Origin of the sequence: Phaeodactylibacter xiamenensis (genome assembly GCF_000759025.1) — a bacterium.
Taxonomy (GTDB): Bacteria; Bacteroidota; Bacteroidia; order Chitinophagales; family Saprospiraceae; genus Phaeodactylibacter; species Phaeodactylibacter xiamenensis.
In genome coordinates this window covers 346029-403251 of the sequence record NZ_JPOS01000083.1, presented here as the reverse complement: position 1 = coordinate 403251, position 57223 = coordinate 346029, and the positions used below count along the sequence as shown (strand labels likewise).

Here is a 57223-nt window from a genome sequence, read left to right as displayed (position 1 = left end):
CTGGCCACGATGCCTTTCGCTATGGCAACTTTGGCCAGCATCTCGTGCGTCCAATCAGCCATTTCTACCTGGTAATCGGCTGGGGGCTCGCAGGCTAGGGCTATGATCTGTTTTTCCTGGGCTAAGGTGATGGTTTTCGGCGCTCCCGAACGAGGCGAGTCTTTTAACGTACTGATTAAACGTTTGCGTAAATCCAAGGGGCTCACTTCTTGATTCTCCAAATACGATTCATAGGATACCAAATTATCATAGTCTGCCTCCCAGCGCCTGCGCCAGGATTTTACCGTATTCAGTGAAATATCCAGTTCCCTTTTGATGTGGGAATTGCTTTGTCCTTGATTGGCCATTAGCAATAGCTTGATGCGCTTGGCTAGTTGCTGGCTTGTCGTATGCCGGCGCCCTATATCCTGCAATATCTCCTTTTGTAGTAGAGTCATCGGGATTGGGGCAGCCGGTGCTTGGCCTCTTCCCATGGTATTTTCTGTCAAAGAACGTTTAAAATTATCAATTATTTATGTCTTAAGCCACTAGTTGGTGCTACCATCCGTGCCGTACACACGCCTTCCGGTTCAACTTACGGGACTTTTACAAACGCCTCTGGTTACTATACGATCCAGGGTATGCGTGTTGGCGGCCCGTACGAAATTGAAGTCACCTATGTTGGGTACGAAAGCCAAAAGCAGGAAGGGATTTTCCTTACGCTGGGCAACTCTTCCATCATTGACTTTGAACTGAGTGATGGCGCAGTTGCTATTGACGAGGTACTCGTCTTAGCGGATCGCGACAGCCGCTTTACTGATGGCAAAACAGGCTCTGCCGTGAACATTTCTTCAGAAAAGATCACTGCACTGCCAACCATCAGCCGTAGCATCAATGACTTTACGCGTTTGACGCCACAGTCTAACGGAACGTCTTTTGCGGGTACCAACTCCCGTTTTAACAACTACACCATAGATGGTAACATCTATAACAACAACTTTGGTCTTGGCTCTGCACAGTTTGCAGGCGGCAATCCAATTTCTCTGGATGCCATCGAAGCGGTTAGTGTAAACCTGGCACCTTACGACGTGCGTTATTCTGGCTTTACCGGTGCTTCTGTCAACGCAGTGACCAAGTCTGGTACCAACAAGTTTAGTGGTTCTGCCTACTACCTCATCCGCAACGATCAGATGCAGGGTAACAGAGTTGGCGATTTGGCGATAGACATTCCTGACTCCCGCAACGAGATTTACGGTGCTACACTGGGTGGGCCAATCATCAAGAACAAACTGTTCTTTTTTGCTGCTTACGAAAGAGAAGTGGAAACCTCTCCTCCTCCTTTCATCAAGAGTGCTGCACGGCCAGGTGAAGAGCCAGATGGCCTGGTAATCTCACGCGTGCCAATTGAGGAAGCCAACTTCGTACGTGACCAGATTCAGAGCCTCTATGGCTATGACGTTGGTGCTCCCGATGGATATGGCTTCGCTTCTGAGCAGCAGCGTATCAATGTTCGCCTTGACTATAACATCAGCGAGAATCACAAAGCGAGCTTCCGCTTCAATGATTACTCTTCTTTCAGCGATATCCCTACCAACAACAACTCTATTCGCTTCATTCAGACCCGCTACCGGAATACTACCCGTCAGGGCGTGGAGAACATCAACTTCCGTAACAACAACTACACTAATGACCGCAATGTGCGCTCATATGTAGCGGAACTGAACTCTATCTTCGGTAACAAAGTGTCCAATCAGTTGAACGTAGGTTACACTCAGATTGCTGACCCCCGCCGTGGTATTCCTGGTGATCAGGCCTTCCCCTTCATCGAAGTCCTGGAGCCGGATGCATCTGGCAACCTCCTTTACTACATGACTATGGGTAACGAGCTGTTCAGCGTAGGCAACCTGCTTGAAAATAACGTGCTCAACGTTACCAATAATACTACTTTCTTCCTCGATCGCCACACGGTTACTGCCGGTGTCAACTTCGAGTACATGACCTTCGACAATGCCTTTAACCCGGTATTCAACGGCTTCTACCGTTTTATCGGTTATCAGAACTTTGTTGATGCGGTCATCAATCAGGATCAGTCTGTGTTCCCTGACGCTTTCGCAAAAAGCTACGCACTTGACGGCTCTACCACGCCTCCTACCGATGAGACCCGGTTCGGTCAGATTGGTGTATACATTCAGGACGAATATCAGGTCAATGAAAACTTTAAGCTTACTGGTGGTTTGCGTGTAGACCTGCCGTTCTACCCAATTGATCTGCCTCAGAACGAACTGCTTGCTGCAGAGAACAAAACATTCACAGACAATGATGGCGATACCTTTATGCCTGACGTAAGCGTATTCCCTGATGTCAACCCACTGTTCTCTCCACGTGTAGGTTTCAACTATGATGTGAATGGTGACCGCAGTACGGTTATCCGTGGTGGTACAGGCCTGTTCTCCGGCCGTATTCCTTTCGTATGGCTTTCCAACCAGGTTAACGGCTCCGGTGTAGTTCGGGGTGGCCTTGGCTTCGAAGGTCAGGAAGTAATCGATGAGGGTATCGTCTTTAACCCTGACGTAACCGCTTACAATCCTGAAAATCCAGGTCAGACGCTTTCCAATGAGCTGAACCTGACAGACACAGAGTTCCGCCTGCCACAGGTTTGGAGATCAAACATTGGTCTTGACCAGAAACTGCCTGGTGGTATTGATCTGACGTTGGAGTTCATGTACAACCGTGACGTGCACACGCCTGTTGCTTACAACGCCGTACTGCGTGATGCTGACGAGACCTTCAACGGTCCTGATCAGCGTGGCTACTGGACAGATCAGCCAGGTTTGAGTGGTTACAGCAATGACGAAGACTTCCGCAACGTTTTCTACCTGACCAATGCAAGCGAAAAGGCAGACTACTTCGCGGCGACTGTTCAGCTTTCCAAGCAATTTGATAATGGCTTCTTTGCCATGGCTGCTTACACGCGTTCACGTGCACGTGATCTTGATGCAGCTGGTGGTTCTCAGGCCGTTTCTCTGTGGACAGCTACTGTTCAGGAAAACCGTAACAACCCGGAGCTTGGTTTCGCTGGATTCGATCAGCCTAACCGTGTTATTGGTAACCTCGGCTATCAGAAGGGAGGAACAACACTTAGCGTATTCTACGAAGGCGGCGACTTTGGCCGATTCTCCTACACCTACTCTGGTAACTTCGGTGATGCTTCTGATCGCTTGATTTACGTTCCTAATTCTGCAAGTGAGCTGAATTTTGAAGCCTTCGAACTTGACGGTGAGACCATCTCTGAGTCTCGTCAGCAGGCATTGCTTGACGCTTACATCGACCAGGATCCTTACCTGAGCGAAATTCGCGGTGAAGTAGCTGAGCGAAACGGCGCACTCTTGCCTTGGGTGAACCGCTTTGACTTGCGTATTCTTCAGGATGTGAACTTCTTTGGAAAAGAGGACATGCCTAAGCTGCAGCTTTCTTTTGACTTTATCAATATTGGAAACATGTTTAAGAGTGAGTGGGGTGTGCCTGAAGTGCCATGGCAGCGTAACCTCCTCAACTACCGCGGTGTGAACGATGCTGGCGAGCCGGTATACCGTTTGAACACAATTGGAGGTACATCTGAGTTTCCAACTGAAACTTACCGCACAACAACCAACGTTCTTGGCAACACCTGGCGCCTGCAGATAGGTGCGAAAGTGATTTTCTAAGCGTTGATGACGTTCCGTTTTTGTGCAGTTGCAACAGAAGTGCTTAAGCTACTTCTTGCTATCTGCGCTTAGTTTACGAAACACTTATGACGAAGCGTCTGCCGGCACTGCCTGGCAGGCGCTTCGTGCTTTTGGACAGCCCAAAAACCGGCGCTCATTTCCTCAGTCAAATACTTAACACAAAGATTTAGGCTGGCATTCAGCCATTTGCTTCCATTTGCCCTATTTTTGTGCTGCACTCAGTCAAAACTAAAATTCCGTTTTATGAAAAGAATGATGACACTTCTCCTGCTGATCACTGCACTTTCGTTTTGTGTGCAGGCCCAACAAAACTTTGCCGTTGATGTGCAAAGCAACTTTTACAGCCCCGAAAACCTGACCATCAGCGTAGGGGATACCGTTACCTGGACTAACCTCAACGGCTTCCATAATGTAAACGGCGACCAATCGGTCTATCCGGACAACCCGGAAAGCTTTAGCAACGGCAACGCCAGCTCCAGCGCCTGGACTTACCAATATGTCTTTACCATCCCCGGGACTTACACCTATCAATGTGACCCGCATGCGGGGCTGGGCATGGTGGGTACGGTCACGGTGGAAAACGCACCTGCTGGCAACCCCGCACTTATCCTGACCGCAGTATACGATGGCCCGCTGCCTGGTGGCCTGCCTAAAGGCATTGAGGTCTACGCCACTGCAGATATTGCCGACCTGAGTGTCTACGGTGTAGGTTCTGCCACCAACGGCGGTGGTACGGATGGGGAAGAATACACCTTCCCGGCCGTTAGCGCTTCCGAAGGGCAATACCTGTATCTCACGAGTGGGGACGGTATAGCCTTCCAGGATTTCTTTGGGTTTGCCCCGGATTTCACAGATGAAACTGGTGCTGCCGTAAGTATTAATGGGGACGATGCGATAGAGCTGTTTTTTGAGGGCAACGTCATCGACGTCTTCGGTGAGATCAATGTGGATGGCACTGGTACTGCATGGGAATACCAGGATGGATGGGCCTACCGGGTTGATGGTACCGGGCCGGATGGCAGTACTTTTGTGCTCGGTAACTGGTCCTTTAGCGGCCCGAATGCGCTGGACGATGAGGCGACTAATGCCGGTGCGGCTGTTCCCGTACCAGTTGGTACCTACAGCCCAAGTGGCACAGCTATGATTTCCGCAAATAATGATGTCGTGACTACCGATTTTGAAACCGGGATCACCATTGATATCCTGGCCAATGACCAAACCCCCAACCCACTGACTTCCGTGGAACTGACGACCGGTGCAAATACCAATGGTACAGCTGTGCTCAATGCAGACAATCAGGTGGACTACGCTCCGGATGCCGGTTTCTGTGGCGAGGCGACTTTCGATTATGAAATTTGTGATGCGGATGGCTGTTCCTCCGCAACGGTAACCGTGAATGTGCTTTGCCCCGTGGATTATCCGGAGTACCCAATTGGTACGGTGACCACCACTGATGCAGATGGCGCCGCCGATTCTCTTGGTGTGACCTGCGCCCTTCGTGGTGTGGTGCATGGGGTAAACCTCCGTCCGGAGGGCCTGCAGTTCACTATCATTGACGAGGCTGGAGATGGCATCGGCGTATTTAGTGGCAACCAAAACTTTGGCTATACTGTCACTGAAGGTGATCAGGTGCTCGTGGAAGGTGTGGTTGATCAGTTCAATGGCCTGATACAGGTTGAAGTGGAGAACGTCACTTTTATTTCAGCTGATAATGCCCTGCAAACTCCTGATATTATCACCGCACTTGGCGAAGCAACCGAGTCTCAGCTCGTCACGATTGAAAACGTCACACTGGTTGATCCCGCTGCATGGGGAGACGGCTTCTCCGGCTTCAACGTAGACGTCACTGATGGCACCAACACCATCACCGTGCGTATTGATAACGATGTGGACCTCTTCGATTTGCCCGCTCCAACCGGCACTTTCAATGTGACGGGTATTGGCGGGCAGTTTGACAGCAGTTCACCGTTTGATGAAGGCTATCAGCTGCTGCCCCGCTATATGGCAGATATTGACCCTTATGACTCAGGCAGTGGTGGATCAGACTTCCCACCCTACAGCATAGGCACTGTGACTACTGTAGATAATGATGGCGTGGCCGATTCCCTGGGCGTTGCCTGTGAATTGCAGGGCATCGTATACGGTGTCAATCTGCGCGGCAGTGGCCTGCAATTCACCCTCATAGATGCAACCGGCGAAGGCATTGGCGTCTTCAGTGCCAGCGAGGACTTTGGCTATACGGTAACCGAGGGCGATGAGTTGGTGGTCCGGGGTATGATTGAGCAGTTTAATGGCTTAACGCAGATTGGATTGGAAGAGCTGGAGGTGGTGAGTACAGGTAACAGTCTGGTGGATCCGGAACTAGTCACTTCACTTAATGAGTCGACTGAATCCAGTCTAGTCAATTTATTTGGTGTGACCCTTGTAGAACCGTCGTTATGGGATGATTCCGGTGCCTCCTTTAATGTGGAAGTGACAGATGGGGTGAATACTTTTACCGTACGTATTGACAATAACACGACCCTGGCAGGTTCCCTTTCCCCTGGTAATTCTCCGCTTTCCATTACCGGCATCGGTGGTCAGTTTGACTCCGACAGCCCGTTTGATGAGGGTTATCAGATCATTCCCCGCTATCTGGAGGATGTGCAGTTTATCGATAATACGGTGGATCAGGAGCTTGGGCAGCAGGTGAAGGTCTTCCCGAACCCTGCAAAAGGTACGGTATTGGTAGAAACCACAGTAGATGTTGAACAGGTTACCCTCTTCAATGCTTTGGGGCAGCCCGTACAGCAACTGCGCAACCTTTATGGTACGCATACGCTCAGCCTCGGCCAACTGCCAGCGGGCCTCTACAATGTTGTATTCCGCAATGGACAGCATATCTGGACAGAGCCACTGATGGTTAGATAAAGATCAAAAACAACCTGCAAGGCGGGCCCTGGCAACAGGCCCGCCTTGTTAATCTTCCAACATGGAAAAACCATATCAACTGGGGATTGCCCTTTCCGGAGGAGGCGCACGCGGTATTGCGCATATCGGTGTGCTTCAGGCTTTAGAAGACTATGGCATCAAACCGGATGTGCTATCCGGTACCAGTGCCGGAGCTATCGTGGCCGCGCTGTACGCATCCGGCAAATCGCCGGTTGAAATACTGGCACTGGTCAAGCAGGCCAGCTTGTTCAAGTTTTTTAAAGTGGGGCTGCCCTATGCTGGTCTTACCAAGCATACCTACCTGCAAGAGCGCCTAAAGGAAACCATTGCCGAGGATAGCTTTGAGGCGCTCAAACTGCCTTGCTATATTGCCATTGCCAATCTGAATACCGGTGCGTGTGAAATCCGGAACAGTGGGCCGCTTTTCGATGTGGTTGCTGCTTCCTCTGCCATCCCGCTCATTTTTCAGCCAGTGGAAATTGACGGGCAGCAGTATGTGGATGGGGGATTGCTGGAGAATATGCCCGTTGCGGCCATTCGGGATCAGTCTGAATTTGTGTTGGGTGTTAATGTCATGCCTACGCTTATTGCAGAGAATAATGAGGTGAAAAATGTTTTCGGCATCGCTCAGCGCTGCTTCGATTTATCAATTTTAGCCAATACCCAGCCCAGCATTGACCTCTGCGATTTGCTGGTGGAGCCGGAAGGTATCCGCAAGTACACCATTTTGCATCTAAATAAATACCAGGAAATTCATGATGTCGGCTATGCGGCAATGAAAGCGAAAATGCCTGAACTACAGGCTACGTTAGCTGCAAAAAGCACTAGTTGAGAAATACAGATTGCTCGCTCACATCCCGGATTTGAACGTCAATATCTTCCATAAGCGTGGTAGCCAGAGAAAGGCCCACATAGTCCACCCTTATCGGGAAAGTCTTGTGCGTCCGGTCAATCAGGACGGCAACCTCCACCTTTTTGGGGAGTACGCTCATGAGTGGCTGCGTAGCGTAAAAAATGGTGCGCCCGGTATTGGCCACATCATCCACAATAATGATGGTTTTGCCCTCCAGTTCTGAGGCGGGCATTTCCAGGTTGATACCCTCTTTAAGCGGAGCGGCAGGATTGAGCCGGATGCGGGTGAGCGTGATGTGCTGATCGGTAATGTCGAGCAAAGCCTGCATCAACATCTGCGCGAACTCCATACCATTATTATTGATGCCCGCCAGAATGAGTTCCGGTTCTTCGTAATTGTCTTCCAGTATTTCTATGGCCAGGCGCTTAATTTTCTGTTGAATCTGGCTGTGGTTGAGTATCTTCATTGTGGTCGGCATTTTATTGCGCTATGCGTCCCTCAAAATTAGTGAAATACGCCGCAATCTGCCCGTGACGAAGCGTAGCTTGTCAGGACAGGCCACTGATGAAGTCAAGCTTATCAGGGCAAGCGCAGGTCACTTTCCAGCGTTTATGCCGACATAAAGTAGGTTTGCTGCTCCGATCTTTATCGGAGACCACTTTATCGTCGGTATATCGCGCTGTGCATCCCTCAAAATTAGTGAAATACGCCACAATCTGCCCGACTGCGTCTCACTTTTTAGTAAAGAACCGGAAATATGGCTTATATTTCCGCAGGGATACCTTATTTTAGCGAAAATTCGCTGAGTAAAGATAATAAGTATATGGTACAACAGATTGCCTTCATTCTGATTAGCGCAGTAGCCATAGGTGTTGCTGTAAAAGCTTTTGGTAAAGTCCGGCGCAATATCCTGCTGGGGCAGGACGAAGCGGTAACCGGTGACACGGGAGAGCGCTGGCGCAATGTACTGCTGGTGGCGTTCGGGCAGCGAAAGATGTTTAAGCGCTGGATTCCGGCGGTTCTGCACTTCATTATTTACGCCGCATTTGTCGTCACTCAGGTTGAGCTGATCGAAATCTTCATTGACGGCATCATCGGCGAGCACCGCTTTTTCGCGGACAAATTGGGCGGCTTCTACACCTTTGTCATCAGCTTTATTGAAGTACTGTCCCTGCTGACCTTCTTCGCCACCTTTATCTTCTTGGCCCGCCGCAACCTGATTAAGCTGCCCCGCTTCAAAAAGCCCGAAATGAAGGGCTGGCCGAGCCTGGATGGTAACCTCATCCTCATTTTTGAGATCATCCTACTCATTGGCATTTTTACCATGAATGGCACGGATGTGGTGCTGCAGCAAATGGACCCGGAGCACTTCAAAGACACTGGTACGCTGGCCGTAAGCAGCTGGCTCGGGCCGGCCTTGTTCGGCGGCATGAGCGAAGGCACGCTGATCATCCTGGAAAGGGTAGGGTGGTGGCTTCACTTTGCGATGGTGCTGACCTTCCTCAACTACCTGCCGTACTCCAAGCACCTGCACATTCTGCTGGCTTTCCCCAATACCTACTACGCCCGCCTGAAGCCCCGCGGCGAGATGGACAATATGGATGAAATCACCAAAGAGGTCCGCAGTATGATGGACCCGGAGGCTGCTTTTGATGAGGCGGACATGAGCGAAGAGCTGCCCGAGTTTGGTGCAAGTGATGTATTTGGATTGAGCTGGAAAAACGTCATGGATGCCTACAGCTGTACGGAATGTGGCCGCTGCACGGCGGTTTGCCCGGCCAACATCACCGGCAAAAAACTGTCTCCACGTAAGGTAATGATGGACATCCGCGACCGGGCAGAGGAAATTGGCCGCAATCTGGATACAGGCTCCGATGAGTTTGCCAAAGACAAGAGTCAGCCGCTCAGCAAAGACAACTATGACGACGGCAAGACGCTGTTCGATTATACCACACCGGAAGAACTGCATGCCTGCACGACCTGCAATGCTTGTGTAGAGGCCTGTCCGGTCCTAATCAATCCACTCGAGCCCATTCTGAAGATGCGGCGCTACGAAATCCTGACCTTATCACAAGGGCCTCAGGATTGGCTGCCGATGTTCAACAGCTTGGAAAACAGTGGTTCTGCCTGGGCTATACCCGACGACCGGGACAAGTGGGCGAAGGAAGCTATGAAAGAAGGGTAATTCAGCAAGAAAGAAAAGCAAATAAGATATGAGTAATCTCCGCATACCAACGATGGCAGAAATGGCCGCAGAAGGCCGGGAGCCGGAAATTTTGTTTTGGGTAGGCTGTGCCGGCAGCTTTGACAGCCGGGCGCAGAAAGTCACGGTGGCCTTTTGTAAAATCCTTAATGCCGTTGGCGTTGATTTCGCCATTCTGGGCAACGAAGAAAGCTGCACCGGTGACCCCGCCCGCCGCGCTGGCAATGAGTTCCTTTTTCAGATGCAGGCGTTGCAAAATATTGAGGTACTCAACATGTACAATGTAAAGAAAATGGTGACGGCCTGCCCCCACTGTTTCAATACCATCAAAAATGAGTACCCGGTACTGGGCGGCAACTACGAGGTGGTGCACCACACTCAGCTGCTGCAGGAGCTCATCAATGAAGGCCGCATCAAAATGAAAGAGGGCGGTGAGTTCAAAGGCAAGCGCATCACCTACCACGATTCCTGCTACATGGGCCGTGTGAACGGCGTGTACGAAGCCCCGCGCGAAGTGCTGCAAACCCTCGATGCCGACCTGGTGGAAATGAAGCGCTGCAAGTCCAACGGCCTGTGCTGTGGGGCCGGCGGTGCTCAAATGTGGAAGGAAGACGAGCCCGGCAACAAGCGCATCAACATCGAGCGTGCCGAGGAAGCCCTGGAAACCGGTGCCAAAGTCGTAGCCGCCAACTGCCCCTTCTGCCTGACGATGATGGGCGATGGCATCAAAGCCAAAGACAAGCAGGAAGAGGTGATGGTCTATGATTTGGCGGAGCTGATTTTGAATAATATGGAAGGGTAGTGTTGGGAGTGGTACTTTTGAGTGGTATTCGCATCCGCTAAAGCCGAAATGCTAAGTTCTTCCGCATCTATATCACTCATTTCTGAAAACACCGGAGATTGAGCTCTAACGGTCTTTGTGTGCAAGGTTTGAGCGTTTAAGCAACGGGAGTGAGCGCATACACTTTGTTATGCAAAGGCGTCTTTTTTAATCAACAAATGTTTCTTTAATCACCTCTTTTACTTCTGAAATTTCAGCACCCGTCAAATTTCCGACCTTTTTATACACTCGTCTTTTATCTATTGTCCTGATCTGTTCAATGACCACCCAATTTTTCTTCCCTTTCACTTTTATTTCAATCCTTGTTGGATAATTTTTAGATTTTGAAGTAATCGGAGCAATGATTATGGTCCTTAAATAATCGTTTATTTCATTCGGTGAAACGACTACACAAGGTCTGGTTTTCTTAATCTCACTACCAATTGTGGGATCTAAATTCACTATGACTATTTCATATTGCGATATTTTCATAGCTCCCAGTTTTCATCTTCAAAAACATCATCAATCAATAATTCATCGTCTCCTCTATCTGCCATTTTTTTGAAGGCTTCGTCCCATCCATCCCGGGGCTTTTTGACAGGTTTCAAAATCAAAAACCCTTCTTTGAAAATCAACTCAACCTTATCCGTGATATCATATCTCTCTAAGATAGTTTTTGCGAGTCTAATCCCTTTCGAATTTCCGATTTGAATGATTGAAATCTCCATATACCATGATTTAATTGTAATCACTTTGTATTTACAAAGTTGTCTTCTTTTTTACTCGAATCCAAGTTTCATTCCCTTTTTTTACCTGTGTGGAACGGCTATCCACGCTCTACTTCCATTGGGGCAACCTTAATCAGCAATGTCTGCTAACAACTCGTCAATATCACCTTCAATACCAATTTGATCTGCCAACTGTTTAAAGGCCGCATAATTCAAAGGCTCGTATGGCTGTTCCTGATCAATATCTGCTAAAGTAACTTGAGTGCGTATTGAACGTACAGCAGATTCAAGTTCATTCTGTTTTTTGAAGTTCTGATCTGACGCCTTATTTATGGCATTCTCGACTTTATCCAGTGTCTGTTTGTCCTCGATAGCCATGATGTACTCAATCAACCGGTACTTTTTGTCTCTTAGATCTATAGTCATGAGGCATTTTTTTAGCTTAAATACTTTAATCTGTACGATAACAAATTCATGAAAGGATAGAGTTCCATTCGCTAAACAGCACAGTGAACTGAGGCACGAATATTTCCCCTAAAATAAGAAAAACCACCTAACACAACCTCACTTTAAAAAACGCATCGCCTCCTCCACCATCCGCTCCGAGCCAATGATTAGCGGAACACGTTGATGCATATTTACCGGAGCGATCTCCATAATGCGCTGTCCGTTACCGTAGGCGAGCCCGCCAGCCTGTTCAGCGATGAACGCCAGCGGATTGCACTCATAAAGCAGCCGAAGCTTGCCATCCGGGTACACACCGGGCGTAGCAGGGTAGAGGTAGATGCCCCCTTTAATCAGGCTGCGATGGAAGTCTGCAACCAGGGAGCCAATGTAGCGGGCGGTATAGCCTTCGCGCTTGCAGTGGTTGAGGTAGTGCTGCACTGCTTCCCCGTATTTGAAGTAGTGGCTCTCGTTGATCGAGTAAATATTGCCTTCAGCCGGAAAGCGCATCTTCGGATGAGACAGGTAGAATTCACCCAGAGAGGGATCGTAGGTGAAACCGTTGACCCCATATCCGGTGGTGTACACCAGCATCGTGCTCGAACCGAACAGCACATAGCCTCCGGCAATTTGCTCCACGCCCTTTTGCAGGGCATCTTTAGCCACCTCTGGAGGAGTGCCGATCTCTGTCTTCCGTCGGTAAATACCAAAGACGGTCCCAATCGGGACATTCACCTCGATATTGGAAGAACCATCCAACGGGTCCATCGCGATGACGTATTTGGCATCATTCTTTCCGGTTAGTACCAGTTCTTCCTTTTCCTCGGAGACGATACAGCAAACCTGCCCACCCATCTTCAGTGCCCGCACAAATCGGATGTGCCCGACGATATCCAGCATTTTTTGATCCTCGCCCTGCACATTTTCGGAGCCCGCCATGCCGGTAATGTCGCCCAGGCCCGCCCGGTTGATTTCCCGGCCCAGAATTTTCGCTGCCAGGCCGATATCCCGAAGGAGACGGGAGAGCTCGCCGGTAGCATAGGGGAACTGATCCTGATTGAGGTCAATCCAGCGGTCAAGGGTGGTACCAACCGGAGCGCTGAGCGCTTTGATTTTTTCGTTCATGCTTTTTTCTCAAGGTACGAAAATGAACCAACTGTATAATAGCACCTCAAGCCATAAATCCTTGACACCCCTAGTTTCGTTCTTTACCGCCTACTTTGCAATTGCCCTGTAGGTAGGTGTTAAAGATTTGCAATCGTTCTTAAAACAATGTAATTTAGCATTGTCGACCCTTTGATATCTCAATAACGCTCCTGTTTACAACCTAAAACTTCATATTATGACGCTCTTACGCTCTTACGCTCTTGACCGCAGCCGTCTTTGTTTTGTGGAGGAAAACGATATTGACCACGTTGGTACGCAAATCCTCATGACCCGAGGCGGCCCCTCTGGCATTTTCGTGGAAGAAGGCGAAAGCAATGTCATCTTTGCCAATACTATTGATTATGCCATTACTCCGGGACAAGCAAATAGCCGGGGCATAACGGCGATCAATCATCCCCAGGGAGTCTATTGCTGCAACAGCACTGACGGCCATACAGTCGGACTGCGCTTCAGAGGCAATAGCCCCGGCAGCATCCGGCAGAATGAGCTGAATACGCATGATATTGGGCTGCTTTGTGAATCCAGTACAGCCATAGGGGTGCAAGAGCATCCAGGTAATCAGTGGCTGGGGACTTATAGTGATGCCTCGGCTCGGCATTTGGGAACGGAGACGTTTGTATTCCTTTCTCGTTATCGGGTACAAGGTTCACAAGGAAGTATATTATATCCTAACAGTATTGATGTACCTAATTCTACGATACAGTGGTTTCAGCCGTTCTCGGGCCAAGCAGCCGACAGTTGCGCCATAGATGAAGGGTGTAGCTTATACGTAGGAGAAGAAGAAAAAACACGCCTGGACTCGCTATTAATGACGGGCGCGTTTGAAAGTGAGCCGGTCATGGATTGGCGGCTGAAGCGCAGCCTGTACCAAAAAATAAATGAAAACCCAAGTTTACTCACTGAACACCTCGAGTTGGATACCTTCTACAATGATCAGACCGGACAGACATTGGAGACTTTAGATAGCTTGGAGCGGGGGCACAACAGCATGTTTGCCCTCACCTTGGCCGAACAGGAAGCTTGGTTTGCCAATCAAGATAGTGTAACGATGTTGTACGCAGATTTGAATGGGGTGTATGAAGACTTGCACAATGCAACCACAGCCATCGACTCCGCTGCATTATTCGAAGCGTTCCGTGACCTTGACTCCCTACTGGGTGTCACAATGGCTACCCGCCGGGCGTGGGCACTACAGTGGCAGGAAGCGTCTGTTTCGAATGCAATGGACCTCACTGCCTACGGGCAAGGCGCTTCAGATATACTCCTTGCTGCTGATTTGGAATTACAGGTCTATCAATTACTGCTCTTCAATGTAGCTCAAGGGGATTGGGAATTGGATAGCTTACAGTTGGATACGCTAAAGGGCATCGCCAACCAATGCCCTGATATTGGTGGCCCCGGAGTGCAACACGCCCGTGCTGTGCTGTCTGCCTACCAATCTACCAGCTACAATGACAGCCTGCTTTGCAGTGTAAAACAGCTAATCGCTCAGCCAGGCAACACTACAATCCGCTCTGAGCAGGTTGCTGATTTAAAGGTATTCCCTAATCCAGCCCAAGCGCAAATAACCTTACAGTGGGCAGCTGATGCTAGACAGCTTCAGGTATACAGTGCCATGGGGCAGTTAATGGCTCAGCATCCGCTAGACGAAGGAGCGCGCATGTTCGAGTTGAGTCTAGAAAACTATACAAAAGGTTTATACTTTTTGGCTTTGCAGTTAAAGGATGGCAGCTCTTCTACCATTGAATTGATCAAGCAGTAATGCTCTTTTTAGCCAAGGCACTGTTTTTTGCAGTGCCTTGGTTTATCTTTTTACCCTAAAAGCACAGATCGTGCTCATGGCAGAAAAACAACAAGGCTCAGTCACTTTAGGAAACAGCTGGTTATATAACATTTTGGTTATTATAGTAGTATGTATACAGCTTCCCACGACTACGATATCCGCTCAACTGCACGATTATAATTGGGTTTTGGGCTATGGTGGTGGACCGGGAACCCCGGTTAATGATTCCTTTGGACTTTCTATACTTTCTTTCAAGGATGAAACACTGCATATTGAGTCAAATGAAGAAGAAGGGAGCATGCTCTTTGATGCAAATAATGTTGGCTATAGTAGTGATTCAGGGAAATTATTTTGTACGTTTAATGGTGAGGGGGTATATAGCAGTAACCATGAAATTATGCAAGGAGGAGATGAATGGTATCAGGAAGAGTTGGATCTTGGGTGGGCATTTCCTCAGTCAGGCTTAGTCCTTCCACTTCCTGGAAATGCTGACAAATTGGTGTTACTCAACACCGAAGTTGATTTGATCGAAGTGGAGGGGGTATTAAAGGTCGTAGGCGAAAACCTTTTTTATTCAGAGATAGACAAAACCGCTGCTGAAGGCAAGGGAGCAGTAACATTAAGAAAAGAACTACTTTTAAACGGCACTTTAGACGTAGGCAAGCTCAGTGCTTGCCGCCACGCCAACGGACGCGACTGGTGGGTCATCCTGCCCGCTTTCAACTCCAATCGTTACTACCGTTATTTCCTTACACCTGCGGGTATCGAACTGATAGGGATTCAGGAAGTAGGGGAGGCCGTTCCTACCGGTCTTGGTCAGGCCTTGTTTTCTCCCGATGGCACCAAGCATGTTCGCTATAACGGTATTAGCAGTACAGCAGGTGACTATGTAACGATCTACGACTTCGACCGCTGCACAGGCCTGCTTAGTAATTTTCGGCAAGGTAACTACGAAAAAGAGGGCACAGGTGGCGGTGCAACAATATCAAAAAATTCGCGATATCTTTACATTATGGCATCCCTAGATTTATACCAATACGACCTCTTGGCAGAAGACATCGAAGCCACCCGTACTTTGGTAGCCGACTACGATGGGCACTTAGATCCTCTGCCCACCACATTTTTCCAGGGTCAGCTAGCCCCCGACGGCAAAATCTATATCGCTTCCAACAACGGCGTGACCAGCCTGCACGTCATCCACAACCCAGATGCCGACTGCCCGGACTGCCGCATCGAGCAGCACGGCATCGAGCTGCCCACCTTCAATGCCTTCTCCATCCCAAACCAGCCCAATTACCGCCTGGGCCCCATAGACGGCAGCCCCTGCGACACGCTCGGCATCGACAATATTCCGCTGGCCCGCTGGCGCTACGAGCAGGATACGCTGGAGCCTTTTCAAGTACAGTTCTATGACCTGAGCGACTACGAGCCAACCGACTGGCTGTGGGACTTCGGTGACGGCAGCACGAGCACGGATACCCTGCCCCAGCATACCTTCCCCGGCTACGGCACTTATGAGGTCTGCCTCACGGTGAGCAACGCCAATGGCAGCGGCACACAGTGCAAGGAGCTGGAATTCACTATGCCTAATAGCACGGCAGAGGAAGAACAAGCAGAAGCATCAGCCACCGCTTTCCCCAATCCTTTCCAGGAGCGCTTCAGCCTCTCCCTGCGCCCCGGCTGGCTGCCGGTGAATGCCTGGGTGGAGGTATACGATGCGGTGGGCCGGCGGGTACACCGTCAGCCGTTGCGGGCGGGGGTAAATGGCGTGGAGCTGGTCGGGCAGGCTGGCGGGGTATATGTTTGGCGGGTGGTGCAGTGTGGGCAGGTGCTGGGGGTGGGGAAAATAGTTAAATTGTGATGCGCTCGATAAACACAAAAATTGAACCAACTGCCCCACCTCAGTTGTATACCTAATTATTGACGCACATTAATTATGTTTGAGGTAAAATTGAAGCAAAATGACACTTCCCGATACCCTTTCCAATACCACCCGCCTCTGGGTATACCAGGCCAATAAGCCATTTCCGGCGGACGCGGTGCCGGAGATCAGATCGAACCTGCAAGCCTTTGCCCGCCAATGGGTGAGCCACAACCGTCAGCTGAAAGCGGATGCCGATGTGCTGCACGACCGGTTTGTGATCCTTATGGTGGATGAAAGCCAGGCCGATGCCAGTGGCTGCTCCATTGATTCCTCCGTACATTTTCTGAAGAAGCTGCAGGCGGAATACGGGGTGGATTTATTCGACCGCATGTACTTCAGTTATCAGGATGGCGATGCCGTGCACACCGTCAGCCGGGAGGAGTTTGCCCGCCGGTATGCCGAAGGGCAAATCAATGACCATACCCTGGTTTTTGATACCCTGGTTGAATCAAAGGCGGCTTTCGATGCAGGCTGGCTAAAGCCGCTGAGTGAAAGCTGGCACGCGCGATTGGTATAATTTCCACCTGCCTTGATAGAAAAAGCATGGCGCTTTGACTGGGGTAGTCTACCTTGGCTGATGCGAAACAACAGATTTGCAATACACCATGATCGGACGAGTCAAAAAATGGTTGGGTATTGAAGGCGTCAAACTGGAGCTGGTCCTTCCTGAAACATTGGAAGGGACTGACCGTGTGCTTCAGGGGCGTGTTCGCCTGCAATCCTTAAACCCACAGGTTGTCCGCCGCATCCGTATCATCCTCATTGAGCGGTACAGCCGCGGGCGTGGCAAGGAAAAGCTGGTGGATGAATACGAGTTGGGGCAGGTACAGCTGGACCACCGGCTGGAAGTGCTGCCCGGTGAGGTGCGCGAATTGCCGTTTGAGCTGCCCTTTGAACTTGTCCGCTCGGGCATCGATGATTTTGGCAAGCGCAATTTGTTGTTTAGCGGTTTAGCGAAAGCCGCCAAAGCCATTAATGCGGTGGGTTCTGAGTTCCGCGTGGAAGCCGAAGCAGAGGTGGAAGGCGTTGCGCTGAACCCCTTTGACAAAAAAGCCATCGCCATAAAAGGATAAGCCACTACCATGATTGTACTGCGCATCATCTACGAAGCCATTGCCCAAGCCTGGCAACAGCTCTATTCCAACCGCCTGCGGAGCCTCCTCTCCCTGCTGGGCATTTCCATCGGCATCTTTTGCATTATCGGTGTACTGTCGGCAGTGGATTCGCTGGAAGACAACATCCGGGGCAGCCTCGACAAACTGGGCAGCGATGTAGTGTACGTGAAGAAGTGGCCCTGGGCGGATGTCAGCGGCGCCTGGTGGCACTACATCAAACGCCCCAACCCGGACCATTCTGATTACGAGGTGATCAACGAAAAAGCGAAAACCGTTGACCTGGCTTCCTTCCATGTGGTGATTGGCTATAAAAGCGTAAGGTTTAAGTCCAATACGGTTGAAAATGCCGTCCTGATTGGCTCCTCCCTGGAGTTTGTGGAGATGTTTCAAATTGACTTCGAAAAAGGGCGTTACTTTTCTCCGGCCGAATACCATTACGGCAGCAATAAAATGGTCATAGGGGCAGTAGTGGCCGAGGAGCTCTTCGGCGAGATTGACCCGATTGGGCGGACCATCAAAATGATGGGGCGTAAGTATGAAGTCATCGGTGTGATTGAAAAATCAGGAGATGCCCTGCTAAATCCACTCGACTTTGATGACTGCCTGCTCGTTTCCTACAACAACGCCCGGGGGCTGGCCAACCTGAAAGCCCGTCAGATTTTCGACACTTCCGTAAATGCCAAAGCAGCAGAAGGCGTCAGCATGCAGCAAATGAAGGACGAAATCAGAGGCATTCTTAGAGCCCACCACCGCCTGCCACCCCGTGCAGATGATGACTTTGCGCTCAACGAGTTGTCCATGATTTCCAGTGTCTTCGATAGCTTCTTCGGCATTCTCAACCTGGTGGGTATTGTGATTGGGCTGTTTGCTATGCTGGTGGGCATCGTCAGTGTAGCCAATATCATGTTCGTTTCCGTCAAGGAGCGCACCAACCTGATAGGGGTCAAAAAAGCACTGGGCGCCAAACGCATTGTCATCCTGCTGGAATTCCTGATCGAGTCCGTGGTCCTTTGCTTTATCGGCGGGCTGGCGGGGCTGGGTCTGATTTACGCCATCATTACGATGCTATCCAACATCATCGACTTTGACATGTACCTGTCCTTTGGGAATATGGTGTTGGGCGTGGTGGTTTCCGTCCTGGTCGGTGTAGCCTCCGGGCTGATCCCTGCTATACAGGCTTCCCGTATGGACCCCGTGGAGGCGATGCGGCAGTAAGGCTTTCTGACAAGAGCAGTTTCCCCTTTGCCGCATCTTATGCCCGTTCGGGCATGCCTGCTGGTCGTGCCTTGTAACGCTTATTCCATCGCTTGCTGATAGGCTGCTTCCAACCTGGGAAGCGGCATATAGCCCCGGGCGAGTACAGTGGTTTGCCCGTTGTGCTGAAGCAGGACCGTAGGGAAGCCCGTAACCCCGAAACCAGAAGCACGCCGAAATTCTTCCCGTGCGCGCTGCAGGTTTTCATTTTGTTTCATCTCCGCAACAAATGAGCTGGGCTCCAGCCCAAATTCAGCAGCCAACTCCCCGTAAGCTTCATAATCAACCGGTTCAATTCCATCATAATAAATGGCTTTTTGAAGGCGGGCTGCAAAGGCAACGGCCTGCCCGGGCTGATGCTGCTTGAAGACCGTAAGCGCTATCGCAGGCGGAATGGACGTGAAAACGGCAGACCCTTCCTCCAGGATATCTTCCAGAAAGCTTTGGCCAAAAGTTACGCCGGTGGCGCGTTCCACATCTTTGTATGCCTTGCTGATGTAACCGGCCACCTCGCCGATAGGGCCAATCCGGCTACCGGTTATCATTCCTCCGGAGAGGACTTCAAAATCCAGCTCCTCCTCATGGTTTTGGTGGAATTCAGTAATGACCGGAGAAAAGCCGTAGCACCATCCGCAGAGGGCGTCGTACACATAGATCAGTTTCATGTTGTCCTGAGTTGTTTGTTGTCCATAAGCGTAACTGCTGCTAAACAGCAACAGCATAAATAGAAAAAGCCGCATGTTGTTTTTTGGAAGTAATAAGGTTGGGGAGCGCATTTTGGTTTTGGAGCGCAGCGCTTACAATTTTGTTAGAAAGCCAAATGGCAAACAAGAAGCCCTCGCTCCTGCGGCATCGCAGTTGAGCAGGGGCTTCCGGAAAAGCACGGATCCGGGAGTCCGTTTGCAGCAAATCTTCTAAGGCTTCACCTTCCGGTTTTTCACATACTTCTCCAGCCAGGCATCCTGCTCGTACAGCATATGCATGATGGATTCTTTGGCGCGGTAGCCATGGCTTTCGTGGGGCAGCATGACCAACCGGGCCTTGCCGCCCAGGCCGTTGATGGCCTGATACATCCGTTCGCTTTGCAGCGGGAAGGTCCCACTGTTGTTGTCTGCCTCTCCATGAATCATCAGGAGTGGCTCGTTGACTTTGTCGGCGTGCATGAAGGGCGACATGGTGTAATAGACCTCCGGTGCATCCCAGTACGTCCGTTCCTCGCTTTGGAAGCCAAAGGGGGTCAGGGTCCGGTTGTAAGCCCCGCTGCGTGCAATGCCCGCTGCGAAGAGGTCTGAGTGAGCCAGTAGGTTAGCCGTCATAAAGGCGCCGTAGGAGTGTCCGCCCACGGCGATGCGGTTGCGGTCGGCAATGCCCCGCTCTGCCAGCACATCTATAGCAGCTTCGGCATTGCCAACCAGCTGCTCCCGGAAGTAGTCATTGGGTTCCTCATCTTCCTCTCCAACAATAGGCATGGCCACCTGATCGAATACCGCATAGCCTTGCGTGAGCCAGTAGAGAGGTGACCCCCAGTACAGGCGCACAAACTCGTAAGGCGAGCCTTGTACCTGACCGGCATCTCCCTTGCTTTTGAATTCCCGGGGGTAGGCCCACATGATCACAGGCAGCGGGCCATCTGTTTCCGGATTGTAGCCTTTTGGCAAATACAGATCGCCCTGCAAGTCGAGCCCATCTTTGCGTTGGTACTGTACCACTTCCTTTTCGATACCTGCCAGGGCCGGGTAGGGGTGCGGAAAGTCCGTGATGGCATCAAGGTCGCCGGTCTTCCAGTTGCGGATATAGTAGTTGGGCGGATCGTCCGGTGATTCCCGGCGGGTCACGAGCATTCCTTTTTTTGCATCCAAAATGAAAGCAGGGGATTCGTAATAGGGGGCTTCCGAGCGCCAGAGTTCCCTGGTTTCCTGTGTTTTCAGGTCAAAAGTGCGGACAAAAGGCCGGTTCCCTTCCGGTGAAGCGCCCTGCCCGGTGAGGAATAGGGTGCGCCCGCCATCTGCCATCAGCAGTACTTGTTCGCCAAACTCATTATAGGTCGTTTCAAAGCTGCCGGGGTCGCTGTAGCGGTCCTGATAGGAACGATCAAACAGTACCTTTTTGCTATCCGGTTTTCCCGGTGTAAACAGGCTGGTTTTAATATTGCGGGTCGCCCACCAGTATTCATAGGCAATAGCAGTGGAAGCGTTACCCCAAACGATGCCGCTAAAGCGAAGCTCAAAGTCCAGCCCCGCCTTCACTTCCCCATCTTTAAAAGGTGCTGACCAGTAAAACAGTTTGTCCCGGACGTCCACTTCCCGCTGCGGGTCGCCACCATCCTGAGCTTCCACCCAATACAGCGTTGCTGGCTGATCGTCCCGCCAGCTGATGCGGCGCTTGCCTTCCTGTACAGCCCCGAAACCTTTAGGCAGTTGCTCGATCAAAGGCTGCTCATCGATTAGCTTGACCAGGTTTCCGTCCAGGTCGTATACCTCCGTGGTGGTTGGGAAGCGATAATAGGGCACCAGATAGGAAAAAGGCCGGTGGATGGTCTCCACCATAATATACTGGTCATCAGGCGAGGGGCTGGCACCGGCTATCATTCCTGCTTTCGCAAAAGGCTTTGAGGTGCCTTTTTCCAGATCATGCATTACCAGCTCGGAAGTGGTGTAGTATTCAAATAGTTCTTCGTCGTAGGGATTCTCTAAGAGGTCCTGATAGGTACGTAGGGTGGTTTTCTGCCCGGCAGATTCCTGAATGACCGGCCCGGCGGGCACCAGGATTTCCTCCGGGCGGTCGCCTCGGTCTTTGGGCACCATTTTGACCAGGATTTGATCACTGCCAATCCAGTCGTAAGGCGTGCCGCCCATGGCGTCATTAACGTTGGAATCGGTCAGCGGGCTGGCAGACTTGCCGGCCACTGTGCCGGCCCAAAGCGCAATGCCTTTCTGAGTGGTAATGGTGAAGGCAAACCGTTTACCATTGGGTGACCAGCTCAGGTTCTCGATTTGAGAATTCCCGGGTAATCCGGAAACGCTGAAGGTTCTTCCGCTATCCATATGTTTCAGGGTAAGGCTGGAGTAGCTGTAACTCCGGCTGCTCCCGTTGGTCCGGGGATTCATGCGCAGGCCCGCCAGACGCAGTTCCGGTTGTGCCAGTTCCTCAATGGAAGGGTAGCCGGGGCGCTCAATGAGCATCATCCACTCCCGGCTGCTGTTGATGCGCAGGGCAGGCGGCAGGGGAGCGTTGGCAAGATCGGCGATAGCCTTAGGAGGCATTTGGTAGCCCGATGGGGCTTGTGCCAAAAGGCTGTCAGAGAGTAGCAAAAGGGTGAAAACCCACAAAAAATGTTTCATAAAGTCAGGTTTGTTGTGGTGATTTGGAAATGGTTCGCACTAAAATGCTCCTTAAATATCGTAAAAAGGCTTGAAAATCCATCTTGCATATTTAGCATTGTTAAGCCCTTAACGTCTGAGTGATAAAGGTCACACAGGGTTTTGACGAATGTCACCAATCCCCACCTCTCAGGTAGGATATCTTTGAACTGTCAATAAAAACAGAGAGATATGAAAAACCTGCTATTGAACTTACTCGCACTACTGATTGCGGCTTCACTTTCCGGGCAGGCCTATGAGGTGGCGCATTTTGAGATGACCGTTTCTGGTACATCTACCCTTCACGATTGGACATCGGATATCACCAAGATAAATGCTGAAGCTTACATCGACTGGACAGATGGGAAGGTAGGCAACATTAGAAACTTATCGGTGACCGTTCCTGCAGAAGGTATTGTGAGTACCAAAGGCCGGATTATGGACGGCAAAACCTGGGATGCCCTCAAAAAAGAGAAATATCCCAACATCATTTTTAAAGTAAGCACGGCCGATGTGAAATGGGTTAACGGTAAGTACCTGATCACTGCAAACGGTAAGCTCACGGTAGCCGGACAAACCAAAACCGTCACCCTCAAAGCCAACGGGAAGCCGGTAGCCAACGGCGGGCTGGTTTTCTCCGGCAGCTACGACATCAATATGCCCGACTACGGAGTGGAACCTCCCACTGCACTCATGGGCTCCATTAAAACCGGTGAAAAAGTTACCATTGACTATAGTGTCAATATGGTGCCTTCCAACGGCAACGCCAGCCTGGACCGGTAAGACTTAAAGATTCATCTGGATTTTCTCGAAAAACAGCGCCCTTACTAACAGGACTTCTGACCGGGACCGTTATGCCCGGCCCTGCCTGAACGGTGCGTGTGTTAGCGATTCACATAAAACAACCACGTTAAAAACCTACTCGTCATGAAATTATTCAAAGCATTATTTAGCTTCATCGCACTGCTCGCGGTGACCTCACTGATGGCTCAGCAAGCCAGGATTGACAACCTTCGCCCTTACGATCAGGAAGGTGTGAATGAATTCGAATACCTCAAAAAGGATAGCCTTGATTTCGAAGGCGTGAAAGTCCGCCTGGGTGGTAACTTTGCCCAACAATTCCAGGCACTCGACCACAGCAACACCCTCATGGATGTGGACGGCGACGGTCAGTTTGACAATGAACTGTACAATCTTGAAAACGGCTTCAACTTGGCCACAGCCAACCTAAACATCGACGTGGAACTGGTCAAAGGTGTTCGCCTGAACCTGGTGACCTACCTGTCTTCCCGCCACCACCCGGAAGCATGGGTAAAAGGCGGTTTCATCCAAGTCGATGACCTGTCCTTCCTCAACAGTGATTTTGCGGACAAGCTGATGGAAAACATCACCATCCGTGCCGGTCACATGGAAATCAACTACGGTGATGCACACTTCCGCCGTACGGACAACGGTAATGCCATGTACAACCCATTCGTAGGCAACTACATCGTTGATGCCTTCAATACAGAGATTGGTGGTGAAGTTTACTACCAGAAAGAAGGTTGGATTGCCATGTTGGGAATCACCGGTGGTGAGATCAATGGTAACATTACTGCACCAAACACAAGTGAAGTAGACGAAAACTCCAATCGTGCACCTTCTATCATTGGTAAGATTGGCTACGATAGCCAAGTAGCAGATAACGTACGCCTCCGGGTAACCGGTTCTGCCTACCACACTGCAAGCTCAGCGGTTAACCACCTTTACAGTGGTGACCGTGGCGGCTCCCGCTACTACCTCGTGATGTCTCCTCCGGGTGTAGGCGCTGGCGATCGTGGCATCTTCTCCTCCGGCCGCTACAGCCCTGGTTTTATGGACGAAGTGACGGCCTTTATGGGCAACGCATTTGTCAAAGCCGGCGGATTTGAATTCTTCGGAACCTACGAAATGTCTAGCGGACGCAACTGGTTCGAACCTGAAAAGCGCAATATGACGCAGGTTGCTGCGGATGTACTGTACCGCTTCGGCAAGAATGAGGACTTCTACATCGGTGGCCGTTACAATACCGTTAATGCGGATGTATCCAGTGACGCTTCCGTAACCATTAACCGCTACCAAATCGGCGGTGGCTGGTTCGTCATCGACAACATCCTGCTGAAAGCAGAGTATGTGAACCAGGAATACCTTGACTTTGCGCCAGGCTCATTGCTCTCTGATGGCAATTTCAGCGGCCTGATGATCGAAGCAGTAGTTGGCTTCTAAGGAAAAGAAAAACGTAGAGTCGAAAGACTAGTGCCTCGGGCCCTAAATCCTTGACACCCCAAGTTTCGTTCTTTTGCAGCTACTCTTCGTTAGAGAACCCCTTACGTAGCGCTGCTATGCGCGGGAACCTCCGCCTCGATTAGCAGCAAAATAACTTCAACTTAGGTGTCAGAGACTTAAAACCCGAGGCACTTGCAAAAACAGGCTCCCGGCCGGCGCTCCATGCCTGCCGGGAGTCCTTTTTTTACCCAAACCCAAAGCCATGCGTTACCCTGTCCGCTTTACTTTCCTGCTGTTGGTGCTTGCTGTCCTGCTCTCCGGATATGCCGATCGGGAGCGGGCTTACATCCTCGAAGAATCTGAACTGACGCTCATCGGAACGTCCAATATCAAGCCTTTTTCCTGCGTTTGCGAAGAAGACTTCGAGCCCATTACCTATGAATTGGAGCAGCACTGCGACGGGCACTACATTTTTAAAGGCACGCGCCTGCGGATTCCCGTCCGCGCATTGGATTGTGGCAACCGCATTATGAATAATGACCTCTATGAGGCACTGAAGGCAGATGCCTATCCGGAAATTGTGATTCAGCCCGAGGAATTGCACCTGCCTCTGGCTTTAAATGCAGTCGAAGGATGGTCTGATTTGACGGCTGAGGCCTCTGTAAGACTGGCGGGCCGCTCCCGGCAAATCTCTCTGCCGGTACGGGTAAAGGCACTGGGCAAAGCGAAGTTCCGGATTCAATCCAGAAAGACCCTTTGTATGCGGGATTTTGGTATTACCCCACCTACCGCTATGGGTGGACTGATCAAAGTGGAGGAAGAAATTGACATCCACTTCGACCTCGTTGTAGCCACACAATAAGCTTTTTCAATCTTTAATCTCCACGATTTCCACCCGCCGTTCCCGTGCTGCATCGGGATGGTAGATGCTGTTGCGCAAATCATCCAGTGCATCGCTCACTGTATTGGAAGCGGCTGCTTCGCCAAAGGGGCGCTCCGATAAGATCAGCTGCCCGTTTTCGAGGTAAGGTAGGAAAACCCCAGCTTCATAGGTCCGGAAGTAATTGCGCACACTGCTGATGCGCCGCTTGCTCAACGCCAGGTTATAGTCCTTTTTGGCCCTTGGGCTCGTGTAGCCTTTCATGAAAATCTCGACGGTATCCCCACTTTTAAGGCGTTGCAAAAGGATTTCCGAAAATCGCCCCAAAAACAGAAACCCTTTCTCTGCTTCTTCCTCAAAAAAAGCTTCCACGGCGTAGGTCGCTTCTTCCCTCAACTCAGCCTCCAGCGGATCGGCAAAGCGGTCCAGGTATTCTGGTTTTCGGGCTGCATAGGCTTCATAAGTTTCCCCGTAAGTGCGCTGCGTAGTGGTGCGCCGGGTGCGTTTGTCGGGCTCATCGTTGTCGAAATAGAGGGCCAGGGGCAGAAAATCCTGCAGCGTATTGGGGACGGGTTCTGGCTCAGGGATGCCGGGCCGCATCGGCTCAGGCATGTCCGGGACTTCTGTCAGTGCCGGGGTATCTGGTGTGGGCAAAAGGTATTGTACGGCGTACAGGTCATTGCAGCAGGCCTCAAAGTCATCATCCAGGTAGTAGGCACCGGTCCGGTTGCTGGCCAGAAAAGCAAGGGTCGTGTCCTCACTCAGGCTGTAGTAAAGATCGTTGTAGCTGGAATTGACCGGCAGCCCAAGATTCACAGGGGGCGACCAACCTTCGGGCGTACGCCTTGACCGGAAAACATCATATCCTCCAAAATTATCCCGCCCGGCTGAGCTGAAGTAGAGCGTCTGCGTAGGCGTATGGAAAAAGGGGGTAATGTCGTCTTGAGCAGTGTTGAGCGCTGACAAAGGCAAAGGTTCTCCCACCTGACCAGCGGTATCAATATCGGCACGGAACAGCTCCAGGTCTCCGGCATCACCTTCCTGTACAAAAAAGAGCACTTCGGTTTGCGCTGTGGAGTCGTGCCCCAGGCTCGGTTGTGTGGCGGTCTTCCCCTTTTGATTGACTGTGTTTGGCAAAAAGTTTACCTTCCGCTCCCAGCGCCCCCGGCTGTCCCGCTCCCGGTAGCCCAGCTGACACCGGATTTCCGAAGCATTAACATAATCGCATACAGTAAAGTACACCCGGTTCCCATCAGGGCTAAAGGCCGTATGGGCGGTATGCAACTGATCGTCATTGAAGCCACGGCGTAGTGGGCGGCCCCGGCTTTGCCCCTTGCGATAGAGCACTTTGGTGATGCGGCGCGGTGGGTCATAGTCGTCTTCTTCCCGTTCGTAGCGGAAAGAGGAATAGTAAAGGGTATCGTTGTGCAGCAGGGGCGCAAATTCGGAGTAATCGGTATTCACGCTTCTGCCCAGATGAGCAACCTTGGTTAGGGTATCAGCCGTTTGCCGGAGCGCCCACCGGCACTGCTGTAGTATTCGTTCGGCTTTTGCGCGGTCTTCCGGAGCAAGGCCCGGCCGTTTCAGAAAGGCGGTCAGGTACCCAACTGCCTGATCGTAGTCCGCGGTATGCTGATAGACTTCGCCAAGACCGAGCAGTGCTTGCGGAAAGCGGTCGCCCTGTGGGCTGTCCAGTATTTCCTTAAATTGCTCAGCCGCCTGCTGATAGGCATGAAAGCGCAGTGCCACTTGTGCGTATTTCAGACTAACGGCTGGGGTCTCCGGGCGCAGGGAAAGGGCACCACTGAAATGCTGCAGCGCTGCCTGATAATCCTGCCGGGCCAGGGCCTCATCACCAGCTTTCACAAAAGCTTTAAAGGTTTGTCCGGGAAGCAGCAGAGGGGCAAGGAAAAGCAGGGCAATCAAAAACAATCGGTAAGGCATAGGCATTGGATTGGGCTAAAAGACCGGGCAGGCTTTGAAGGCTTTGGGTGGTTTGACTTCGGTGATAAAATATTGCAGGGACAACTCCGTCCCGCCCCGGCCATTAGTAGCCTGCCGGAAAGGGGAGGTGTTGATATCGTAGCTTAGTCCGAGCCGCCAGTCGCGATAAAAAACTTCCAGCAGGACGATAGCGGCATCACTGAGCCGGTAACCGCCACTTAATTGTACGGCTAAGGGCAGGCCCGTTAACTCATTCAGGTGGTAGCGCCCGCCGGCCAGGCCTACGATTTCCCGGTAGCTGCCCTGCCGCTGTCCGAGCAGGTAGGCTGCAAGGTCCCAGGTTTCATTCAATTCTACGACACCTGTAACATGAAGGTTGACCAAAATGGGCAGGGGGACCGCCTCATTTTCCAAAAAGGACAAAGAAGGCTGATTAAGGTGAGCGCTGCCCAGGCCGGCATTAATTTCGGTACGGCTGCGGGTATCAGCATAGCGGTAGTTCACGCCTGCCCCCAGGCTGCTGTAGCCAGCGGCGGTGCGGGGCAGCACCTCAGCGGAAGGCGTGGTGGGATCGAAGAAGTTGTCGGTAAACTGATCACCAAACTGAAAGGCACCGGGCTGTAGGGTCCGTTGCCCAAAGCGGCCCTGAATGCCTGCGGAAAGCGTTTGTTCCTCCGAAAGTTGCAAGTGGTATGCCAGCGAAAGCCCCACCTGAACCCAACTCAGCTGCCCGTCCCCAGCCTGATCATACAAAAAGTGCGCCCCCGCCCCAAACAGATGATTCCGGAGCTTTGGCAACCGCACCTTTCGGCTGTAGCCGGCTGCAATGGTTTCATAAGCCACCGGCACGGACTGCCACTGCGACCGGTAATTGGAACCAAAGCGGTGGTCGGGCCGGTAAGCTCCTGCCAAAGCCGGGTTGATTTGCTGAGGCGCATTGTGGAACTGCGAAAAGTGCAGGTCTTGCGCCAGGAGCACGCCACCAAGCAGTAGAAACGGTAAGAGGAGGGTTGTTTTTCTCGCCATGATTTTAAAAATAGGCCGATTGTGCGGCATTTTAAACTTCAGGCACTTATTTTTATCGCCTATGGAAAGCAAATTGCCAAAACCACCCCTGAAAATAGGGATTACCGGATGTATCGGAAGTGGGAAAACCACTGCTGCCCGTATCTTCGAAGCCCTGGGCATTCCGGTATACTACGCCGATGATCGCGCCAAATGGCTGATGGCCAACGATGAGCAACTCAAGGCGAGGATCATTGACTTATTCGGACCGGAAGCTTACGATTCATCCGGAGCACTCAACCGAGCCCATATTGCTCAAAAAGCCTTCAGTGACGCTGGTTTACTGGAACAGCTCAACGCCGCAGTCCACCCGGCAGTTGGGGCAGATGCTGAACGCTGGCACAAGGAACAGTCCGGTGTGCCGTACACGCTAAAAGAGGCCGCCCTGCTTTACGAAAGTGGGAGTTTCAAAGCGCTCGATGCGGTGATTGTGGTGAGTGCCCCGGAGGAGGTGCGCCTCAGGCGGGTGATGCAGCGGGATGGGGTAGAGGAGGAGGCCGTTCGCGCCCGCATGCGCAAACAAATGCCGGAGGAAGAGAAAGCCCGGCGCGCCGATTACCTGATTCAGAACGATGGGCAGCAGTCAATAATCCAGCAAATCCATGCTATCCACCAACAACTTCAACAACGCTATGACGAAATTTGACCACCCCCAGGAAATCCTGATCACCGAATGGGCAGCACTGCAAGGCCGGACGGATTTAACAAATTGCACGGTGCAGGGCGTCGATTTGCGGGAGCAAAGCCGGGACTGGGACCAGTGCCGCATCGGCAATACGGCTTTCCTGGGTTGCCCAATGGATTTGGAAACGGAGCTGCAACTCCGGCGTATCGGTGCCCATATCTATCCGCCACCTGCACAACCTTTACCCTACAATCCATTCAGAAAGGCACTTTACACCTGGCAGGAGCTCATCGCCCCGGTAGAAGGCAAGCAGGCGGACTTGCATATTTACGAGCACTTTTCGGCTTCCAAGCTCAATCCACCTATCAACGAAGCCCTCTGGCAGCGCATTCACGATCATTCCATTGACGAAGGGCTGCGGCAGTTGCTGCAGTTTGATGCAGAAGGCATGACCAACCGCCGCTGTGTGGGCATCATGGGCGGGCATAGCACACTGCGCACGGATCCATATTTCGAGAAAACCGCCCTCACCGCCCTGCTTTTGGCGAAAGCCGGCTACTTTGTCGTTTCCGGGGGCGGGCCGGGCATCATGGAAGCCGCCAATCTTGGCGCATACTTGTCGCCTTATGGAGCGGAGGCCCTAAAACAAGCCCTGCGTACCCTGAAGTCTGCGCCTCACTACACCGATCCCGGCTATCACGAAGCGGCTCAGGCCGTACTTCAGGACTATCCGGACGGCGCAGAAAACCTTGCCATTCCCACCTGGTTTTATGGGCATGAGCCCAGCAATTTGTTCGCCAGCCATATTGCCAAGTATTTTTCGAACAGCATTCGGGAAGACACCCTGCTGGCCATCAGTCTGTACGGTATTATTTGTGCGCCCGGCAGTGCAGGGACTACTCAGGAGATTTTCATGGATGCCACGCAGAACCACTACGGCACCTTCAACTACTACAGCCCCATGGTCTTTTTAGGCCGGCAGCGGTATGAAATTGAAACGCTGATTTACCCTCTGTTAAGGCAGTTGGCCTGGGGCCGGGAATATTACGATTTGCTTTGCCTGACGGACAAGCCGGAAGAAGTGGTGCATTTCCTGCAAGCCCATCCACCCAGGAAAGTAGGCTAGGCTTGAAATAAATTACAGCCACAGGGGCACTTATTTGAACAGGTGGATGTTATCGCTTTATCAACAACGCAGGAAGATCAATGAACCTGGAAGATCTTGGATATAATGAAACCCTTGAGGGCTACCGGCAGGAACATGGCTTTGACCACCATTTAGTGGGCAGGGTGACGGTAGAGCACCGTGAACGCTACATGGTAAGCACCGAAGCGGGAGAATACGACGCTGAGTTATTAGGCAATTTGCGATTCGCGGCTGAATCAAAAAACGATCTGCCCGCAGTGGGTGATTGGGTGGCCCTCTCCGAATACGACGAAGGCAAAGCTCTGATTCATGCGGTTTTTCCCCGGCATACCGTTTTGGAGCGGCAGGCGGTCGGCAAGTTTGGCGAAAAGCAAATCATCGCTACCAATATTGATTATGGAATCATCGTGCAATCAGTGAACCGGGATTTTAGCATCAACCGGTTGGAGCGATACCTGACGCTTTGCCATGCTGCGAAAATACAGCCCCTGATTGTGGTCACCAAGGTGGATTTGATATCGGAAGCGGAGCAGGAAAGTCTGCTCGGAAAAATAAGGTCCCGTATTGCTGATGTCCCGGTTTTTGCGGTCAGCAATGAAACACAAGCTGGAATTGGCGCGCTGAAAAATCTGTTTGTTAAAGGAAAAACCTACTGCCTGTTGGGTTCTTCCGGCGTTGGGAAGTCCTCCCTGATCAATAGCCTGAGCGGGATGGAGCGGATGAAAACCGGAGCCATCAGCGAAGGGATCGACCGGGGCAAACACGTTACCACCCACCGGGAGCTGGTACCATTGGTCAACGGCGCTGTGCTGATCGATAATCCGGGGATGCGCGAAGTGGGCATAACCGATGGCAAAGGGGGGCTGGAAAATACCTTCGAAAAGATTTATGCCCTGGCCGAAACCTGCAAGTTTTCAGATTGTACGCATACCTCAGAAATCGGCTGTGCTGTCTTAGCCGCTTTGGATTCGGGTGAACTGGAGGAAGAAGTGCTGGAGCACTTTTACAAAATGGAAAACGAACAGGCGCATTTCACCTCCACGGTACTGGAGCGAAAAGTCAGGGATAAAAAGTTTGGCAAAATGGTCAGGGAGGTCAAGAAATACAAAAAGAAGACCAAGTACTAAAATACTTCCTTCATCAGGCGCTCCAGGTATTTTTGATCCACTTCATCAAAGGAGTTGTTTAGCGTGCTGTCTACATCAAAAACAGCGATTAGCGCACCATTTTTCCCAAAAACTGGCACTACGATTTCAGAGCGGGAATTAGGGTCGCAGGCAATATGGTCGGTGCCCTGCTGCAGGGCGTGGGTATCAGGCACAATTTGGGTTTTTTCCTCCCGGGCCGCTCTTCCACAGACCCCTTTGTCGTAGCTGATGTGCAGACAGCCCAGGGTGCCCTGATACGGCCCAACCGACAACCTGCGCTCACCGCTTTTAACGTAAAAGCCTACCCAGTAGTAATACGGCAGATAAGTCTTAAGCAGACAGTTAATGGTAGCCATTTTTAGGGTGGCATCCGTTTCCCATTCCAGGTTAGCCTGAATGGCCATCAGGGCCTGCTCGTAGGCTTCCGTTTTTGCCGACCGGTCGAGGTTGACAGAAGGCTTAATGAAATAGGGCATTGCTGCGGATGCGCTCATATCGGTTTTTTGTATTCCAAACATCACCAACCAGGGAGCGGTTGCATAAAAAAAGCCCACCGGGATAACCGACAGGCTTATTGGGGTGGAAGACCGGATTTGAACCGGCGACCTCTGGAACCACAATCCAGCGCTCTAACCAACTGAGCTACAACCACCATTTTACTTTGCCAGAAGCGCTTTTTGACTTCCTTTTTATCAAAGCGATGCAAAGATAAAATAGTTCCGGAATTAGTGAAAAACTTTTTTAGAAAAAACTACTACCTTTATCAAAACGGAAAATCCATGCGCCGACCGATTATTCTATCCTTCCTATTTGCTCTTGGCTTGCTGGCCTTTGGGTGTGCACCGGAAAACGAAGCTGCTCAGGACTTTAGCGTCCGATTACTATGCGAAACCAAGTCTGGTAGTGAAACGGACATTCCCAAAAGTGCCGTTTACACACTTGTTGAGGAGCAAAAAGTCAAGATTGCCAATATTGCCGCCTGCGATAGCATCCCACCTACTGCTTTTTCAGATTATGGCATTCCAGACTCCGCGCTAGCTGCCGCGGGTGGCTGGTACGCCGGGGCAGGAGATTACCTCTATGCTATCCGGGAAGGCGATGCCGTCGTCTACTATCAGGGCTGGCAGGATGAAATGCAGGAAGATGAAGGCTTCCATTACACTCAGCTGGGCGTATACCAAAACGGGAAGTTTGAGTTGCAGCTGCCGCCTACGCGGGAAGAACTCGTGGGGACTTATACCCTTAGCCAGGAAACAGGCTCTCATATCCTGTTCGTAGGCATGCATGAAGATACGCTGATTGGAGAGCATTTTGTACTCGATGGCGTTTTGCCTCCGCTCAATCAGCTGAATGTATTGATGACTGGCATGGCACCTCAGGACTCCGCTACTCTGGATCTTATCGATCAAGGCTTCCGTTTTTCTTCTGCCATGGGAGACGGGACCTTTCAGCGTACGGGAGACGGGCTGGAGGTAAGCCTGAACCTGGACGGGCAGCAGGTGCGCCTGCAAAAAGCCCTTAGCAAGGACTACAGCATACCCCAGTAACAGATTCGGTTTAGTTTTCCCAGAACCGCCAGTTGATGCCTTCTTTTTGGCGGCGTCTTTTCCGTTGTTTTTTCTTCAGCCAGTTGCGCTTCAGAATGACGTAGCGCAGCGAAATACCGGTTTGGGTGTAAACCGTACGTTCTCCGCCAATGAGATTGATGGCCGGCTTGATATCATAAGTCAGGTTGAGCTTGCCGAGTGACAATTCGATCCCACCAATGAGGGTCAGCCCAAAAGGATCCTCGTATGGGCTGCCTTCCGTATTCGTCGGCCCGCTGTCCCAGCCTTTATGCAGCCCGCCGCCCCCGTATATGTTCAATCGTTTGGTAATGAATGGCATGTGTTGCGTACCGAGGAGCGTTACAAGCGCTTCCTCCCGCTGCAGGCTCGTTTGCAGGATAGCCTCAAGGGTGGTCTTATCGAAAATCCGCTGCTTGACTGTCAGTCCCCAGTCGGTCCCCAGGCGCATGCCAAACGCGGTATCATAAGATTGGGCGCCTAGGCTCAGCGCTGTACAACAAATAAAGAAGGTGAGTAATCTTGCTTTCATGTTGCTAGGAACGCAAGACAAGGGTTGCATATTTTCCGGTATGGGGCAATTGGTCTGGGCAAACCGGAATGCCGCCACTGAGTTGAAAGGCTGGCGGAATATAACTATTTTTGAAAGGCATAAATGGAGCAATTTTATGGCAGAGCAGCAAACCGAATACTATTCTATTGAGGATTACCTGGCCCTGGAAGCGCAGGCAGAGGAGCGGCATGAGTATGAAGCAGGGCGGATTCAGGCGATGAGTGGGGGCTCAATTCATCACAGTCTGATCGGGACCAATATCACAAATTCACTCTACAACAAACTTGAGGGCTCGAGTTGCCTGGTGTTGAATGGTGATGCCCGACTTTGGATAGACCATGCTCATTCCTTTGTTTACCCCGATGCCATGGTGATTTGTGGTAAAATTCAAGCAGCGGAGGAAGATCCGAATGCCGTTGTTAATCCGGTTTTGATCGTGGAAGTATTATCAAAATCAACCGTTGGCTACGACCGGGGCGATAAATTCCACAAGTACTGCTCCCTGCCTTCTTTTCAGGAGTACCTTCTAATTGATCAGGACAAACCCGTTGTGGATGTCCTTTTCCGGGAGGAGCCCGGCTACTGGAAGGTGACGACAGCGATCGGGCTGGATCAATCCATCAGCCTGGCAAGTTTAGGCTTTGACATTCCGCTTTCTGCGATCTACCGCAATGTGCAGGACCTGGGTGAGCCCATCTTTTGACACAGCGATCTTTCAAGATAAAGAATGACCAATTCTCCAATTTGGTGGGGCGTGTTGCTCGGGGCGGTTGTCTGCTTCGGTTACGCCTGGCGCTTACACACAAAATCAAAGCACGAAACCGCTGTCTTACTACTGGTGCTGGGCGGCTTTTTGCTGCGCCTTTTCAGCGCCAATGACCCGTTTCTCAGCCCCTGGGATGAGCGCTTCCATGCACTGGTGGCTAAGAATATGATGAGCCATCCCCTTCGCCCCATGCTGTATGTCCACCCCGTTTTGCCCTATCCGCCCGAGGACTGGTCCGCCAATCACATCTGGCTACATAAGCAACCCTTTGCGCTGTGGCTGATGAGTGGCAGCATGAAACTTTTTGGCACCCACTTGCTGGCACTTCGGCTGCCAAGTGTGCTGATCACCACCCTGGGGATAGGAGCGATGTACGGACTGGGTAAGCGCCTATACCATGCCCGTATTGGTTTTGATGCTGCTTTCCTTTGGGCGATACACGGTATGCTGGTAGAGCTGGCTGGTGGGCGGCGGGCTGCTGACCATGTCGACGCTGTATTTGTTGCGCTGATTCTATTCGGGGCGTACTGGGCACTGCGTACGGCACAGCAGAGGCGGATAGGCCTCGCCTTGATTACAGGCCTGTTAACCGGGCTGGCTGTGCTCACCAAGTGGCTTCCCGGGCTTATTATACTGCCCGTCTGGGCACTTTGGGCGATTCACTACCGGCAGTATTCCTGGAAAAGCTGGCTTGGGCATGGCCTGCTGATGACCTGTACCGCATTTGTCGTGGCGGCCCCCTGGCAGATCTACACTCATCAGGCTTTCCCGGTAGAAGCCAGCTGGGAGCAATACTACAATTACCTCCACCTGTTTGAAGGGCTCGAAGGGCACGATCAACCCTGGTATTTCCACCTCAATAACCTACGGATACTGTTTGGCGAATTCATCTACCTGCCTCTGGTTTGGTGGGCATGGGTTAGTATCCGCAAGCGAACGGATGCCAGCCGGTGGGCACTACTGGTCTGGATAGCGATCCCACTGGGGTTCTTCTCCTTCGCTGCCACCAAAATGCCCGCTTACATTCTCATTTCTGCACCTGCTATTTTCCTGATCACCGCCCTGGCCTGGCAGCATTTCAAGATTTACCAATACCGGTTGGGGCGCTGGCGGCGGTTGGTGCAGGTTTTTATACTAGGTTTACTCCTCCTTCCACTCCGTTACAGCCTGGAACGCCTCAAGCCTTTGGATAGAGACGAAGCAGCGTGGGCAAAACGGATTGAAGTGGAAGCCCTGCGGCAACCGTCCCCTGCGGATTCCGTGATTTACTTTAATGTACCTCACCCGATTGAGACGATGTTCTTTCTGGGGGGGACGGCTTATGGGTATGCGCCGGCGCCACAGGTGGTGGATAGTTTGCGGGGGCAGGGCTATCGGGTAATTTTGCGGGAATAGACATTCTGATAAAGGGCTTTTGATGGACGAAAAAAAACAGCTGGTATTGACCAAAATCAGTGCATGGTATTTGAGGAAGGGGTAACTTAATCAGTGACCCAACCCTAGCCTATGAAACCAGCAACCGACCTTCCGGACCGCCGCACGTTGCTGAACGACCTGTGGGCCATTCAGCTGGAAAAGCGGCACATTAGCGATCAGGGCATTAAGACTCTGGCAGCGCGGTATCAGCTTTCTGAAGTGGAAATTGAAGGGGTCGTATCCTTTTATCATTTCTTTCACCGGCAGCCTGCCGGGCAGTATACCATTTATGTCAACAACAGCGTTACCGCGATGCATAGTGGCATGCCTGCCATTATTTCTGCTTTTGAGGAAGCGACCGGCGCCCGGATTGGGCAAACCGACCCTACGGGTACTTTCGGGCTTTACGAAACTTCCTGCATCGGGCTGAGCGACCTGGAGCCTGCCTGCCTGATCAACTTTCAGCCTTTTACCCATCTGACACCCCAAAAGGTAAAGGCACTGGTCTGGCAATTGCGGCGCGGTGTGCCAGTTGAACAACTCGCCAATCCAATTCCTCAGCATCTGCGGTATCAGTTGCCGCCGGACCGGGCAGTGCTCCTCCGCCCTTTTGTTCCCGGAGAAACCCTAAAGCCATTGCTGCAGCTTGACCCGGAGGAGGTCCTTTCCACCCTTGAAGCTTCCGGGCTGAGGGGCATGGGCGGTGCCTTCTTCCCGGTAGGTAAAAAGTGGCGCCTTTGCCGGGAACAGCCGGGCAACGAGAAATACATACTCTGCAATGCCGACGAAGGGGAGCCCGGTACCTTCAAAGACCGTATGCTGCTACAGTACCTTCCGGGGCTGGTCATTGAAGGGATGATACATGCCGCTTATGCTACCGGTGCGGCAGAAGGCTGGATTTACCTGCGTGCAGAATACCGCTGGCTTCTGCCTGAACTGGAAGCGGCGGTAGCAGCGTACTACGACCGGGGATGGCTGGGGGCGCAGATCCCTGCTAAATCCCCTTTCCGGTTTGATATCCACATTCCGTTGGGGGCCGGGGCATACGTCTGTGGCGAAGAGACCGCCATGATGAATTCGCTGGAAGGCTTGCGGGGCGAACCCAGGGTACGGACCTACTTCCCGGTGGAAAGAGGTTACCGCCAAAAGCCCACCGTGGTCAATAATGTGGAAACCTTTGCTGCCGCTGCCCGTGTCCTTGAAATAGGCGCTGAACGATTCGCTGCCCTGGGCACGCCTCAGATGAAAGGCACCCGCCTGCTCAGTATCGCCGGCGATTGTGAGCGCCCTGGGGTTTACGAAATAGAGTGGGGGACCCGCCTTGCAGAGGTCCTGGATTGGGCTGTTGCCAAATCTACGCTGGCCGTGCAAATCAGCGGGCCTTCCGGGCAGTGCATCGACCCTAACTACGGTGACCCGTGCTTCGACTGGGACGACCTGCGGTGCGGGGGCGCCGTGACGATATTCAACACCCAACGCGATCTGCTTCAAATCCTCCGAAACTTTTCGAGCTTCTTTGCTGAAGAATCCTGCGGCGTTTGTACCCCCTGCCGGGCTGGGAATTTCATTTTTACCCGCAAGCTGGACAAACTCGCCAAGGGGCTGGGCCGGGCGGATGACTACGTTGAAATACAGAACTGGAGCAACATCATGCGGCAAACCAGCCGTTGCGGGCTGGGCCGGGCTGCCACCCATGCCTTGCTTACGGCAATGGAGCATTTCCCGGGGTACTTTTCCTGGTATTTTTCTCCTAACGGTGCGGCGGGCGCCCAACCCTTTGACCTGGAGGCGGCGGTCAGCGACTACCGGGAAACGGTGAATAAAACCTTAGGAACCACTAAAACCAACTGATTATGGCAAAGGCTGTTTCCATCCAAATTGACGGTATTGAGGTTCAGGCTGAGGAAGGACAAAACCTGGTGGATGCCATACGCGGAGCAGGCGTGTTTATCCCATCCCTCTGTTATTATGAGCACATTCAGCCACCGTTGGGCACTTGCCGGGTGTGTACGGTGCTGGTCAATGGCAAACCTACTGCTTCCTGCACGGCTACGGTGAGGCCCGGAATGAAGGTGGTGACTCAAACAAAGGAACTGGAGGATGTGCGCAAGGGTATGGTGGAAATGTTATTTGCAGAAGGCAATCATTTCTGTCCGGCCTGCGAAAAAAGCGGCGATTGCGATTTGCAGGGGCTGGGCTACCGGCTCGGGGTGACCGCTACCCGATTCCCCCATCTGTTCGTCAACCGGCTGATTGATTACCGGCCGGAGCGGATGGTCATTGATCACAATCGTTGCATCCGGTGCCGGCGCTGTGTGGAGGAAGTACGTACCGATGCTGGGAAAGCCGTATTTTCTTTTGTGAACCGCGGCAAAGACACAGAAGTAGCCATCGATTACAAAGCTGAAACCGAGTTGACCGAGGCTCAGGCTCTGCAGGCTATGCACCTTTGCCCCGTAGGTGCAATTCTGGTTCGTGGTAAAAGCCTGGCCCGGCCCGTTGGAGAGCGGAAATACGATCAAACAGAGCAAGGTTGGGAAAAGGAAGAAGGAGCGATAGAGGTGCCAACGCCCAAGCCCGGAGCACCCAAAAAAGTAGTGGCGACCACTTCACTGGCCGGTTGCTTCGGTTGCCACATGTCTCTCTTAGATATTGACGAAGAATTGCTGGATGTTGTTGAGCTCGTTGATTTCAATAAATCCCCGCTGACCGATATTAAGGAATTTAGCCGGCGCTGCGACGTAGGTATCATCGAAGGCGGCTGCTGTAACAGCGAAAATGTGGAGGTACTGCGAGCTTTCCGGGAGCACTGTGATATGCTCATTGGTGTAGGGGAATGCGCCATATGGGGCGGACTGCCTGCCATGCGCAACTTCATCCCCATAGAGGAATGCCTGCTCGAAGCCTACGGGCGCACCACCGAGCTGGAGGATAGCAAGGTCGTCATCCCCAAACATGAGGACCTGCCGGAACTCCTCGACCGGGTCTACGGCTGCCAGGAAATCGTACGGATGGACTACTTCATCCCCGGCTGCCCGCCCGATGCCCGGCACATTTGGAAAGTATTGAAACATGCGCTGTTTGGGCAACCCTATGCCCTGACGCATGAGGAATTTAAATACGACTAACCATGCCCAACCAAAAGACCACCAAGATTACCATTGACCCTGTCACCCGGGTAGAAGGGCACGGCAGGGTGACCATTCATCTGGATGAACAGGGTGAAGTCAGCGAAGCCCGCTTCCATATTGTCGAGTTCCGGGGCTTTGAGCGGTTCATTCAGGGGCATCCGTACTGGGAGGTGCCGGTGCTTGTGCAGCGCCTTTGCGGTATCTGCCCGGTAAGCCACCACCTGGCCGCTGCCAAAGCCATTGATCAACTGCATGGACTGATGCCCGGGGACTTGTCGCCCACAGCCACCAAGCTGAGGCGGCTTTTGCACTACGGTCAGGTCTTTCAATCGCACGCTCTGCACTTTTTCTACCTGGCTTCGCCCGACTTGCTCCTTAAGGGAGATACACCGGCAGCCGAGCGCAATATCGTCGGGGTAGTTATGGCCAACAAAGACCTGGCGAAGCGGGGCATTCTGATGCGTAAATTCGGGCAGGAAATTATCAAAGCCATTGCCGGAAAGCGCATACATGGCGTAGCGGCAGTACCGGGCGGTAATTACAAGACCTTCACCCCCGAAGAACGTCGGTTTTTCCTGGATGGGGAAGCTATTCCTTCGGTAGACACCATGATTGAGTGGACACAGGAGACCCTGCAGATGCTCCGGCAATATCACGAAACCAACCGGGCCTGGCTGGACAGCTTTGCGGATTACCCCTCCGGACATCTTGGACTGGTTGGTGCTCAGGGCGAACTGGAGTTGTACGATGGGCAGCTGAGGGCTATTGACGCAAGCGGGCAGCGCACCCTGAACGACGTGCCAGCACAGGACTACCGCAAGTATTTCGGAGAGGCGGTAGAGTCCTGGACCTACCTCAAGTTCCCGTACCTGAAACATCTGGGCAGAGCCGATGGCTGGAACCGTGTAGGCCCACTCGCCCGGCTTAATGTCTGTAGCCATATTGGCACGCCTCTGGCAGAGCAGGAACGGCAGCACTTCTTCGGGTTTTCGGGCCACAGCCCGGTCAACCGGACGCTGTATTATCACTGGGCACGCCTCATCGAAATGTTACACTGTGCCGAAGTTGCCCGACAGCTCCTGAATGATCCGGAAATTCTGAGCGATGACCTGGTTCGGGAAGGACAGCGGCAGGAAGAAGGCGTGGGCGTCGTGGAAGCCCCACGGGGCACGTTGATGCATCATTATCGGGCAGATGAAAAAGGGCAGGTCACCTGGTGTAACCTTATTGTCTCTACCACCCACAACAACGAGCCTATGAATAGGGCGGTAAAGGAAGTGGCGAGACGGGAACTCAGTCGGCAACAGGAGATCACGGAGCCCATGCTCAATCTGGTGGAGATTGCCATCCGGGCCTACGACCCCTGTCTGAGCTGTGCTACCCATGCCATCGGGGATATGCCGTTACGGATTGAATTGTTCAATCATAGCGGTCAACTGATTGGGCAGCGTACTAAAGACAGTTGCCTGTACAATAATCCGCTGGACGTATGACCCGCTTAAATCCCGAGTTAAACATGAATCCACTCGAATCCAAACCGGCAAACGAACTTTTGTTGATTGCCATCGGTAATGATGCCCGGCAGGACGATGGGCTGGGGTGGGCGTTTGGGCAGGCGATGGAGGCAAGTAATGACTTTCAGGGAGAGGTGGTTTACCGTTATCAGCTGCAGGTAGAGGATGCGCTGCTTATCACCGGTTACCGCACCGTCCTATTTGTAGATGCCTGTCGGGAGGAGTTGCCAATGGGTTTTGCGTTCACTCCTCTGCAAGCCGATGCGGATTTCGGGTTTACAACGCATCAGTTGTCACCGGCAACCGTGCTGGCACTGTCGAAGCAGTTGTATGGAGCTGCGCCACAGGCATTTTTGCTGAAAATATCGGGGACAGCATGGGCGTTGGAGCGGGGATTCTCGAAAGCAGGAGCGCACAATTTAGCCTCAGCTTTGAACGAAGCAGAAGCCTTTCAAGTGGCTAAGGAATGAAAGGTTGGAGCGGGATTTGGAGGCTGGGCAGGATATTTTCCCCGCTAATACTGACTCAGCCATATTACTTGAATTATCTAATCTCAAGGTAAGGAATTTAGGGATGGAATGCAATATTGGCGGAAAAGGTGCGCTGACACATTCCGTACCTACAGCACGGACCTGCCTTCAAACCTGGATTATCTACCGATGTTTCTTACCTAAAGGCACGGTATTTATCTATGGTTTACGCTAAACCCGGAATCGTTTTCGGGAATTACTTTAGTACTTCAGTACTCACCCTGTGATGTATACCCTTATTGCTTTCGATAGCTGGAAGAAATAGGGTGCAACTGTACCTTTGTAGCTATCCCCACTGCAAGGAATTGACCCATAAATTTTTGGTTGAATACAGGCTAATCAAAAAAAAGTATCATATTGATTGCGCCGCCCTTCCTGCCTCAACGGCTCCTTGATGGGCTGGTCCAGGTCCAGCACATCGCTGTCGTTGGCGGCCTGAGAAAGCAGGTTTTGTTTTTCGTCTTCACCCAAAATGAGTGAAGTGCTCTCTTTTTCCCACTTTTCCAGCATTTTGAGCCCTTCTTCCTCGAAAATGCCATTTTGGAGGTCGATCGAGTTCATGAAGTTGGAGGACATCTCCATAAAGCGGTCCATTTCTCCCACTTTGTTGGCAACATCATCGGTGATGGCTTCCATAGCGGCATCAAACATCGCGCGCTTGTCCGGGTCGCCCTGCATGATGCTCATAGCGGAGTTCATCGCCCCATGGCTGGCGTGGATGGCTTTGCGCTCCTGCTCCTTGATCATAACCTGGTCCTTCACGTCCTCGGCAAGGATAAGCGAATTCTCGTGCATCTTGGTGAGCACGCGGTACAGTACCTCCATCTTCTGGTAGAGGTCTTCCAGCCGGACGTTGGAGTCCTTCAGCCGGCCAGCTTTGCGCGACTTCAGGATCATCACCGTTTGCTTGTTGCTGGCTTTGGCTTTGCTGGCCAGTTGGAGGTTGGCCTCAATCTCTTTTTTGTTGATGTGGATCAACTCCCGCAATTTGTGCATTTGCCCGCGCAGGATATTGATCTGCTTTTCCATCTGCTTGACCTTCTTTTTGAGGTCGTCCACATAGTTTTTGAGAATGCCGATGGGGTCGAGCTCCACAAAAATGCCGGTAATCCAGCGCATCACGCTGCGGTACATGTACCAGATAAGGTTGCGCATGCGCGGGTCTAGCACCATGTAAACGACGGCAGCCAGTACAGCCAGCATACCTGCCAGGTAGAGCGTATTTTGCGCCAAATCGATCAGAGTCGGCAATGCCGTATACAGCAGGTAGCCGCCACCAACGAGGAGCGCCCCCAGAAAGACAGCGCCAGTGGCGCCTTCGGGGCGCTTCCAGAATGGTTTGGGCTGTACGTGAGAATTGTTGTTCATGATCATCATTGAATTGAGGACTGCAAATAACGCAAAATTCAGGTAGTTTTACAACCGCATTTGTTTATCTTCGCCGCTAATGACCAATCCCGTACGCATGAAGACCTTTGACGTCACCATTCCGGTGCTGAACGAAGAGCCGACTTTGGCCCGGCAGGTAGAGCAGTTGCATGCCTTTCTGAAAACCCATTTCCCAACCGAAGGGCAGTGGCAGATCGTCATTGCCGACAATGGCTCTACAGACCGGACCCTGGAAATCGCGCAGGAACTCAGCAACCGTATCCCGGAAGTCACTTTCGTGAAAGTGCCCCGCCGCGGCGTCGGGCTGGCACTGAAGACCTCCTGGGGGCAGTCTAAAGCAGACATCGTGGGGTACATGGACCTCGACCTGGCCACTGACCTGCCGCACTTCCTGGAAGCCTACCGGGCGATCGCTGAAGAGGATTACGATGTGGTCTACGCTTCCCGCCTGCACCCCAAATCCAAAGTCGTCAACCGGCCCTTCAAGCGTGAAGTGGCCAGCCGGGTGTTCAACCTGTTGCTTAAAACGTACCTCGGTGTAGGCTTTTCAGATGGGATGTGCGGATTCAAATGGCTGAAGCGGGAGGTGTATCCGGAGCTGCACGAAGCCGGGGCGCAAAACGATGGCTGGTTCTTTTCCACGGAGCTGCTCACCACAGCCGAATGGCTCAACAAGCGGATTTACGAACTGCCCGTCAAGTGGACAGATGACGTCAGCAGCAGCCGGGTGGAAATCCTGCCTCTGGCCAAGCGCTACATTAACTCCATGATCGAACTCAAAAAACGACGGCCATGAGCACTGCGCCGACATTAATACTAGGCACTGCAATGTGGGGGTGGACCACCGAACGCGCCACCGCCTTCAAACTCCTTGACCAGTTATACGACCGGGGCTACCGGGAGGTGGATGGGTCCACCAACTATCCCATCAATAAAAACCCGGAGGACTTCCGCCTGGCAGAGCAAATCCTCCTGCAATGGATCAATGCTCACGCTATCAATGATCTCCGTGTGATGATGAAAGTGGGGAGTGTCAATAATATGCGTACGCCGGAGTGCAATTTGTCCAAAAGTTTCCTGCTCATCATGCTCGATGAGTACCGCTATGCCTTTGGGGACAACCTCGACACATTTATGCTCCACTGGGATAACCGGGAGGCTACCGAAGAAATCGAGGCTACGTTTGAGGCTTTTCAGCGCGCAAAGGACCTGGGCTACCGATTGGGGCTGTCCGGTATCCGTCATCCGGAGGTGCATGCTAAGGTGAATGAAGCCTATGGTTTCGACTTCCGCATACAAATGAAACACAACCTGCTGCAATCGGATTACGAGCGCTACAAACCCTTCCACGGGCAGCCCCGGTTCATTACCTACGGAGTGAATGCCGGGGGGATCAAGCTTGATGCGGCGGCTTATCATCAGGGCAGTTCCCTGAAAGCACGGGGCGGAGATACGGACAAGCCGTACCCCATCGTCGGGTCCTTGCAAGAAGTACTCGCGGGGGCCAATGAGCAGCCCGGTCGCCCTGCGGTCTCCAATATGAACCACTGTGGCATGGCTTATGCCTTTCACAGCCCGGATGTAGGCGGCATACTGATTGGCCCTTCCCGGCCGGAGCAATTGGAGCATACGCTCAACTTCCATGAGGCCCTGCAGCGTTATGATTACAGTGATTTTTACGAAGGGCTCAAACAGGTAGCGGCACAATTTTAAATATGGAGCAGTACGATTTCCTGATCGTCGGCGGCGGTATTTTTGGTATATATGCGGCTTTGTTTCTCCGGGGGCAAGGGCAGCGGGTACTGCTCGTGGAGAAGGAAAAGGTATTGCTAAAAAAGGCTTCCATCGTCAATCAGGCGCGGCTGCACAGCGGTTACCACTATCCGCGTAGTGTGGCAACGGCCCGGATGTCCGACGACAACAAAGCGCGCTTTACCGCTGACCATCAGGATTTTATCAACTTTGAGTTCGAGAAGTACTACGCCATCGACCGCTTTGGCTCCTTTACGGATGCCGCGCAGTTCGAACGGTTCTGCGCCTTCATCGGCATTCCCTGCGAGCCGGTGGAGCGCCATCCGTACTTCAACTACCACCGGCTCGAGGCTTTGTACAAGACCGTGGAGTACACCTTCGACCCCATTCTCATCGCAGAATACTACCGGCAGCGGCTCTACGAGGCAAGCCCGGAGGTGACGCCCCGGCTTTTCACGGAAGTGGTCAATGCAGCAGCCGATGGCGACCAATGGCAGGTCGGGTTAAAAGCTCTCGAAAGCGGTAAGCTTGAAACTGTTAAAGCCCGTCAGGTGATCAACGCGACCTACGCCGGTAGCAACGCCATCAACCGCCTTTTTGGCGTGCGCGATATCGACCTGATGCATGAGATTTCAGAAATGGCTTTCGTCAATTCCCCTCAGGTCCGGGATATCGGGCTGACGATTATGGACGGTCCCTTTGGCTCCATTATGCCTTACGGCAAAAGCGGGCTGCTGTCCCTGTCAAGCGTAGCCTACACCCACCATAAAGTCTCCTACGACAACCTGCCCACCTTCGACTGTCAGCAGGTGAACACCAACTGCCGCCCGGACTTTACGGACATCTGCAACTTCTGCCCCGCCAAACCGGCCAGCAATTACCGCAAAATGCTGGGGCAAATCCGGCATTACTTTACTGACAAGGTGGAGTTTCAGTACTTCACCTCGATGTTTACCGTTAAGTCTAAACTTAAAGCCAGTTATATTGACGATGGGCGGCCTACGGAGATATCTGTCCTCCATGAAAATCCCAAGTTTTATTGCATCTTTGCCGGAAAAATCAATTCCATTTACGAGATCGAAAAAGTCGTATCCCTTTAAATCCTAACCAAGTATGGCTGTAACTGTAAACGTGGCTTCAGAAATTGCGCCACTTAAACGCGTGATCATTCACCGCCCCGATGAGGGCATTGCCCGCATTAGCCCAAAGCGGGCCGAAGAGCTCTTGTTTGACGATATCGTGTACCTGCCGCAGATGCAGGAAGAGCACGATGTGTTTTCGGAAATTCTAAAGCACTTTGTAGGAGAGGAGAATGTCCTCGAAACAGAAGACCTCCTCTTTGAAGCCCTGGAGGCTGCCTCGGAAGCCGACAAAAAGGAGATGATCGAGAAAATCATCGATTATGAGGAACTGCCACGCTCCTACGAGGATATGCTCCTGAAACTGGACAACAAAGCGCTAACGGAGACGCTGATCACGGGCTACCTGCAGCAAGAGAATATGATTCTCTTTGATCCTATCCCAAACTTCATCTTCACCCGGGACATCGCGGTTACGGTCAACGACCATGTCATCATCACCAAAGCGGCTAAGGAAGCACGCTTCCGCGAAAATTTCCTCACCCGCTATATTTTTTGGGCACACCCCATTTTCAATGCACTGAGCAAAGAGGGGCGTATCATCAACCTGAACAACGTAGAGCTATTCCCGCCTTCCCGCCGCCGGGAAATGGTGAGTATCGAAGGCGGAGATGTGATGATCATTAACGAAGACTACCTGCTCATCGGTTGCAGTGAGCGGACGACCGCCCATGCCATTCAGTCGCTCAAAGAAGTCCTTTTCAAAAAAGGCGTGGTGAAGCATGTCGTGCAGATCAATATCCCAACCGACCGCAGTTACATGCACATTGATACCATTTTTACGCAAATCAATACCAACCACATCGTGGCATTCAAGCCAATTGTGTTGGATGGGCTTGGTTCTTATGTCGAAGTGTTTTCCTCCAACGGAGCTACCCGTCATTATCCTTCCATTAAGGAGTTTTTCCACGCAGAGATTAACCCGGACATGGAATTCATCCTCAGCGGGGAAGGCATTTCGCCCTATCAGGACCGGGAGCAGTGGACAGATGGCTGCAACCTTGTGGCCCTGAAGCCAGGCGTGGCAATCACCTACGACCGCAATCCTTACACGGAGAAGGCTTTCCGCAGCGCCGGGTATCAAATCATCCACGCTACGAGTATGTTGCAAGCGTTTCAGGATGGTTCGCTCAAGCCGGAGGAGGTGAAAAATACCATCATTGCCTTGCCTTCCAATGAGCTTTCCCGGGCCCGGGGCGGCTCGCACTGTATGACTTGTCCGGTGGAAAGAGGTTGATCTTTTGGTTGAATGGCAGGTCATCTTTCAGGGGATGACCTGCCATCTTAAATGCTTATCGCTCAAACTGTACAGACAGATTCACCTTTGCACTCAGGCCGATGAAGGGGCGCACAAGGAGTTCCTGCCGGCCGCCGGCGGTGGTTTCTTCCAATAAGGTGGCTCCCAGATTCAGGTAAACAAACTGGAAAAGCTTATAGTCCAGACTGGCGTAAATGGGCAGTCCGGTGATAGGGCCAGTGAGCTTTTGCTCGTCTGCATTTTCAAAGTCTTGCAGGAATAAGCCAAATCCAATGTACGTATTGCTGAAAAAGCGGGGCGCGAAGGCACTGTTGCCTAAGGGGAAGGACAAACCCACGTAGGGCGCCGTATCGTAATCCAGGTCTTCCCCAGGTCGCCACTAAAGTAAACGCCTCCGTAACCGGCATTGACAGCCAGGGCGCCTTTCTTAGACTCGGTCGGGCAGTCTTCCAGCAAACGGGCGTCCGCAATTTTGTAAAGTGGTGCGGGCAGCATGCGATCGAGCTCGTCCTGCAGCAGTTGCCGCAGCAGCACCCGTTCTTCAGCCATGCGGACCTGCCCCACGCTTTCCCGCATGCGCATATCCGCCATTTTTTCCATCTGCAGGGCTACCAGGTTGGACAACTCCTGAGCCGGAGCGGCAATACCGGTGCGGTAGTTTTGAAGATCGGCCTGCAGCAAGTCGTTCATCTCCTGTAGTAGGCGCTTAGGTTTGTTTTCCCATTCGATGGTTTTGGACTCCTGAGTGAGCTGCGTTTCCAAAAATAGTTGCAGCCGTTTGTTGAGAGTCTGTACAAGTACTGTCCGCTGCGCATTACTTAGGGTTTGAAAATACAAGACCTCAATATCATAACTGCCGGAGGAGCGGAACTTGTAATTGACAGGCAGGCTGTAGGTCTTTTACTTATTGTCCAGCGGGCGCTGCCATACGGCGGAATGCAGTACGGTGGATTTGCCTCTGGGAGGCTTAATATTCAGCTCGACCCGGTCGATGTAGGAAGGGATGGACCCGGTGAAGAGGATATTCGTCTCCGCCGGAAGCGGGTTGTTATCCCAAATGTAGGTGCTTTCAAAGTCCAGGCTCACTGTTTTGTACTGGGCAAGCAGAAAAAATGGGCATAGTACGAGAAGGAATAGTAAAGATGGCTTTTGCATAGAAATGTGTTTGTGGAGTTTTTGCGGTTCCTATAATATAATTACGAAAACCGTTATTTGTTTGGATGTTCACTTACAGTAAAGTCACTCCACGCCGCACAGATCAATGCTATCGGATCAAATGTACCATACCGGACTGCACCTGTTGCTGCCCGGCCTGTTCGTAAGTTAGCTGCCAAATATAGGCGCCAGGGTTCATCGGTTCGCTGCCGGATTTACCATCCCAGCTTTGTCCAAGCTGATCGCTTTCGAACACAAGCCCGCCCCATCGGGAGAAGATTTGCAGGCGGTAGTTTTGCATAGGGCACAGGTCAATGGGCAGAAAACCATCATTGATGCCATCTTCGTTTGGAGAGAAGGCATTGGGGACGTAGAAGCAATTCTCGCATCCAATAGGCTGTAGGTCAATGCTATCCATGACCGTGCCGCAGAGGTTAGTGGCCAACACGGTATAAACGCCCGGGGTGGTAAACGTAGTGAGGGCGGCTGTGCTTCCATTGGACCATTGTACGTCATTTTGAGGTTCCGTTGCTGCTTTGAGCTGCACGGAACCGCCCGGGCAGAGCGGGGCAGCTCCTTGTATCTCCAGTGTGGGAAAAGTTAGGCTGTCTATGGAAAAGACGGTATCAAATTCCCCGCATCCGTTAGTCACGGTGATGTGGTAGGTGCCGCCACCGGTCAGCGTTACGCTGTCGCCCACACTGCCATTTGACCAGGTATAACCTGTAGCACCCTCTGAAAACACACTTGCTCCGGCTGTTTCATCGGGGCAAAGGGCATCGGGTGCCTGAAGAAGTATAGGCGGCACGTCCAGCACATTTAGCATCAGGGTATCCGTTGCCTGCCGGCCACAGAGGTCGGTAAATAAAATGGTGTAGAGCCCGCCATTAGTCACCTGTATCGTGGCCGTGGTGTCTCCGGTAGACCAGAGTAAAGTACCTGATATATTTGCCGTTGCTGCGAAAGTGGCGGTATCGCCTGTGCAGAGGGTGTTCGGGCCGTTGATATTTACAATGACGGTGTCTGTCAGTTCCTCCACTTCAATAGTATCGCTCACCATGCCACAATCTGCAGTAACGGTCAGGCTGTAAATCCCGGGTTCGGTAACCGTCAGGCTGGTATCAGTAGAGCCGTCCGACCACAGGAAGGCATCGCCATTGGTCTGGGGGATGAGGGTGATGGGGCCATTATCACAACTAAAGGTGGTATCCGGGCCCAGGTCAGCGATCAGGGTTTCCTGGGTGTCAAAAATGTAGTCCATGAAGTTGGGGAGGCCCAGGAAGGGCTGATCCGGGGTCTGAAAATTAAAGACTTCCTCCTCCAGATTGGCTTGTTCTGAATTGGGGCAATTAATGGCATGCAGGTGGGTGACCTGAGGGGCATCTTCATCGTAGGAGACCAGGTAAATGCGGCCTTCCGGAGCAAGCTGCATGGCGCCAAGGCGTTCATTTGGGCCTGGCCCGAGGATGGTTCTCGAGGACAGGAAACCGGGATTGAGCGGTTCGTAACGCACCAGCAAAGAACCGCTGACGGTAGGTTCCATCACATACAGGTAATTGCCGTTGGGGGAGAAGGAGTAGCTAATGGAGTTGACGGCTCCGGGCAGGGTCCGGGGATTGGAAATATTGCCATTATTGGCATTGAAATTATACAGCACGCCTCCAACGAACAGCCGGTTGCGCGCCGGAGAAATCTTAATCGGGCCAGCCAGGGAATCAATGACGTCCCGCTCTTCCAGCGTTGGACCTAAGACTTCTGTGGGTGTCACGCGGTAATTGAAAAAATCACCGGTATTGTCATCCACAATGATGACCCAAAAGTCGGTACCATTCCCGTGCAGAGTGCCGCTTAGGGATTCAAAACTGGGGACATGAAGCCGGTCATCCTCAAATACAGTGCCCCCAAGCCCGCCATTCAGGGTACGGTTGAGCAAAAAATGCGTGAGCCCGCGTCCCTGCAACTGGCCAGCGGGCAGCCCGTCGCTGGCAAACTCCCGCTCTTCCATGGTGAAGAGGTAATGCTCATCGGCATTGCCCGGATTAGGGATAAAGAGGGCAGACTGAACGGCACCAAAGCCACCGCCCCGGAGCCCTTCCATGTCGTACAACACATTATGGCTGGCGTTCCAGATGCTTCCCGAGGGTTGTCCCGGGGTAGTGCGTCCGCCTCCGTTGGTATAGTACAAAAGGTTGCCATCTGTATCACAAACTGAGGCACAACCTTCCGATGTTTGCAGCGCACCATTGGTGATCAGGACCGGGTCACCAGAAGAGAAGTCAATACCCTGTTGGTTGCCAAAATACCAGATGTTGCCTTCATTTTGGCTCAGCGCGGCAAAAGACAGGAAAAGGAGGGGTAGTATCAGTCCAGCAAAGGGCGTTTTTTTCATACAGCACGGTTTTGCCCAAAAGTAAGGGTAACCGGCCAATTTTTCGGTCGGTTACCCTTCAATACTGATTTTTGCAGGTTGGGAAAGGCTTAAATATTCTCCCAGGCTGCTTGTTTTACACTACGCGGTGTACAGCAAATCGTAGTACTCTTCCAGCATCCGCTTGACTCCAAAGGCATCGCGGGTGCTCTGAATGCTGGCGTGCATCATTTTTAGCCATTTTTTGCGGTTATCGTAGTAGGTGGGCACGACTTTGTTCAGCAGCACGTCGTAGAGCGCCTCCCGGTCGTTGTCATCCTGTTCTTCCAAGTTGTCGCTTTCGAAGGCATTGCCGATCTGCCAGCCATTGACGCTATCCTGGCAGGCTTCCGGCCACCAGCCGTCGAGTACGCTAAGGTTGAGCACCCCGTTCATAGAGGCTTTCATGCCGGAAGTTCCACTTGCTTCCTTAGGGCGGCGTGGGTTGTTGAGCCATACATCGGAGCCGCGGGTGATGGCGGCACCAATTTCCATATCGTAGTTTTCCAGGAAGACCACGGCATTGGGATAGAGCTTGGACATGCGCACGAGATTGGCTGCAATCGCTTTGCCGGTATCGTCCAGGGGGTGGGCACGACCGGAAAAGACGAGCTGAATCTTGCCTTCCTTCAGGTAAGGCTCAATAACTTCAGGTTTGGAGAAGATCAGGTCGCTGCGCTTGTAAGGCACGGAGCGGCGCGCGAAGCCGATGATCAGCTTTTCTTCGTCGAGGGTAACACCGTTCTTGCGTTTGACAAGGTCAATGAGTGCCCGCTTGTTCTTCAGGTGCGGTTCCCAGAGGTCTTTGCCAGCCTCAGCAGCATCAAGCATCGCCTGATCCACCCAGGTACCCTGATGGATACCATTGGTAATGGCAACGATATCGGAACGGTCGTGGATGTGCTTCCACATTTGGTTTGCCGTCTCGCCGTGCAATTGAGCTACGGCATTCGATTTTTTGGAAAGGCGCAATGCTCCCACAGTCATATTGAAAGGGTCGCCCGCCAGGCGGCGGAGTTGGCTGGGTTTCATGCCCAGGTTGGCGCCCATGTACATCAGGCGGTCGACCGGGTGGGACTCATTGCCCTGAATTACAGGCGTGTGGGTGGTGAATACGATTTCGTTTTTGCTTGCAGCCCAGGCTTCCTCGAAAGTCATCCCGTCTTCCATCTTTTCGCGCATCAGCTCAAAGCCGGCAAACAGGGCATGACCTTCATTAAAGTGGTAGACATCTACCTCAATGCCCAGGGAGCGGAGAGCCCTCACACCGCCTACACCGAGGACCAGCTCCTGCGCGATCCGCTCTTCTCCAAACCAGCCGTAGAGCTGCCCTGTAATCCAGCCATCTTCATTACCCGGCACATCCGTATCGAGCAGGTAGAGCGGGGCATTGCCGAAAGCCTCGAGTTTCCAGACTTTGCAGGCGACATTTCGGCCACGGATTTCGACATTCACCGTAATGCCGGTATCCTCCATAAAGTCGTCGTAGTTGTAGTTGCGGTAAGAATCGTAGGGCTTGCCATCCTCCCCAATGAATTGGTCGGTATAACCCTGTTTCCATTTAATGCCAATGCCGACGATAGGGTAGTCGTACTGCTTCGCGCCTTTCATATAGTCGCCAGCCAGGATGCCCAGGCCACCTGCATAGGCTTTGAAGCGGTTGTCCAGCCCGTACTCCATGCAAAAGTAGGCTACGCGGGGCAAGGTGCCTTTTGAATCTGCCATAATGTGGGTTTTCTGTTTGTTGTGATCAAAGAAATAGCAGGGCGCGGCATTTGCTGTGCCCCGGGATCCAATATAGCAGAAAACCCGTTAAAATCGGAGCCTTGCAGGCTTACTTTGCAAACTTCTTTTTGCCTTTTTTGCGCTTGGGGAAAGACCGGCGTTTCTTATTGGACTGCCCCGGCTGTGGCCCGCCATCGTTTACCCGCAGTGTGCGGCCATCGTAGGTTTGCCCATCGAGTTTGTTTATCAGTGAGGCAGCAGCCTGTACTTCAACCTGTACGAAGGCATGCTTTTTCTGCAGGTCGATTTTTCCGACGTCAGCACCGTTGATGCCCCCCTTTTCGCACAGGTAGGCGAGGAGTTCCCCTTTGCCATTGATATCCATTTGACCGATATTGACGAATACCCGGCGGGACTCATTGGGCTTCAGGAAGGCTTTATCTGCCCGTGGTTTTTGCCCGATCGGCTTGCTTTTGGCGTAAGCCTGCATCTTTTTAGGCATAGTGGCAGAGGCAACCCGGAGCAGCAGTTCTTCCCGGGACAAGCCTTCGAACTTAGCAGCAATCTCCGGTAGATAGTCCATCAGTTCCGGGTTTGGTGATGCTTCACTGATTTTATCAAAAAAGCGCATCAACCGCTGTTCGAATATAGCTGGGCCGGAGGGGATTTCCACCGCTTCAAATGTGATTTTGGAGACTTTCTCCAGTTTCCGGAGCAGGTGCCGGTCCTTAGGATGGGCGAGGACGAGGCTAATCCCTTTATTGCCAGCCCGCCCGGTACGGCCGGAGCGGTGGGTATAGAAGTTGAGGTCATCCGGGATGTTGAAATGGAAAACATGGGTGATGTTGTCGACATCAATGCCCCTTGCGGCAACGTCCGTGGCCACCAGGATTCGCAGCCGGCGGTCGCGGAAGCCCTGCATGACCCGGTCGCGCTGTGCCTGATTAAGGTCACCGTGGATGGCATCTGCTTTGTAGCCATCCCGGGTCAGTTGTTCTGCCACTTCTGCGGTTTCCCGGCGTGTGCGGCAAAAGACGAGCCCGAAGAGGTCCGGCTCCATATCCAGGAACCGGCGTAGTGCCTCGTAGCGTTCTGCGGGGCGTAAAACTACGTATTGGTGGCTAATGTCTACGTTGCCGGAGTTCTGTGTGCCTACCGACAGCTCAAAGGGGTTATCCATATAGTCCTGAGAGATTCGGCGGACATCCGGTGGCATGGTAGCCGAAAAAAGCCAGGTACGGCGTTGTTCCGGGACGGCTTCCAGTATCTCATCAATTTCCTCTTTGAAGCCCATATTGAGCATTTCATCGGCTTCATCCAGCACGACTTGCTGCAGGTGGGTATAATCAACTTTGCCCCGGCGCATGAGGTCACGCAAACGGCCAGGAGTGGCTACCAGGACCTGCACGCCTTGTTCAAGCGCTTTTATCTGCCGGCGAATGTCAGCTCCTCCGTATACCGGGAGGATTTTCAGCTTGGTCTGGTTTTTTGAGAAAGACTCCAGTTCTCTGCAGATTTGCAGGCAAAGCTCTCGGGTAGGGGCCAGCACCAGAGATTGTACGAATGGCAATGCCACGTCGGTTCGGTGCAGCAGCGGCAGGCCAAAAGCCGCCGTTTTGCCGGTACCCGTTTGGGCCAGGCCCACGAAGTCTTCCTCGCCGGAAAGCAGGCGGGGAATGGCTTGTTCCTGAATGGCAGTTGGAGATTCGAAGCCGATAGCAGACACAGCTTCAGTGATAGACTGGGAGAGGCCCAGTGACTCAAAAGTACTCATGATCAAATGTTAAGCTGCACTCCGCAGCAGCAATGATGAGTAGCATTTGAGCTTTGCAGTATTGGGCGGAGCATCACCGTCCTGAGCAGGCTGTCAGGCCCGCAGTTTGAGCACAAACCCGTCTTGTGCGTTCATTCTAAGCTTCCGCTACTCGAAATCGGGGACAAAGGTAATGTTTTTTCCTGATTATTCCGGCAATTGTTCAATCATTTGCCAAAGTCCCTGTTTGAGCTGCATATTGAGCCTTTCTGTATCCGGAGACGAGGGTGCGTCACTGTTGCGTTTCCTTTGTAGTTCCTGCCAGCGCTGATAACACAGTACTGCATCGTTCAGGAGCAGGTTGTTGCCCATTTGATCTGATAAGGTAATCAGGGATTTGATCACTCCTTCAAAGTCTTCTTCAAGGAGCCTTTTTTGAAGCGCTTTCTTAAAGGATTGACGCATATCATTGTGCTTTCTCTGAATAATCTTTATATTTGGGTGCCCTACCATTAATGATTTAAGCAAACACTAGAACTGATAACCCCGGGAGACTTCATAACTGTTGAGCTCCTGTCCAATTTATGTTCCTGAAGCACCGTTTGCTTTAGGAACATAAATTGGATTATTGAACCTTTTAGGAAACAACTATTTACTCAATGCCCAGCATGAAAAACCTGTTCTATCTATTTTTGTTTGCTTCTTGTATTTCGTTTTTCCGACCCCAAACGGTGGCTGCCAATACGCCAAAGGCAGTAGACGTCCAGAATGTCCAATTTGTCAGCGAAAGTATCGTTGCATCTTCCAGTTCCCATTTCACACGATCTGCTATGGGTATGGAGCGGTCTTTACAGTTGAGCAGCTTTGTTGCCAAAGCTCACCATGTATCCGTTTTACTGTCATGGGTAGTAGATAAGCCTGCAGATGAGGTGTCTTTTATTATTGAGCGGGCCCTCGAAAACAATACCTGGAAAAAGGTAGGGCGGGTTACTGCGGCAGCAGGTCAGCGCGAGTTTAGTTTTTGGGATGTGCGCGTCCAGCCAGGTGAAGCCTACGAATACCGTCTTGTGAATGAGTCGGACGGCGTTTCGTTTCAGGCTTCCGAGCCCGTAATCCTTCAGGTGGATAACCCGTTCGATGAATACCTTATCATTTTGGGGCTGCTTGGGTTCATTGGTTATATTGCGCATCAGACAAGGAATCTCGTTCACTGACCCACTGTGTCAGGTTTTCTTCAGGGCAGTTTCATTTTTTTCCTTAGCTTTATTGCGCAGGTATTTGGTTGATCTGAATGCCATATTAAAAGGACTGAATAAAACGATGCCAAACGATGAACGAAGATATTTTTAAAACCCTGCGCGCTTGCAAAGAACTGGTCAATTTAGAGGATGCGGAAATCAAACAACTGGCCAGTGTAGGTAAGCTTGTGGACTACGAAGCAGGGCATGAGGTTTTTTCTATCGAACAGAAAGGGGAGTCTTTTTATATCGTTCATTACGGCCGTTTGATCCTCTATTTAACCCGCAAGGAGCCTAAATCCTACACCAAGGGGCAGCTTTTCGGTGAAATTGCCATCTTCAACAAAACATCCCGCCTTGGCACTATCCGCGCAACGGAGCCGTCTAAACTTATCGTTTTTGATAAATCAGAAGTATTTGATGACACCAAAATCCCCGAAGAGCTCAAACTTAAGCTTTCGTGGGCACTGACTCAGAAAATCATCACTTATCTCGTTGCTGATGAATCAGCCAACAGCAAGCGCATCATCGATAAAGGAGAAAGCGATATGGTGGAATTTAAGGAGTCTATTGACAAGTACCACCGCGATAAGATCATTCAAACCCTTTCTGCATTCATGAATCTAAATGGAGGCACTGTCTTTTGCGGAGTAGACGACGAGGGCAAGATTATTGGGCTGGATGCCACCACTTCAGATATTGACAACTTTAAGCGCAGCATCACAAGTGCGGTACAGCGCAATCTTGGTTCCTTCTTCGCTACACAGTTGTCCTTTGATATTGAGAAGATTGATGATCATATGATTTTTCGGATTGATACGCCACCTGCCAAGTCGCCCGTGTTCTACCGTGATGTAGACAAAAAAGGCAACGAACAGGAGGTCTTCTACATCCGGACGGGATCCGCAAATATCAAAATCAAGAAAAGTAGTGAAATTATCAAATACATTGGAGACCGCTACCGTTTCGCAGGCCAGTAGTCCGATTTAAGGGGCCTGCCAGCTTAGCAGAGACTGCCAAAAGCCAGCTTCCATTAGTGGTGCATTGATAGCAGTGCAAAGCTTGATGGTTCGCCTGTTGTTTTCCGGCGGTGTGCGTACTTTCTTCCATTTTGCCCACTCGGGGTGCAGCACAGCCTCCACCAGTGCGAGGTCCCACATGATCCAGCTTGTCCCGGCGTTTACTGAATCCCATCTTTTAGTTAGCCGCCGGCATAAAGGTGTACGGCATGCTGTAAGTTTCTGAAAGGAAGACTTTCGCTGGAAGGTCAAGGACTGGGCAATATTGGCCGGCATGACCCAAAGTTCCAGTTCAGCAGTGTTGAGCAGAAGGTCAAAGGCATTGAGGTCGTTGCGGATGTTGAATTCGTTCTTGTCCCAGGCTTTACTTCTTAGGTCATATCTTGCACCCAGCAGATAAACCCTTAAGTTGCCAGCAATCTCCGGTGCGGCAGCGATGGCTGCGGCTACATTAGTAGAAGGGCCGAGGCAGATAATATTTAGTTTATTTTCGGTATCCGCTTTACCGGCTTTATCGATGATAAATCTTGTTGCAGGGCTTGTGGGAACAGGTGCGCCAGCATAATACCCCCATGCAAACCCCAGCATACGGTCACAGCCGCTGAGGGTTGGTACCATCCAATTGCCGGTTTCCGCAGCAAGGTGCTCATTGAGCTGCTGACTGATTTCCAGCGTGTTGATGCTGTCCGTCGAATAGTTATTCCAGCTAGGGTCTGTAAGCAGTTGTGGGTTATTAAAATGCGCTGACTGTAGCGAAAGCACTTTGAGCCCATCCGGGGCGAGCGCTCTTGCAATGGCATAGAGATCATCCATTTCGTTGCCGGTGTCTGCATCAATGATGTAAGCCGGTTGGGCTGCAATAGCGCAAGGCAAGATTATTGAAAAGAGGAAGATGGATAGCCGGTTTCTCATAAGCAGTGTGTTTTCTCACTGCCAAAGATAGGGTTTTGAGCGCGAATTGAAAGCTGAGCTCTTATGCTGTAGCGGGTTGTATCTGAGATAGGATTTGCTCCAGCGCTGAATTGGTTTCGGTTTCAGAAGCGAGCAGGTCTTTCAGACTGATTTGTCCCAGTATATGATCAAGGGACTGCTGCACCACCCGCCATAAAGACCGCACGGAACAGTCTACGGAATTTGTGCAAATCCGAAAGCCAGCAGAGTGCTTATTGCAAAACCCTTCGTCAAATAGAGCTCCGCCCAGTGCGCGCAGGACTTCCCCAACGTTAATATTTTCCGGCGGCTGTGCCAGTACATAGCCGCCTTTTTGGCCACGGGTGCTTTCGATAAAGCCCGCCAGGCGGAGCGTTCGGGTCAGTTTGCCAACATAGCTGTCTGACATGCCCTCCAGTTCGCTGAGTTGCGGAATACTAAGCCCATTTTGTTCATCGGCTTCCGCAATGCGGATGAGAATGCGCAGTCCGTACTCGTCTTGGGCGGAAATTTTCATAGCCTTTTGCGGTTAGGATCGGTGGTGAATAATGTTTGTTTTGTATGACCTAAATTAAAACATGTCCAGGGCAAACCGGGCTTCTTCGCTCATCATGTCCTTGCTCCAGGGCGGGTCATACACGACCT

At 51.9% G+C, this 57223-nt stretch carries 52 protein-coding genes and 1 tRNA gene (2 of these 53 only partly in view); 29 read left to right on the top strand and 24 right to left on the bottom strand.

Translation table 11 applies throughout. The features are described from left to right. A protein-coding gene (locus IX84_RS24610) for a helix-turn-helix domain-containing protein (RefSeq protein WP_152605135.1) crosses the window boundary here: on the bottom strand, positions 1-488 show its 5' portion. It extends 58 nt beyond the left edge of the window; only the first 488 of its 546 coding nucleotides appear in the window; the start codon lies at positions 486-488; its stop codon lies off the left edge, out of view. Here IX84_RS24610 and IX84_RS24605 point away from each other — a divergent pair. The 3 genes from IX84_RS24605 to IX84_RS24590 all read left to right on the top strand — a co-directional run bounded on the left by IX84_RS24605 (position 459) and on the right by IX84_RS24590 (position 7467). Next, entirely contained in the window at positions 459-3683 is a 3225-nt protein-coding gene (locus IX84_RS24605; RefSeq protein ID WP_081968929.1) for a TonB-dependent receptor, read from the top strand. The two genes, IX84_RS24610 and IX84_RS24605, sit on opposite strands and share 30 nt — an antisense overlap. Before the next feature lie 264 nt (positions 3684-3947). Next, complete coding sequence (locus IX84_RS31495) at positions 3948-6614, top strand: Ig-like domain-containing protein (protein ID WP_081968928.1); 2667 nt, start codon at positions 3948-3950, stop codon at positions 6612-6614. A 61-nt stretch (positions 6615-6675) separates the two neighbouring features. Further along, entirely contained in the window at positions 6676-7467 is a 792-nt protein-coding gene (locus IX84_RS24590; RefSeq protein ID WP_052516364.1) for a patatin-like phospholipase family protein, read from the top strand. Here IX84_RS24590 and IX84_RS24585 read toward each other — a convergent pair. Then, positions 7460-7954, bottom strand: coding sequence for a phosphoribosyltransferase family protein (locus IX84_RS24585; protein ID WP_044227124.1), 495 nt, complete (start codon positions 7952-7954; stop codon positions 7460-7462). The two genes, IX84_RS24590 and IX84_RS24585, sit on opposite strands and share 8 nt — an antisense overlap. Before the next feature lie 291 nt (positions 7955-8245). On the opposite strand from IX84_RS24585, the gene IX84_RS24580 reads away from it, so the two are divergent. Both IX84_RS24580 and IX84_RS24575 read left to right on the top strand, forming a co-directional pair. Next, entirely contained in the window at positions 8246-9673 is a 1428-nt protein-coding gene (locus IX84_RS24580; protein WP_238578335.1) for a (Fe-S)-binding protein, read from the top strand. 28 nt (positions 9674-9701) lie between these two features. Then, the gene (locus IX84_RS24575) at positions 9702-10493 is read left to right on the top strand and encodes a (Fe-S)-binding protein (protein WP_044227121.1); all 792 of its coding nucleotides are present in this window, start codon (positions 9702-9704) and stop codon (positions 10491-10493) included. A 186-nt stretch (positions 10494-10679) separates the two neighbouring features. Here IX84_RS24575 and IX84_RS24570 read toward each other — a convergent pair whose 3' ends face one another. The 4 genes from IX84_RS24570 to fbp form a co-directional block, all read right to left on the bottom strand. Then, positions 10680-11003 carry a type II toxin-antitoxin system PemK/MazF family toxin gene (locus IX84_RS24570; RefSeq protein WP_044227119.1) on the bottom strand — a complete coding sequence of 108 codons (324 nt, stop codon included), beginning with the start codon at positions 11001-11003 and terminating at the stop codon, positions 10680-10682. Further along, positions 11000-11239 carry an AbrB/MazE/SpoVT family DNA-binding domain-containing protein gene (locus IX84_RS24565; protein WP_044227117.1) on the bottom strand — a complete coding sequence of 80 codons (240 nt, stop codon included), beginning with the start codon at positions 11237-11239 and terminating at the stop codon, positions 11000-11002. Before IX84_RS24565 ends, IX84_RS24570 begins: the two co-directional genes overlap by 4 nt. Positions 11240-11368: 129 nt before the next feature. After that, positions 11369-11665 carry a hypothetical protein gene (locus IX84_RS24560; RefSeq protein ID WP_044227114.1) on the bottom strand — a complete coding sequence of 99 codons (297 nt, stop codon included), beginning with the start codon at positions 11663-11665 and terminating at the stop codon, positions 11369-11371. A gap of 138 nt (positions 11666-11803) precedes the next feature. After that, on the bottom strand, positions 11804-12808 hold the full coding sequence (gene fbp / locus IX84_RS24555; RefSeq protein ID WP_044227111.1) for a class 1 fructose-bisphosphatase: 1005 nt from the start codon (positions 12806-12808) through the stop codon (positions 11804-11806). 217 nt (positions 12809-13025) lie between these two features. Between fbp and IX84_RS32650 the strand changes: the two genes are divergently transcribed. The 5 genes from IX84_RS32650 to IX84_RS24525 all read left to right on the top strand — a co-directional run bounded on the left by IX84_RS32650 (position 13026) and on the right by IX84_RS24525 (position 18887). After that, positions 13026-14612: a T9SS type A sorting domain-containing protein gene (locus IX84_RS32650; protein ID WP_081968927.1), complete on the top strand. Its 1587-nt coding sequence runs from the start codon at positions 13026-13028 to the stop codon at positions 14610-14612. 418 nt (positions 14613-15030) lie between these two features. Continuing rightward, complete coding sequence (locus IX84_RS34210; protein ID WP_160213919.1) at positions 15031-16494, top strand: PKD domain-containing protein; 1464 nt, start codon at positions 15031-15033, stop codon at positions 16492-16494. 100 nt (positions 16495-16594) lie between these two features. Continuing rightward, a complete protein-coding gene (locus IX84_RS24535) occupies positions 16595-17074 on the top strand; it encodes a hypothetical protein (RefSeq protein ID WP_044227098.1) in 480 nt (159 codons plus the stop codon). 88 nt (positions 17075-17162) lie between these two features. Then, a complete protein-coding gene (locus IX84_RS24530) occupies positions 17163-17630 on the top strand; it encodes a sporulation protein (protein WP_044227095.1) in 468 nt (155 codons plus the stop codon). 9 nt (positions 17631-17639) lie between these two features. Continuing rightward, complete coding sequence (locus IX84_RS24525) at positions 17640-18887, top strand: ABC transporter permease (RefSeq protein WP_044227092.1); 1248 nt, start codon at positions 17640-17642, stop codon at positions 18885-18887. 80 nt (positions 18888-18967) lie between these two features. On the opposite strand, the gene IX84_RS24520 is transcribed toward IX84_RS24525, so the two are convergent. Both IX84_RS24520 and IX84_RS24510 read right to left on the bottom strand, forming a co-directional pair. Then, complete coding sequence (locus tag IX84_RS24520; RefSeq protein ID WP_052516363.1) at positions 18968-19666, bottom strand: DsbA family protein; 699 nt, start codon at positions 19664-19666, stop codon at positions 18968-18970. Positions 19667-19840: 174 nt separating this feature from the next. Continuing rightward, positions 19841-22267, bottom strand: coding sequence for an alpha/beta hydrolase family protein (locus IX84_RS24510; RefSeq protein WP_044227088.1), 2427 nt, complete (start codon positions 22265-22267; stop codon positions 19841-19843). Between the two features lie 210 nt (positions 22268-22477). Between IX84_RS24510 and IX84_RS24505 the strand changes: the two genes are divergently transcribed. The 3 genes from IX84_RS24505 (at position 22478) to IX84_RS31490 (ending at position 25391) form a co-directional block, all read left to right on the top strand. Continuing rightward, positions 22478-23068, top strand: a complete 591-nt coding sequence (locus tag IX84_RS24505) for a YceI family protein (protein ID WP_044227085.1) — start codon at positions 22478-22480, stop codon at positions 23066-23068. 144 nt (positions 23069-23212) lie between these two features. Continuing rightward, the gene (locus tag IX84_RS24500; RefSeq protein ID WP_044227082.1) at positions 23213-24529 is read left to right on the top strand and encodes a hypothetical protein; all 1317 of its coding nucleotides are present in this window, start codon (positions 23213-23215) and stop codon (positions 24527-24529) included. A gap of 262 nt (positions 24530-24791) precedes the next feature. Beyond that, a complete protein-coding gene (locus IX84_RS31490; protein ID WP_052516362.1) occupies positions 24792-25391 on the top strand; it encodes a YceI family protein in 600 nt (199 codons plus the stop codon). A gap of 6 nt (positions 25392-25397) precedes the next feature. Here IX84_RS31490 and IX84_RS24490 read toward each other — a convergent pair whose 3' ends face one another. Together IX84_RS24490 and IX84_RS24485 are read right to left on the bottom strand one after the other, a co-directional pair. Beyond that, a complete protein-coding gene (locus IX84_RS24490; protein ID WP_160213917.1) occupies positions 25398-27353 on the bottom strand; it encodes a tetratricopeptide repeat protein in 1956 nt (651 codons plus the stop codon). A 15-nt stretch (positions 27354-27368) separates the two neighbouring features. Continuing rightward, a complete protein-coding gene (locus tag IX84_RS24485) occupies positions 27369-28379 on the bottom strand; it encodes a PorP/SprF family type IX secretion system membrane protein (protein WP_160213915.1) in 1011 nt (336 codons plus the stop codon). Between the two features lie 61 nt (positions 28380-28440). Between IX84_RS24485 and coaE the strand changes: the two genes are divergently transcribed. From coaE to rsgA, 3 genes are all read left to right on the top strand, one after another. Continuing rightward, on the top strand, positions 28441-29064 hold the full coding sequence (gene coaE / locus IX84_RS24480; protein WP_044227072.1) for a dephospho-CoA kinase: 624 nt from the start codon (positions 28441-28443) through the stop codon (positions 29062-29064). Continuing rightward, positions 29021-30169 (top strand): LOG family protein, encoded by a 1149-nt coding sequence (locus IX84_RS24475; RefSeq protein WP_238578334.1) that lies wholly within the window; start codon positions 29021-29023, stop codon positions 30167-30169. Before coaE ends, IX84_RS24475 begins: the two co-directional genes overlap by 44 nt. Before the next feature lie 80 nt (positions 30170-30249). Continuing rightward, positions 30250-31317, top strand: a complete 1068-nt coding sequence (gene rsgA / locus IX84_RS24470; protein WP_044227069.1) for a ribosome small subunit-dependent GTPase A — start codon at positions 30250-30252, stop codon at positions 31315-31317. Here rsgA and IX84_RS24465 read toward each other — a convergent pair. After that, complete coding sequence (locus IX84_RS24465; RefSeq protein ID WP_044227319.1) at positions 31314-31832, bottom strand: GAF domain-containing protein; 519 nt, start codon at positions 31830-31832, stop codon at positions 31314-31316. The genes rsgA and IX84_RS24465 overlap by 4 nt on opposite strands. Positions 31833-31913: 81 nt before the next feature. Further along, positions 31914-31990: transfer RNA gene (locus IX84_RS24460), tRNA-His, on the bottom strand. A gap of 127 nt (positions 31991-32117) precedes the next feature. Between IX84_RS24460 and IX84_RS24455 the strand changes: the two genes are divergently transcribed. After that, on the top strand, positions 32118-32885 hold the full coding sequence (locus IX84_RS24455) for a hypothetical protein (protein WP_044227066.1): 768 nt from the start codon (positions 32118-32120) through the stop codon (positions 32883-32885). Between the two features lie 10 nt (positions 32886-32895). On the opposite strand, the gene IX84_RS24450 is transcribed toward IX84_RS24455, so the two are convergent. Next, the gene (locus IX84_RS24450; RefSeq protein ID WP_044227063.1) at positions 32896-33435 is read right to left on the bottom strand and encodes a hypothetical protein; all 540 of its coding nucleotides are present in this window, start codon (positions 33433-33435) and stop codon (positions 32896-32898) included. Between the two features lie 136 nt (positions 33436-33571). On the opposite strand from IX84_RS24450, the gene IX84_RS24445 reads away from it, so the two are divergent. From IX84_RS24445 to IX84_RS24415, 6 genes are all read left to right on the top strand, one after another. Then, positions 33572-34159, top strand: a complete 588-nt coding sequence (locus IX84_RS24445; protein WP_044227315.1) for a Uma2 family endonuclease — start codon at positions 33572-33574, stop codon at positions 34157-34159. A 24-nt stretch (positions 34160-34183) separates the two neighbouring features. Beyond that, positions 34184-35617 (top strand): ArnT family glycosyltransferase, encoded by a 1434-nt coding sequence (locus IX84_RS24440; RefSeq protein ID WP_044227060.1) that lies wholly within the window; start codon positions 34184-34186, stop codon positions 35615-35617. Positions 35618-35728: 111 nt separating this feature from the next. Further along, positions 35729-37489, top strand: coding sequence for an NAD(P)H-dependent oxidoreductase subunit E (locus tag IX84_RS24435; RefSeq protein ID WP_044227057.1), 1761 nt, complete (start codon positions 35729-35731; stop codon positions 37487-37489). 2 nt (positions 37490-37491) lie between these two features. Beyond that, the gene (locus IX84_RS32645) at positions 37492-38766 is read left to right on the top strand and encodes an NADH-quinone oxidoreductase subunit B family protein (RefSeq protein ID WP_081968924.1); all 1275 of its coding nucleotides are present in this window, start codon (positions 37492-37494) and stop codon (positions 38764-38766) included. A gap of 2 nt (positions 38767-38768) precedes the next feature. Next, positions 38769-40262 (top strand): Ni/Fe hydrogenase subunit alpha, encoded by a 1494-nt coding sequence (locus tag IX84_RS24420; protein WP_044227053.1) that lies wholly within the window; start codon positions 38769-38771, stop codon positions 40260-40262. 23 nt (positions 40263-40285) lie between these two features. Further along, positions 40286-40753, top strand: coding sequence for a hydrogenase maturation protease (locus IX84_RS24415; protein ID WP_044227306.1), 468 nt, complete (start codon positions 40286-40288; stop codon positions 40751-40753). Between the two features lie 399 nt (positions 40754-41152). Here the strand turns inward: IX84_RS24415 and IX84_RS24410 are convergent, their stop codons facing one another. Continuing rightward, positions 41153-42181: a hypothetical protein gene (locus IX84_RS24410; protein ID WP_052516371.1), complete on the bottom strand. Its 1029-nt coding sequence runs from the start codon at positions 42179-42181 to the stop codon at positions 41153-41155. Positions 42182-42278: 97 nt separating this feature from the next. Here IX84_RS24410 and IX84_RS24405 point away from each other — a divergent pair, with 97 nt between their 5' ends. Genes IX84_RS24405 through IX84_RS24390 form a run of 4 tightly spaced genes read left to right on the top strand, consistent with a single transcriptional unit; the run spans position 42279 to position 46330 of the window. After that, entirely contained in the window at positions 42279-42998 is a 720-nt protein-coding gene (locus IX84_RS24405) for a glycosyltransferase (RefSeq protein ID WP_044227049.1), read from the top strand. Beyond that, entirely contained in the window at positions 42995-43915 is a 921-nt protein-coding gene (locus IX84_RS24400; protein WP_044227046.1) for an aldo/keto reductase, read from the top strand. Before IX84_RS24405 ends, IX84_RS24400 begins: the two co-directional genes overlap by 4 nt. 2 nt (positions 43916-43917) lie before the next feature. Next, the gene (locus tag IX84_RS24395) at positions 43918-45054 is read left to right on the top strand and encodes an NAD(P)/FAD-dependent oxidoreductase (protein ID WP_044227042.1); all 1137 of its coding nucleotides are present in this window, start codon (positions 43918-43920) and stop codon (positions 45052-45054) included. A 13-nt stretch (positions 45055-45067) separates the two neighbouring features. Next, positions 45068-46330, top strand: a complete 1263-nt coding sequence (locus IX84_RS24390) for an arginine deiminase (RefSeq protein WP_044227041.1) — start codon at positions 45068-45070, stop codon at positions 46328-46330. A gap of 55 nt (positions 46331-46385) precedes the next feature. Here IX84_RS24390 and IX84_RS24385 read toward each other — a convergent pair whose 3' ends face one another. The 7 genes from IX84_RS24385 to IX84_RS24355 form a co-directional block, all read right to left on the bottom strand. Then, positions 46386-46688: a hypothetical protein gene (locus IX84_RS24385; RefSeq protein WP_160213913.1), complete on the bottom strand. Its 303-nt coding sequence runs from the start codon at positions 46686-46688 to the stop codon at positions 46386-46388. Further along, on the bottom strand, positions 46667-47113 hold the full coding sequence (locus IX84_RS24380) for a hypothetical protein (protein ID WP_044227036.1): 447 nt from the start codon (positions 47111-47113) through the stop codon (positions 46667-46669). The genes IX84_RS24385 and IX84_RS24380 overlap by 22 nt, the downstream gene beginning before the upstream one ends. Before the next feature lie 138 nt (positions 47114-47251). Further along, positions 47252-47506 (bottom strand): hypothetical protein, encoded by a 255-nt coding sequence (locus IX84_RS24375; protein WP_044227033.1) that lies wholly within the window; start codon positions 47504-47506, stop codon positions 47252-47254. A 109-nt stretch (positions 47507-47615) separates the two neighbouring features. After that, a complete protein-coding gene (locus IX84_RS24370; protein WP_044227031.1) occupies positions 47616-49895 on the bottom strand; it encodes a gliding motility-associated C-terminal domain-containing protein in 2280 nt (759 codons plus the stop codon). Positions 49896-50015: 120 nt separating this feature from the next. Beyond that, positions 50016-51638: an alpha-glucan family phosphorylase gene (gene glgP / locus IX84_RS24365; RefSeq protein ID WP_044227028.1), complete on the bottom strand. Its 1623-nt coding sequence runs from the start codon at positions 51636-51638 to the stop codon at positions 50016-50018. 109 nt (positions 51639-51747) lie between these two features. Further along, positions 51748-53412: a DEAD/DEAH box helicase gene (locus IX84_RS24360; RefSeq protein ID WP_052516359.1), complete on the bottom strand. Its 1665-nt coding sequence runs from the start codon at positions 53410-53412 to the stop codon at positions 51748-51750. A gap of 186 nt (positions 53413-53598) precedes the next feature. Then, a complete protein-coding gene (locus tag IX84_RS24355) occupies positions 53599-53856 on the bottom strand; it encodes a hypothetical protein (protein ID WP_152605221.1) in 258 nt (85 codons plus the stop codon). 203 nt (positions 53857-54059) lie between these two features. On the opposite strand from IX84_RS24355, the gene IX84_RS24350 reads away from it, so the two are divergent. Beyond that, positions 54060-54605 (top strand): hypothetical protein, encoded by a 546-nt coding sequence (locus IX84_RS24350; protein ID WP_160213912.1) that lies wholly within the window; start codon positions 54060-54062, stop codon positions 54603-54605. A 116-nt stretch (positions 54606-54721) separates the two neighbouring features. Then, a complete protein-coding gene (locus tag IX84_RS24345) occupies positions 54722-55609 on the top strand; it encodes an RNA-binding domain-containing protein (RefSeq protein ID WP_044227018.1) in 888 nt (295 codons plus the stop codon). A gap of 6 nt (positions 55610-55615) precedes the next feature. Here the strand turns inward: IX84_RS24345 and IX84_RS24340 are convergent, their stop codons facing one another. The 3 genes from IX84_RS24340 to IX84_RS24330 all read right to left on the bottom strand — a co-directional run. Next, the gene (locus tag IX84_RS24340; RefSeq protein WP_044227015.1) at positions 55616-56560 is read right to left on the bottom strand and encodes a nucleoside hydrolase; all 945 of its coding nucleotides are present in this window, start codon (positions 56558-56560) and stop codon (positions 55616-55618) included. Positions 56561-56621: 61 nt separating this feature from the next. Continuing rightward, the gene (locus tag IX84_RS24335; protein ID WP_044227012.1) at positions 56622-57095 is read right to left on the bottom strand and encodes an RrF2 family transcriptional regulator; all 474 of its coding nucleotides are present in this window, start codon (positions 57093-57095) and stop codon (positions 56622-56624) included. A gap of 54 nt (positions 57096-57149) precedes the next feature. Then, positions 57150-57223: the final stretch of an SUF system Fe-S cluster assembly protein gene (locus tag IX84_RS24330; protein ID WP_044227009.1), read on the bottom strand. It continues 238 nt past the right edge of the window; the window shows 74 of its 312 coding nt (coding positions 239-312); the start codon falls outside the window, past its right edge — the gene reads right to left on this strand; it ends in the stop codon at positions 57150-57152.

What these genes read in the sequence shown, in the direction of transcription:
- IX84_RS24375 (WP_044227033.1), bottom strand. Translation starts at nt 47,506, where the DNA reads ATGCAAAAGCCATCTTTACTATTCCTTCTCGTACTATGCCCATTTTTT.
- IX84_RS24585 (WP_044227124.1), bottom strand. Translation starts at nt 7,954, where the DNA reads ATGAAGATACTCAACCACAGCCAGATTCAACAGAAAATTAAGCGCCTG.
- IX84_RS24345 (WP_044227018.1), top strand. Translation starts at nt 54,722, where the DNA reads ATGAACGAAGATATTTTTAAAACCCTGCGCGCTTGCAAAGAACTGGTC.
- IX84_RS34210 (WP_160213919.1), top strand. Translation starts at nt 15,031, where the DNA reads ATGCAAGGAGGAGATGAATGGTATCAGGAAGAGTTGGATCTTGGGTGG.
- IX84_RS32650 (WP_081968927.1), top strand. Translation starts at nt 13,026, where the DNA reads ATGACGCTCTTACGCTCTTACGCTCTTGACCGCAGCCGTCTTTGTTTT.
- IX84_RS24335 (WP_044227012.1), bottom strand. Translation starts at nt 57,095, where the DNA reads ATGAAAATTTCCGCCCAAGACGAGTACGGACTGCGCATTCTCATCCGC.
- IX84_RS24405 (WP_044227049.1), top strand. Translation starts at nt 42,279, where the DNA reads ATGAAGACCTTTGACGTCACCATTCCGGTGCTGAACGAAGAGCCGACT.
- IX84_RS24490 (WP_160213917.1), bottom strand. Translation starts at nt 27,353, where the DNA reads ATGCCTTACCGATTGTTTTTGATTGCCCTGCTTTTCCTTGCCCCTCTG.
- IX84_RS24435 (WP_044227057.1), top strand. Translation starts at nt 35,729, where the DNA reads ATGAAACCAGCAACCGACCTTCCGGACCGCCGCACGTTGCTGAACGAC.
- IX84_RS24510 (WP_044227088.1), bottom strand. Translation starts at nt 22,267, where the DNA reads ATGAAACATTTTTTGTGGGTTTTCACCCTTTTGCTACTCTCTGACAGC.
- IX84_RS24525 (WP_044227092.1), top strand. Translation starts at nt 17,640, where the DNA reads ATGATTGTACTGCGCATCATCTACGAAGCCATTGCCCAAGCCTGGCAA.
- IX84_RS24570 (WP_044227119.1), bottom strand. Translation starts at nt 11,003, where the DNA reads ATGAAAATATCGCAATATGAAATAGTCATAGTGAATTTAGATCCCACA.
- IX84_RS24370 (WP_044227031.1), bottom strand. Translation starts at nt 49,895, where the DNA reads ATGAAAAAAACGCCCTTTGCTGGACTGATACTACCCCTCCTTTTCCTG.
- IX84_RS24415 (WP_044227306.1), top strand. Translation starts at nt 40,286, where the DNA reads ATGAATCCACTCGAATCCAAACCGGCAAACGAACTTTTGTTGATTGCC.
- IX84_RS31495 (WP_081968928.1), top strand. Translation starts at nt 3,948, where the DNA reads ATGAAAAGAATGATGACACTTCTCCTGCTGATCACTGCACTTTCGTTT.
- IX84_RS24560 (WP_044227114.1), bottom strand. Translation starts at nt 11,665, where the DNA reads ATGACTATAGATCTAAGAGACAAAAAGTACCGGTTGATTGAGTACATC.
- glgP (WP_044227028.1), bottom strand. Translation starts at nt 51,638, where the DNA reads ATGGCAGATTCAAAAGGCACCTTGCCCCGCGTAGCCTACTTTTGCATG.
- IX84_RS24390 (WP_044227041.1), top strand. Translation starts at nt 45,068, where the DNA reads ATGGCTGTAACTGTAAACGTGGCTTCAGAAATTGCGCCACTTAAACGC.
- IX84_RS24395 (WP_044227042.1), top strand. Translation starts at nt 43,918, where the DNA reads ATGGAGCAGTACGATTTCCTGATCGTCGGCGGCGGTATTTTTGGTATA.
- IX84_RS24400 (WP_044227046.1), top strand. Translation starts at nt 42,995, where the DNA reads ATGAGCACTGCGCCGACATTAATACTAGGCACTGCAATGTGGGGGTGG.
- IX84_RS24475 (WP_238578334.1), top strand. Translation starts at nt 29,021, where the DNA reads ATGCTATCCACCAACAACTTCAACAACGCTATGACGAAATTTGACCAC.
- IX84_RS24580 (WP_238578335.1), top strand. Translation starts at nt 8,246, where the DNA reads ATGGCTTATATTTCCGCAGGGATACCTTATTTTAGCGAAAATTCGCTG.
- coaE (WP_044227072.1), top strand. Translation starts at nt 28,441, where the DNA reads ATGGAAAGCAAATTGCCAAAACCACCCCTGAAAATAGGGATTACCGGA.
- IX84_RS24465 (WP_044227319.1), bottom strand. Translation starts at nt 31,832, where the DNA reads ATGAGCGCATCCGCAGCAATGCCCTATTTCATTAAGCCTTCTGTCAAC.
- IX84_RS32645 (WP_081968924.1), top strand. Translation starts at nt 37,492, where the DNA reads ATGGCAAAGGCTGTTTCCATCCAAATTGACGGTATTGAGGTTCAGGCT.
- IX84_RS24535 (WP_044227098.1), top strand. Translation starts at nt 16,595, where the DNA reads ATGACACTTCCCGATACCCTTTCCAATACCACCCGCCTCTGGGTATAC.
- IX84_RS24590 (WP_052516364.1), top strand. Translation starts at nt 6,676, where the DNA reads ATGGAAAAACCATATCAACTGGGGATTGCCCTTTCCGGAGGAGGCGCA.
- IX84_RS24340 (WP_044227015.1), bottom strand. Translation starts at nt 56,560, where the DNA reads ATGAGAAACCGGCTATCCATCTTCCTCTTTTCAATAATCTTGCCTTGC.
- IX84_RS24485 (WP_160213915.1), bottom strand. Translation starts at nt 28,379, where the DNA reads ATGGCGAGAAAAACAACCCTCCTCTTACCGTTTCTACTGCTTGGTGGC.
- IX84_RS24350 (WP_160213912.1), top strand. Translation starts at nt 54,060, where the DNA reads ATGAAAAACCTGTTCTATCTATTTTTGTTTGCTTCTTGTATTTCGTTT.
- IX84_RS24450 (WP_044227063.1), bottom strand. Translation starts at nt 33,435, where the DNA reads ATGAAAGCAAGATTACTCACCTTCTTTATTTGTTGTACAGCGCTGAGC.
- IX84_RS24440 (WP_044227060.1), top strand. Translation starts at nt 34,184, where the DNA reads ATGACCAATTCTCCAATTTGGTGGGGCGTGTTGCTCGGGGCGGTTGTC.
- IX84_RS24520 (WP_052516363.1), bottom strand. Translation starts at nt 19,666, where the DNA reads ATGCGGCTTTTTCTATTTATGCTGTTGCTGTTTAGCAGCAGTTACGCT.
- IX84_RS24355 (WP_152605221.1), bottom strand. Translation starts at nt 53,856, where the DNA reads ATGCGTCAATCCTTTAAGAAAGCGCTTCAAAAAAGGCTCCTTGAAGAA.
- rsgA (WP_044227069.1), top strand. Translation starts at nt 30,250, where the DNA reads ATGAACCTGGAAGATCTTGGATATAATGAAACCCTTGAGGGCTACCGG.
- IX84_RS24505 (WP_044227085.1), top strand. Translation starts at nt 22,478, where the DNA reads ATGAAAAACCTGCTATTGAACTTACTCGCACTACTGATTGCGGCTTCA.
- IX84_RS24420 (WP_044227053.1), top strand. Translation starts at nt 38,769, where the DNA reads ATGCCCAACCAAAAGACCACCAAGATTACCATTGACCCTGTCACCCGG.
- IX84_RS24575 (WP_044227121.1), top strand. Translation starts at nt 9,702, where the DNA reads ATGAGTAATCTCCGCATACCAACGATGGCAGAAATGGCCGCAGAAGGC.
- IX84_RS24455 (WP_044227066.1), top strand. Translation starts at nt 32,118, where the DNA reads ATGCGCCGACCGATTATTCTATCCTTCCTATTTGCTCTTGGCTTGCTG.
- IX84_RS24445 (WP_044227315.1), top strand. Translation starts at nt 33,572, where the DNA reads ATGGCAGAGCAGCAAACCGAATACTATTCTATTGAGGATTACCTGGCC.
- IX84_RS31490 (WP_052516362.1), top strand. Translation starts at nt 24,792, where the DNA reads ATGCGTTACCCTGTCCGCTTTACTTTCCTGCTGTTGGTGCTTGCTGTC.
- fbp (WP_044227111.1), bottom strand. Translation starts at nt 12,808, where the DNA reads ATGAACGAAAAAATCAAAGCGCTCAGCGCTCCGGTTGGTACCACCCTT.
- IX84_RS24360 (WP_052516359.1), bottom strand. Translation starts at nt 53,412, where the DNA reads ATGAGTACTTTTGAGTCACTGGGCCTCTCCCAGTCTATCACTGAAGCT.
- IX84_RS24565 (WP_044227117.1), bottom strand. Translation starts at nt 11,239, where the DNA reads ATGGAGATTTCAATCATTCAAATCGGAAATTCGAAAGGGATTAGACTC.
- IX84_RS24530 (WP_044227095.1), top strand. Translation starts at nt 17,163, where the DNA reads ATGATCGGACGAGTCAAAAAATGGTTGGGTATTGAAGGCGTCAAACTG.
- IX84_RS24410 (WP_052516371.1), bottom strand. Translation starts at nt 42,181, where the DNA reads ATGAACAACAATTCTCACGTACAGCCCAAACCATTCTGGAAGCGCCCC.
- IX84_RS24500 (WP_044227082.1), top strand. Translation starts at nt 23,213, where the DNA reads ATGAAATTATTCAAAGCATTATTTAGCTTCATCGCACTGCTCGCGGTG.